Origin of the sequence: Rhodococcus sp. p52 (genome assembly GCF_000763325.2) — a bacterium.
Lineage (GTDB): Bacteria > Actinomycetota > Actinomycetes > Mycobacteriales > Mycobacteriaceae > Rhodococcus > Rhodococcus pyridinivorans.
This window is the reverse complement of record NZ_CP016819.1, coordinates 1,831,221-1,888,891: the sequence shown is the minus strand read 5'-3', so window position 1 is coordinate 1,888,891 and position 57,671 is coordinate 1,831,221. Positions and strand designations below refer to the sequence as shown.

54 protein-coding genes, 3 rRNA genes and 1 riboswitch (2 of these 58 cut by a window edge) are annotated in these 57,671 nt (G+C 67.5%); of the genes, 15 read left to right on the top strand and 42 right to left on the bottom strand.

The window, feature by feature from the left end:
- A protein-coding gene (locus tag IM25_RS08730) for a biotin-dependent carboxyltransferase family protein (RefSeq protein WP_065995966.1) crosses the window boundary here: on the top strand, positions 1-173 show its end. The gene continues 700 nt to the left of window position 1, outside the view; 173 of the gene's 873 nt are visible here — the last part of the coding sequence; the start codon falls outside the window, past its left edge; the stop codon is at positions 171-173.
- Between the two features lie 17 nt (positions 174-190).
- On the opposite strand, the gene IM25_RS08725 is transcribed toward IM25_RS08730, so the two are convergent.
- The 6 genes from IM25_RS08725 to carD are packed head-to-tail and all read right to left on the bottom strand — an operon-like array spanning position 191 to position 5,356.
- Entirely contained in the window at positions 191-1,234 is a 1,044-nt protein-coding gene (locus IM25_RS08725) for an alpha/beta hydrolase (RefSeq protein ID WP_033096924.1), read from the bottom strand.
- 44 nt (positions 1,235-1,278) lie between these two features.
- Positions 1,279-2,247, bottom strand: coding sequence for a 23S rRNA (guanosine(2251)-2'-O)-methyltransferase RlmB (rlmB, locus tag IM25_RS08720; RefSeq protein WP_065995965.1), 969 nt, complete (start codon positions 2,245-2,247; stop codon positions 1,279-1,281).
- The gene (cysS, locus tag IM25_RS08715) at positions 2,247-3,641 is read right to left on the bottom strand and encodes a cysteine--tRNA ligase (RefSeq protein ID WP_006550483.1); all 1,395 of its coding nucleotides are present in this window, start codon (positions 3,639-3,641) and stop codon (positions 2,247-2,249) included. The genes rlmB and cysS overlap by 1 nt, the downstream gene beginning before the upstream one ends.
- A gap of 11 nt (positions 3,642-3,652) precedes the next feature.
- Positions 3,653-4,129, bottom strand: coding sequence for a 2-C-methyl-D-erythritol 2,4-cyclodiphosphate synthase (gene ispF / locus IM25_RS08710; RefSeq protein WP_024102859.1), 477 nt, complete (start codon positions 4,127-4,129; stop codon positions 3,653-3,655).
- Between the two features lie 5 nt (positions 4,130-4,134).
- Positions 4,135-4,842: a 2-C-methyl-D-erythritol 4-phosphate cytidylyltransferase gene (ispD, locus tag IM25_RS08705; RefSeq protein ID WP_033096925.1), complete on the bottom strand. Its 708-nt coding sequence runs from the start codon at positions 4,840-4,842 to the stop codon at positions 4,135-4,137.
- Positions 4,843-4,867: 25 nt separating this feature from the next.
- On the bottom strand, positions 4,868-5,356 hold the full coding sequence (gene carD, locus IM25_RS08700) for an RNA polymerase-binding transcription factor CarD (RefSeq protein WP_006550486.1): 489 nt from the start codon (positions 5,354-5,356) through the stop codon (positions 4,868-4,870).
- Positions 5,357-5,632: 276 nt separating this feature from the next.
- On the opposite strand from carD, the gene IM25_RS08695 reads away from it, so the two are divergent.
- The 3 genes from IM25_RS08695 (at position 5,633) to dinB (ending at position 9,062) form a co-directional block, all read left to right on the top strand.
- Positions 5,633-6,265, top strand: a complete 633-nt coding sequence (locus IM25_RS08695) for a hypothetical protein (RefSeq protein ID WP_033096926.1) — start codon at positions 5,633-5,635, stop codon at positions 6,263-6,265.
- A 91-nt stretch (positions 6,266-6,356) separates the two neighbouring features.
- Positions 6,357-7,748 carry a DNA repair protein RadA gene (gene radA, locus IM25_RS08690; RefSeq protein ID WP_065995964.1) on the top strand — a complete coding sequence of 464 codons (1,392 nt, stop codon included), beginning with the start codon at positions 6,357-6,359 and terminating at the stop codon, positions 7,746-7,748.
- A 57-nt stretch (positions 7,749-7,805) separates the two neighbouring features.
- Positions 7,806-9,062 carry a DNA polymerase IV gene (gene dinB, locus IM25_RS08685; RefSeq protein ID WP_019290182.1) on the top strand — a complete coding sequence of 419 codons (1,257 nt, stop codon included), beginning with the start codon at positions 7,806-7,808 and terminating at the stop codon, positions 9,060-9,062.
- 26 nt (positions 9,063-9,088) lie between these two features.
- Here dinB and IM25_RS08680 read toward each other — a convergent pair whose 3' ends face one another.
- Positions 9,089-9,652, bottom strand: a complete 564-nt coding sequence (locus tag IM25_RS08680) for a PaaI family thioesterase (RefSeq protein ID WP_006550489.1) — start codon at positions 9,650-9,652, stop codon at positions 9,089-9,091.
- Positions 9,653-9,745: 93 nt separating this feature from the next.
- Here IM25_RS08680 and disA point away from each other — a divergent pair, with 93 nt between their 5' ends.
- Complete coding sequence (gene disA, locus IM25_RS08675) at positions 9,746-10,828, top strand: DNA integrity scanning diadenylate cyclase DisA (RefSeq protein ID WP_065995963.1); 1,083 nt, start codon at positions 9,746-9,748, stop codon at positions 10,826-10,828.
- Positions 10,829-10,851: 23 nt separating this feature from the next.
- Here disA and IM25_RS08670 read toward each other — a convergent pair whose 3' ends face one another.
- Both IM25_RS08670 and IM25_RS08665 read right to left on the bottom strand, forming a co-directional pair.
- On the bottom strand, positions 10,852-11,598 hold the full coding sequence (locus tag IM25_RS08670; protein WP_033096927.1) for a hypothetical protein: 747 nt from the start codon (positions 11,596-11,598) through the stop codon (positions 10,852-10,854).
- Positions 11,599-11,699: 101 nt separating this feature from the next.
- Positions 11,700-12,329 carry a carbonic anhydrase gene (locus tag IM25_RS08665; protein WP_019290184.1) on the bottom strand — a complete coding sequence of 210 codons (630 nt, stop codon included), beginning with the start codon at positions 12,327-12,329 and terminating at the stop codon, positions 11,700-11,702.
- Between the two features lie 93 nt (positions 12,330-12,422).
- On the opposite strand from IM25_RS08665, the gene IM25_RS08660 reads away from it, so the two are divergent.
- A complete protein-coding gene (locus tag IM25_RS08660; protein ID WP_033096928.1) occupies positions 12,423-13,307 on the top strand; it encodes an A/G-specific adenine glycosylase in 885 nt (294 codons plus the stop codon).
- 45 nt (positions 13,308-13,352) lie between these two features.
- Here the strand turns inward: IM25_RS08660 and IM25_RS08655 are convergent, their stop codons facing one another.
- Positions 13,353-14,111 (bottom strand): alpha/beta fold hydrolase, encoded by a 759-nt coding sequence (locus tag IM25_RS08655; RefSeq protein WP_006550494.1) that lies wholly within the window; start codon positions 14,109-14,111, stop codon positions 13,353-13,355.
- Between the two features lie 33 nt (positions 14,112-14,144).
- Between IM25_RS08655 and IM25_RS08650 the strand changes: the two genes are divergently transcribed.
- Together IM25_RS08650 and IM25_RS08645 are read left to right on the top strand one after the other, a co-directional pair.
- Positions 14,145-14,450, top strand: coding sequence for an antibiotic biosynthesis monooxygenase family protein (locus tag IM25_RS08650; protein ID WP_006550495.1), 306 nt, complete (start codon positions 14,145-14,147; stop codon positions 14,448-14,450).
- Between the two features lies 1 nt (position 14,451).
- A complete protein-coding gene (locus IM25_RS08645) occupies positions 14,452-14,982 on the top strand; it encodes a DUF1990 family protein (RefSeq protein ID WP_006550496.1) in 531 nt (176 codons plus the stop codon).
- On the opposite strand, the gene IM25_RS08640 is transcribed toward IM25_RS08645, so the two are convergent.
- The 4 genes from IM25_RS08640 to IM25_RS08630 all read right to left on the bottom strand — a co-directional run bounded on the left by IM25_RS08640 (position 14,972) and on the right by IM25_RS08630 (position 17,180).
- A complete protein-coding gene (locus IM25_RS08640) occupies positions 14,972-15,658 on the bottom strand; it encodes a DsbA family oxidoreductase (RefSeq protein WP_052039995.1) in 687 nt (228 codons plus the stop codon). The genes IM25_RS08645 and IM25_RS08640 overlap by 11 nt on opposite strands.
- Positions 15,659-15,717: 59 nt before the next feature.
- Positions 15,718-16,158 (bottom strand): OsmC family protein, encoded by a 441-nt coding sequence (locus IM25_RS08635; RefSeq protein ID WP_006550498.1) that lies wholly within the window; start codon positions 16,156-16,158, stop codon positions 15,718-15,720.
- A gap of 132 nt (positions 16,159-16,290) precedes the next feature.
- Positions 16,291-16,539, bottom strand: a complete 249-nt coding sequence (locus IM25_RS26755) for a hypothetical protein (protein WP_232333430.1) — start codon at positions 16,537-16,539, stop codon at positions 16,291-16,293.
- Positions 16,521-17,180, bottom strand: coding sequence for a hypothetical protein (locus IM25_RS08630; RefSeq protein ID WP_232333429.1), 660 nt, complete (start codon positions 17,178-17,180; stop codon positions 16,521-16,523). The genes IM25_RS26755 and IM25_RS08630 overlap by 19 nt, the downstream gene beginning before the upstream one ends.
- A gap of 119 nt (positions 17,181-17,299) precedes the next feature.
- On the opposite strand from IM25_RS08630, the gene IM25_RS08625 reads away from it, so the two are divergent.
- On the top strand, positions 17,300-17,926 hold the full coding sequence (locus tag IM25_RS08625) for a TetR/AcrR family transcriptional regulator (RefSeq protein WP_065995962.1): 627 nt from the start codon (positions 17,300-17,302) through the stop codon (positions 17,924-17,926).
- A 62-nt stretch (positions 17,927-17,988) separates the two neighbouring features.
- Here IM25_RS08625 and IM25_RS08620 read toward each other — a convergent pair whose 3' ends face one another.
- The 21 genes from IM25_RS08620 to dacB all read right to left on the bottom strand — a co-directional run bounded on the left by IM25_RS08620 (position 17,989) and on the right by dacB (position 40,082).
- Positions 17,989-18,633 (bottom strand): MBL fold metallo-hydrolase, encoded by a 645-nt coding sequence (locus tag IM25_RS08620; protein WP_065995961.1) that lies wholly within the window; start codon positions 18,631-18,633, stop codon positions 17,989-17,991.
- 178 nt (positions 18,634-18,811) lie between these two features.
- Positions 18,812-21,355, bottom strand: coding sequence for an ATP-dependent Clp protease ATP-binding subunit (locus tag IM25_RS08615; RefSeq protein WP_033096930.1), 2,544 nt, complete (start codon positions 21,353-21,355; stop codon positions 18,812-18,814).
- A gap of 270 nt (positions 21,356-21,625) precedes the next feature.
- Positions 21,626-23,056, bottom strand: coding sequence for a phospholipase D-like domain-containing protein (locus IM25_RS08610; RefSeq protein ID WP_033096931.1), 1,431 nt, complete (start codon positions 23,054-23,056; stop codon positions 21,626-21,628).
- A gap of 149 nt (positions 23,057-23,205) precedes the next feature.
- Positions 23,206-23,565, bottom strand: a complete 360-nt coding sequence (locus IM25_RS08605; protein WP_006550504.1) for a histone-like nucleoid-structuring protein Lsr2 — start codon at positions 23,563-23,565, stop codon at positions 23,206-23,208.
- Between the two features lie 95 nt (positions 23,566-23,660).
- Positions 23,661-25,127, bottom strand: a complete 1,467-nt coding sequence (gene lysS, locus IM25_RS08600; protein ID WP_232333457.1) for a lysine--tRNA ligase — start codon at positions 25,125-25,127, stop codon at positions 23,661-23,663.
- A gap of 98 nt (positions 25,128-25,225) precedes the next feature.
- Positions 25,226-25,696: a rhodanese-like domain-containing protein gene (locus tag IM25_RS08595; protein ID WP_033096932.1), complete on the bottom strand. Its 471-nt coding sequence runs from the start codon at positions 25,694-25,696 to the stop codon at positions 25,226-25,228.
- 93 nt (positions 25,697-25,789) lie between these two features.
- A complete protein-coding gene (locus IM25_RS08590; RefSeq protein ID WP_065995960.1) occupies positions 25,790-26,623 on the bottom strand; it encodes a type III pantothenate kinase in 834 nt (277 codons plus the stop codon).
- 2 nt (positions 26,624-26,625) lie between these two features.
- Positions 26,626-27,063 carry an aspartate 1-decarboxylase gene (panD, locus tag IM25_RS08585; RefSeq protein ID WP_006550510.1) on the bottom strand — a complete coding sequence of 146 codons (438 nt, stop codon included), beginning with the start codon at positions 27,061-27,063 and terminating at the stop codon, positions 26,626-26,628.
- Between the two features lie 44 nt (positions 27,064-27,107).
- Complete coding sequence (panC, locus tag IM25_RS08580) at positions 27,108-28,046, bottom strand: pantoate--beta-alanine ligase (RefSeq protein WP_006550511.1); 939 nt, start codon at positions 28,044-28,046, stop codon at positions 27,108-27,110.
- Positions 28,039-28,974 (bottom strand): Rossmann-like and DUF2520 domain-containing protein, encoded by a 936-nt coding sequence (locus tag IM25_RS08575; RefSeq protein ID WP_065995959.1) that lies wholly within the window; start codon positions 28,972-28,974, stop codon positions 28,039-28,041. Before IM25_RS08575 ends, panC begins: the two co-directional genes overlap by 8 nt.
- A 159-nt stretch (positions 28,975-29,133) precedes the next feature.
- Positions 29,134-30,255 (bottom strand): DUF6779 domain-containing protein, encoded by a 1,122-nt coding sequence (locus IM25_RS08570; protein WP_232333428.1) that lies wholly within the window; start codon positions 30,253-30,255, stop codon positions 29,134-29,136.
- Between the two features lie 74 nt (positions 30,256-30,329).
- Complete coding sequence (locus tag IM25_RS08565; protein WP_019290198.1) at positions 30,330-30,806, bottom strand: DUF3180 domain-containing protein; 477 nt, start codon at positions 30,804-30,806, stop codon at positions 30,330-30,332.
- Positions 30,800-31,342 carry a 2-amino-4-hydroxy-6-hydroxymethyldihydropteridine diphosphokinase gene (gene folK, locus IM25_RS08560; protein WP_006550515.1) on the bottom strand — a complete coding sequence of 181 codons (543 nt, stop codon included), beginning with the start codon at positions 31,340-31,342 and terminating at the stop codon, positions 30,800-30,802. The genes IM25_RS08565 and folK overlap by 7 nt, the downstream gene beginning before the upstream one ends.
- A complete protein-coding gene (folB, locus tag IM25_RS08555) occupies positions 31,342-31,722 on the bottom strand; it encodes a dihydroneopterin aldolase (protein WP_033096934.1) in 381 nt (126 codons plus the stop codon). Before folB ends, folK begins: the two co-directional genes overlap by 1 nt.
- A complete protein-coding gene (gene folP, locus IM25_RS08550) occupies positions 31,719-32,540 on the bottom strand; it encodes a dihydropteroate synthase (protein ID WP_170318478.1) in 822 nt (273 codons plus the stop codon). The genes folB and folP overlap by 4 nt, the downstream gene beginning before the upstream one ends.
- A gap of 32 nt (positions 32,541-32,572) precedes the next feature.
- Entirely contained in the window at positions 32,573-33,238 is a 666-nt protein-coding gene (gene folE, locus IM25_RS08545; RefSeq protein WP_006550518.1) for a GTP cyclohydrolase I FolE, read from the bottom strand.
- 70 nt (positions 33,239-33,308) lie between these two features.
- The gene (ftsH, locus tag IM25_RS08540) at positions 33,309-35,849 is read right to left on the bottom strand and encodes an ATP-dependent zinc metalloprotease FtsH (protein ID WP_033096935.1); all 2,541 of its coding nucleotides are present in this window, start codon (positions 35,847-35,849) and stop codon (positions 33,309-33,311) included.
- A 251-nt stretch (positions 35,850-36,100) separates the two neighbouring features.
- Positions 36,101-36,655, bottom strand: a complete 555-nt coding sequence (gene hpt, locus IM25_RS08535) for a hypoxanthine phosphoribosyltransferase (RefSeq protein WP_006550520.1) — start codon at positions 36,653-36,655, stop codon at positions 36,101-36,103.
- Between the two features lie 12 nt (positions 36,656-36,667).
- Complete coding sequence (gene tilS, locus IM25_RS08530) at positions 36,668-37,717, bottom strand: tRNA lysidine(34) synthetase TilS (RefSeq protein WP_065995958.1); 1,050 nt, start codon at positions 37,715-37,717, stop codon at positions 36,668-36,670.
- Positions 37,693-38,742, bottom strand: coding sequence for a zinc-dependent metalloprotease (locus IM25_RS08525; RefSeq protein ID WP_033096982.1), 1,050 nt, complete (start codon positions 38,740-38,742; stop codon positions 37,693-37,695). The genes tilS and IM25_RS08525 overlap by 25 nt, the downstream gene beginning before the upstream one ends.
- Positions 38,739-40,082, bottom strand: a complete 1,344-nt coding sequence (gene dacB, locus IM25_RS08520; RefSeq protein WP_019290202.1) for a D-alanyl-D-alanine carboxypeptidase/D-alanyl-D-alanine endopeptidase — start codon at positions 40,080-40,082, stop codon at positions 38,739-38,741. The genes IM25_RS08525 and dacB overlap by 4 nt, the downstream gene beginning before the upstream one ends.
- 262 nt (positions 40,083-40,344) lie before the next feature.
- Here dacB and IM25_RS08515 point away from each other — a divergent pair, with 262 nt between their 5' ends.
- Positions 40,345-40,836, top strand: a complete 492-nt coding sequence (locus IM25_RS08515) for an inorganic diphosphatase (RefSeq protein ID WP_006550524.1) — start codon at positions 40,345-40,347, stop codon at positions 40,834-40,836.
- A gap of 68 nt (positions 40,837-40,904) precedes the next feature.
- Here the strand turns inward: IM25_RS08515 and IM25_RS08510 are convergent, their stop codons facing one another.
- On the bottom strand, positions 40,905-41,735 hold the full coding sequence (locus IM25_RS08510; RefSeq protein WP_065995957.1) for a crotonase/enoyl-CoA hydratase family protein: 831 nt from the start codon (positions 41,733-41,735) through the stop codon (positions 40,905-40,907).
- Between the two features lie 117 nt (positions 41,736-41,852).
- Between IM25_RS08510 and IM25_RS08505 the strand changes: the two genes are divergently transcribed.
- The 3 genes from IM25_RS08505 (at position 41,853) to IM25_RS08495 (ending at position 44,388) form a co-directional block, all read left to right on the top strand.
- Entirely contained in the window at positions 41,853-43,061 is a 1,209-nt protein-coding gene (locus tag IM25_RS08505; protein ID WP_033096937.1) for an RNA-guided endonuclease InsQ/TnpB family protein, read from the top strand.
- 104 nt (positions 43,062-43,165) lie between these two features.
- On the top strand, positions 43,166-43,639 hold the full coding sequence (locus IM25_RS08500) for a YbaK/EbsC family protein (RefSeq protein ID WP_006550527.1): 474 nt from the start codon (positions 43,166-43,168) through the stop codon (positions 43,637-43,639).
- 218 nt (positions 43,640-43,857) lie between these two features.
- Complete coding sequence (locus IM25_RS08495; RefSeq protein ID WP_006550528.1) at positions 43,858-44,388, top strand: winged helix-turn-helix domain-containing protein; 531 nt, start codon at positions 43,858-43,860, stop codon at positions 44,386-44,388.
- A gap of 62 nt (positions 44,389-44,450) precedes the next feature.
- Here the strand turns inward: IM25_RS08495 and IM25_RS08490 are convergent, their stop codons facing one another.
- On the bottom strand, positions 44,451-45,068 hold the full coding sequence (locus tag IM25_RS08490) for an LLM class flavin-dependent oxidoreductase (RefSeq protein ID WP_084294985.1): 618 nt from the start codon (positions 45,066-45,068) through the stop codon (positions 44,451-44,453).
- A 208-nt stretch (positions 45,069-45,276) separates the two neighbouring features.
- The gene (locus IM25_RS08485; RefSeq protein WP_065995956.1) at positions 45,277-46,590 is read right to left on the bottom strand and encodes an aminotransferase class V-fold PLP-dependent enzyme; all 1,314 of its coding nucleotides are present in this window, start codon (positions 46,588-46,590) and stop codon (positions 45,277-45,279) included.
- A 68-nt stretch (positions 46,591-46,658) separates the two neighbouring features.
- Positions 46,659-46,776, bottom strand: a riboswitch (SAM riboswitch).
- Between the two features lie 165 nt (positions 46,777-46,941).
- On the opposite strand from IM25_RS08485, the gene IM25_RS08480 reads away from it, so the two are divergent.
- Entirely contained in the window at positions 46,942-50,847 is a 3,906-nt protein-coding gene (locus tag IM25_RS08480) for a Pls/PosA family non-ribosomal peptide synthetase (protein ID WP_065995955.1), read from the top strand.
- Positions 50,814-52,193, top strand: a complete 1,380-nt coding sequence (locus IM25_RS08475; RefSeq protein WP_065995954.1) for a M1 family metallopeptidase — start codon at positions 50,814-50,816, stop codon at positions 52,191-52,193. Before IM25_RS08480 ends, IM25_RS08475 begins: the two co-directional genes overlap by 34 nt.
- Here IM25_RS08475 and IM25_RS08470 read toward each other — a convergent pair.
- From IM25_RS08470 to IM25_RS08455, 4 genes are all read right to left on the bottom strand, one after another.
- Positions 52,190-52,720: a putative immunity protein gene (locus IM25_RS08470; protein ID WP_033096939.1), complete on the bottom strand. Its 531-nt coding sequence runs from the start codon at positions 52,718-52,720 to the stop codon at positions 52,190-52,192. The genes IM25_RS08475 and IM25_RS08470 overlap by 4 nt on opposite strands.
- A gap of 143 nt (positions 52,721-52,863) precedes the next feature.
- A 5S ribosomal RNA gene (gene rrf, locus IM25_RS08465) occupies positions 52,864-52,980 on the bottom strand.
- Positions 52,981-53,089: 109 nt separating this feature from the next.
- Positions 53,090-56,224 (bottom strand): 23S ribosomal RNA (locus IM25_RS08460).
- A gap of 298 nt (positions 56,225-56,522) precedes the next feature.
- A 16S ribosomal RNA gene (locus IM25_RS08455) occupies positions 56,523-57,671 on the bottom strand (it continues 373 nt past the right edge of the window).
- Together the 16S, 23S and 5S rRNA genes form the textbook arrangement of a ribosomal RNA operon.

Genomic DNA, 57,671 nt, shown 5'->3' with positions numbered 1-57,671 from the left:
GCATGGTTCCCGGGTCGCTGCAGATACCGCCGGACGGGCATCCGGTGCTGTTCCTCGTCGACCATCCCGTCACGGGCGGTTATCCGGTGGCCGCGGTGGCGGTCGCCGCCGATCTGCCGGTCGCGGCGCAACTGCGTCCCGGACAGCGGGTGCGGTTCGTGCCGGTACGGTGATCGCTGCTGGGTGACCGTCAGGCGCGTGACGGCACGGAGGTGTCGTCCTCGTCGGTCGGGTCGGTAGCCGTCACCCGACGTACGAAGGTGATCGCCTCGTCGAGTGCGTGTGTCGCGGGCGGAGAGATGCCGGGCAGGCTGAGATAGCCGTGCACGGTGTCGGGATAATCGGTCTCCGCGACGTCGCCGCCCTTGGCCCGCAATGCTTCGGCGTATCGAACGGCGTTGTCGCGCAACGGGTCGTGCCCGGCGATCTGGACGAGGGCCGGTACGACGGCACCGGCGAGCGTGCCGCGCAGGGGAGCCGCGGTCGGCGCATACGGATCGGCTCCGGCCAGATACAGGCGCACGAACGCCCGCATACCGCGGGAGGTGAGCACGGGAGCGTTCGCGAACTGCCGCTCCGACGGGAACTCCTCCTCCATCTCCGTCGCCGGATAGATCAGCACCTGACCGGCCGGCAGCGGACCACCCGAGCGGCCGGCCACGTCGGCGACGACCGCGGCGAGGTTGCCTCCGGCACTGTCACCGGCGACCACGACGCGGGACGGATCACCGTCGAGTTCCGCAGCGTGTGCGACGACCCACCGGAACGCCGCCCAGCAGTCCAGCACTGCTGCGGGATAGGGATGTTCGGGGGCGAGCCGGTAGTCCACCGACACCACGACGCTCGGGGTCCGCGCGGCGGTGTGGCTCGCCCACCACTCGTTCTGCTCCGGATTGCCGAGCACCCACCCGCCGCCGTGGAACAACAGCACGACCGGCAGCGGACCGCTCGTTCGCGCCGAGGGCCGATAGATCCGCAGACGGGTCCGGACCGGGGAGTCCTCGGGGGCGAGATCGTCGATCACCTCGTGCTCGAGATCGACCCATCGGTCCTCGATCCGCACGCCGGGATGCGTCCGGCCCGAGATCAGCCGTCCGACCGGGGACGACAGGAGCTTCGTGCGCGCAGCACGACGTGCCGGGATCTCGTCGACGGACGCGTCGGCAATGGACTTGTCGGCGAAGCGTTCGAGGAAGGCGAACACCTTCGTACGGAACGGCAGGGATGCGACCACGAGGACAGACTAGGCCCTCGCGACCGCAGCTCGGGCAGACTCGATCAGCCCCGACGCTGCCGCGCGATGTCCGCGAGCACCACGCCCGCCGCGACGGAGGCGTTGAGCGACTCGACGTCTCCGGCCATCGGGATGGAGAGAACGGCGTCGCAGGTCTCCCGCACCAGGCGCGAGAGTCCCTTGCCCTCCGACCCCACGACCACGACGACGGGATCGGTGCCGTCGAAATCGTCGAGGTTGGTGTCGCCACCGGCATCGAGACCGACGACGCGGACACCGCGGGACTGCCAGTCCTTGAGCGTGCGCGTGAGGTTGGTGGCACGCGCGACGGGCAGTCGCGCTGCGGCACCGGCGCTCGTGCGCCATGCCACGGCCGTCACCGACGCCGAACGGCGCTGCGGGATGACCACACCGTGGCCGCCGAAGGCCGCGACCGAACGGATCACCGCGCCGAGATTGCGCGGATCGGAGATGTTGTCGAGGGCCACGAGCAGCGGACGCTCGTGGTTCTCCGCGGCGCGGGCCAGCAGGTCGTCGGGGTGCGCGTAGCGGTACGGCGGCACCTGCAGGCCGATGCCCTGGTGCATCCCGTTCGACGACAGACGGTCGAGTTCGGAACGCGAGACCTCGAGGATCGAGATGCCCATCTCGGCCGAGCGCTGCACGGCTTCCTTGAGCCGCTCGTCGGCCTCGGCGCCGAGGGCGACGTACAGAGCGGTCGCGGGCACACCGGCACGTAGGCACTCGACGACCGGATTGCGGCCGAGCACCATCTCGGGCCCGTCCTCGGCCTTGCGACCGGCCGCGGGACGACGACCGCCACCGCGCGGGTCGGCGGCCTTGGCCGCGGCCCGGGCACGCCGTGCGGCGGGGGGGTAGGGCCGGTCCTCGGCCTTGGGGGTGGCGCCACGCGCTTCGAGCCCGCGTCGCCGCTGCCCGCCGGACCCGACGACCTGCCCCTTCTTCGTGCCGCCCTTACGAATAGCGCCGCGACGCTGGGAATTGCCTGCCATCACTGTCCTGCTTTCAGAGACCACTCGGGTCCGTTGGGCGTATCGGTCACTTCGACCCCCGCGGCTGTGAGGCGGTCCCGCACCTCGTCGGCCACCGCCCAGTTCTTCTCGGCCCGGGCGGTCGTGCGGCGTTCGAGATCCGCGCCGACCAGCACGTCGAGTGCCGCGAGTGCGGCCGACCCTGAATCGTCGGTGGAGCACCAGTGCTCGTCGAGCGGGTCGACACCGAGGATGCCGAGCATGCTCCGGACCTGCGAGGCGATCTGCACGGCCGTGTCGAGATCGCCGTTGTCGAGCGCCTTGTTGCCCTTGCTGCGCTTGCGGTGTATTTCCGCGAGCGCCTTGGGCACACCGAGATCGTCGTCGAGAGCCTCGGCGAAGGCCTCGGTCCACTCGCCCACGGGCACCTCGCCCGCGCGGTCGCGGGTCTTGAGCACGAACGACTCGAGTCCCCGGTACGCTGCGGCCGCTTCGGCGAGCGCGTCGTCGGAGTATTCGAGCATCGAACGGTAGTGGGCGCTGCCCAGGTAGTAGCGCAGTTCCTGTGGCCGGACGCGGGCGAGCACGTTGGGGATCGACAGCACGTTACCGAGCGACTTCGACATCTTCTCGCCGCCCATCGTCACCCAGCCGTTGTGCAACCAGTAGCGGGCGAAGCCGTCGCCGGCGGCGCGGGACTGCGCCATCTCGTTCTCGTGGTGCGGGAAGACGAGGTCCATGCCTCCGCAGTGGATGTCGAAGGTGCCGCCGAGATAGAAGCCGGCCATCGCGGAGCACTCGAGATGCCAGCCGGGGCGACCACGACCCCACGGGGTGGGCCAGGACGGCTCACCGGGCTTCTCGGCCTTCCACAGCGTGAAGTCGCGGGGGTCGCGCTTGCCGAGTCCGGCGCTCTCACCCTGGTGGACGTCCTCGATGCGGTGTCCGGAGAGGGCACCGTATTCGGGGTAGCTCAGCACGTCGAAGTAGACGTCGCCGTCGGCCGCGTAGGCGTGCCCGGCGTCGATGAGGCGCTGGATGAGTTCGACCATCTGCGTGATGTGGCCGGTCGCGCGAGGTTCCACCGAGGGAGGAAGCACACCGAGCGCATCGTAGGCGCGGTTGAAGGCCCGCTCGTAGGTCGCGGCCCACTCCCACCACGGCCGACCTGCCTCTGCCGCCTTGCGGAGGATCTTATCCTCGATGTCTGTGACATTTCTCACAAACAAGACATCGAGACTCTTGGTAGCGAGCCACCGGCGGAGCACGTCGAACGCAACGCCGCTGCGTACGTGCCCGATATGGGGTTCGCCTTGGACGGTGGCCCCACACAGGTACACCGAGGCCTGGCCGGGGACCAGCGGTTCGAAATCCCGCACGGCCCGCGATTCGGTGTCGTATAAGCGCAAGGTCACGACCGTCTATCCTACCGCTCGTCCTGCTGGGCCAGGACCAGTGCGGTCGCAACCGCCGCCACACCTTCTCCCCGGCCGGTGAGCCCGAGTCCGTCCGTGGTGGTCGCCGACACGGAGACCGGACCGCCGAGCGCCTCGGACAGCACCGCCTGTGCCTCCTCGCGCCGCGGCCCGATCTTCGGGCGGTTCCCGATCACCTGGACGGCGGCATTGCCCACCACCCAGCCGGCGTCGTCGAGCAGGCGACGTACCTCGCCGAGCATCGCGACACCGGAGGCGCCGGCCATCTCCGGTCGGCCCGTGCCGAAGACCGATCCGAGGTCGCCGAGACCGGCGGCCGAGAGCACCGCATCGCACAGCGCGTGCGCAGCGACGTCCCCGTCGGAGTGACCCGCGCACCCGTCGGCGTCCTCGAACAGCAGACCGGCCATCCAGCACGGCCGTCCGGCCTCCACGGGATGCACGTCCGTTCCGATGCCGACACGCACGATGCTCACATCTCCTTCTCGGTGCGGACGCCGGACGCGAGCACGGTCCGTGCCAGCACCAGGTCCAGTGGGGTGGTGATCTTGAAAGCGAGAGGGTCTCCCACGACGGTGGTGATCCGCTCCCCCAACCGCTCGACGAGTCCCGCGTCGTCGGTCGCGTCGGCGGCGTCGCGGTTGGCCCGCTCGAGCAATTCGACGTCGAATCCCTGCGGCGTCTGCACCGCGCGGAGGGTCGACCGGTCGGGAGTCCCGGTGACGACTCCGTCCTTGTCGACACTCTTGATGGTGTCGACGACGGGCAGGACGGGGATCACCGCTTCGCTGCCGGCCCGCAACGCGTCGACGACCCGGACGAACAGCTCGGCCGGGGTGAGCGCACGCGCGGCGTCGTGGACGAGCACGAACCGCGCGCCCGATGCCGCCGCAAGACCGGCGCGCACCGAGTCGGCGCGTTCGGCGCCACCCGCGACGACGGTGACCCGGTCGGCGAACGACTCGCCGACGAGCCGGTCCGCGGGCGTCGCAGCCAGTTCGGGCGGCGCGACGATCACCACTCGATCGATGACCGCTGAAGCAAGCATCGCCTCGACCGAGCGGTCGAGCATCGTGCGGCCGTCCAGTTCCACGAACGCCTTGGGCAGTGGTTCTCCCAGGCGAACACCGCGGCCGGCCGCCGGAAGGATTCCGACGACCGGCCCGTTGCGATCGCTCATGTGCAGTTTGCCGATGTCTCGCGCGTCAGGAAGCGGCGGCGAGAACCTCGTCGAGCATGGTCTCCGCCTTGACGTCGTCGGTGCCCTCGGCGAGCGCGAGCTCACCGACGAGGATCTGACGTGCCTTGGCGAGCATCCGCTTCTCACCTGCGGACAGGCCGCGGTCCTGCTCCCGGCGCCACAGGTCGCGCACAACTTCTGCGACCTTGTTGACATCGCCGGAGGCCAGCTTCTCGAGGTTGGCCTTGTACCGCCGTGACCAGTTGGTGGGTTCTTCCGTGTGGGGTGCGCGCAGCACCTGGAAAACCTTGTCGAGGCCTTCCTGCCCGACGACGTCGCGCACTCCGACGTACTCCGCGTTCTCTGCAGGTACCCGGACCGTCAGGTCGCCCTGCGCGACTTTCAGAACCAGATATTCCTTCTGCTCACCCTTGATGGTGCGTGTTTCGATTGCTTCGATCAGCGCCGCACCGTGGTGGGGGTATACGACGGTGTCTCCGACCTTGAAAATCATGTGTCCCGTGCCCCTTTCGATTCTCCCAGTTTAACACGTGACCACATCACCCTCCCGTCAACGATGCAGGTCAGGGGCACCGAGCACTGAGCGTAGGGCTTGACAGGCAGTTGCTTCCGTGTATCGGGTGACCTCCGACACACCCGTCCGTGGGCGCCTGTCGATCTCGTCTTCCGCGCGCGAATCCGCACGAGATCCGGCCCCGACGTACACAGCGCGCACGGGAACTACTACTCTGCCTAGTGGATTGCGAGCCTTACTCGAGTGGAGGAACCCGTGACTGCTCTCAAAGCGCCGACTCGCCGAGTCGTGACCGCTCTCGCCCTTGCCGCGGGAGCGGCGCTCACGATGTCCGCGTGCAGCGCCGGTCAGATCACCCAGACCTCGACCCAGGTCGCGGCCATCAACGGTTCCAACGTGGACGCCGGCAGCCTCGCGCTGCGCAACGTGCACGTGATCTACCCCAACTCCGAGGAGTACAGCATCGAGCCCGGCGGCACCGCCCAGCTCGGCTTCACGATCGTCAACCTCGACCCGTACGTGGGCGACAACCTCACCGGTATCTCCACCGATTTCGCGGCTTCGGTCACGGGCACTCCCATCGAGGTCCCTCCGCAGTCCTCCGTGGTCGCCGGCGTCTCCGAGGCGAACGCCGCCCTCGTCGAGGAGGTCGACGAGTCGCCGCGTCCGAACAGCACCGAGGAGACCCCCTCCCCGGCCCCGGCAGGCGTCGTCAACAACGTCGAGCTCGTGAACCTCTCCGAGGGTGTCCGCCCGGGCCTGACCATCCCCGTGACCTTCACGTTCGCCGAGGCCGGCGACGTAACCCTGTCCGTGCCGATCGACGCCGGCCCGGAGCTCCCCCGCGACGAGTCGGAGCTCTCGCCGATCGTGGGCGAAGCACACTAGGACTTCCTGCTGGAGGGCCCGGTCGAGCACAGCTCGGCCGGGCCCTCCTCGCATCCGCTCCGGTGTCGGTGCGACCGACTATCCTCCGGCCGTGGCAAAGACCAAGACCCTCTACCGCTGTTCCGACTGCTCGCACACCGTCGCGAAGTGGGTCGGGCGCTGTCCCGAATGCGGAACGTGGGGGTCGATGGACGAAGCACCCGTCCAACCGGTCGCGGTCGCCTCGCGGTCGGGTACCTCGCTCGCCCGCGCCGGTGCCGCCGCCGTGCTGCCGAGCACCCCGGCCACCCCGCTGTCGCAGATCGACGGCAAGGCCACCCACGCGAAGCCCACGGGCATCCCCGAGCTCGACCGCGTCCTCGGCGGCGGTGTCGTACCCGGTTCGGTCGTCCTGCTCGCCGGCGAACCCGGTGTCGGCAAGTCCACGCTGCTCCTCGAGGTGGTGCACCGCTGGGCGTTGCGCGGCGAAGCCGATCGCGCGCTCTACGTCACCGGCGAGGAGTCGGCCGGTCAGGTGCGCCTGCGCGCCGACCGCACCGGCGCCGTGCACGACCGGGTCTATCTTGCCGCCGAGAACGACCTCGCGACGATCTTCGGGCACGTGGAGCAGGTCAAGCCCACGCTGCTGGTCGTCGACTCCGTCCAGACGATGCTCGCCGCCGACGTCGACGGCGTGACCGGCGGTGTCACGCAGGTCCGCGCAGTCACCAGCGCCCTGACCTCCCTCGCGAAGTCCAGCGGCATCCCGGTGCTGCTCATCGGCCACGTCACCAAGGACGGCGCGGTCGCCGGTCCGCGTTCCCTCGAGCACCTCGTCGACGTGGTGCTGCACTTCGAAGGCGACAAGCACTCCACGCTGCGCATGGTGCGCGGGGTGAAGAACCGGTTCGGAGCCGCCGACGAGGTGGGCTGCTTCGAACTTGCCGAGGACGGGATCGTCGGCGTCAGCGACCCGTCGGGATTGTTCCTGCAGCACCGCGACGAGGCCGTGCCCGGCACTGCCGTCACGGTCACGATGGACGGCAAACGCCCGCTCCTCGGTGAGGTCCAGGCGCTCGTGGTGCCCACGCACAATCCTTCACCGCGACGCGCCGTGAGCGGTCTCGACTCGGCGCGGGTGGCGATGGTGCTCGCGGTGCTCGAGCGTCGCTGCGGGCTCGGCCGGCTCGGTAACTGCGACGTCTACGCCTCCACCGTCGGCGGTATGCGGATCACCGATCCGTCCGCCGACCTCGCACTCGCACTCGCCGTCGCCTCAGCCGTACGCGACCAGCCCGTCCCGGCCGGCACCGTGCTGCTCGGCGAGGTCGGTCTCGCCGGGGAGGTCCGTCGTGTCGTCGGTGCGGGTCGCCGACTCGCGGAGGCGAACCGGCTCGGCTTCGACCGCGGGGGGGTTCCGCGCGATGTCGAGGGGGTCCCGAAGGGCATGAAGAAGTTCGAGGTGTCCAACGTGGCGCAGGCACTGTCGACCCTCACACGCTGACCTGCGGACATGTCGGCAGCGCCGATCTGCCGAGGTGTCGGCGGCCGGTGCGAACATGTGTTCGTGTCCGATGCGACGGTGCTGCATGCCGATCTCGACGCGTTCTACGCGTCGGTGGAGCAGCGCGACGATCCGTGGCTGCGCGCCAAACCGATCGTCGTGGGCGGGGGCGTCGTACTCGCGGCGAGCTATGAGGCCAAGGCTCACGGCATCGTCACCGCGATGTCGGGCCGAGCCGCCCGCGCCCTGTGCCCGGGACTGATCTCGGTGCCTCCCCGCATGGAGGCCTATGCGCAGGCCTCGCGCGACGTCTTCGCGATCTTCGATCGCACCACACCGATCGTGGAGGGGATCTCCATCGACGAGGCGTTCCTCGACGTCTCCGGTCTCGGGCGCATCGCAGGCAGACCCGTCGACATCGCCGCACGCCTGCGCCGCACGGTCGCCGAGGAGGTGGGGCTGCCGATCACCGTCGGTGTCGCGCGCACCAAGTTCCTCGCCAAGGTCGCGAGCGGGGTGGCCAAGCCCGACGGACTGCTCCTCGTCCCTCCGCACGCCGAACTCGAGTTCCTCCATCCGTTGCCGGTGGAGCGGTTGTGGGGCGTCGGCAAGGTGACGGCGGCGAAGTTGCACGCGCACGGTCTGCGGACCGTGGCCGATGTCGCCGCCCACTCCGAGTCCGATCTCGTCTCGCTGCTCGGACGCACGGCGGGACGCCACCTGCACGCGCTCGCGATCGGTCACGATCCGCGTCCGGTCCGGCATCGGCGGCGCAGTTCGATGGGCGCGCAGCACGCGCTCGGCCGCGGACCCCACAGCCTCGAGTCGGTCGGCGAGACGCTGCAACTGCTCGTCGACCGCGTGGGCCGGCGGATGCGCCGGGCCGGACGCCTCGGCCGCACGGTGGTCCTGCGGATGCGCTTCGCCGACTACACCCGCGCGACACGCTCTCACACGCTGCCCGGGGCCACCGCACGCACCGATCTGCTGTCGGCGGCGGCGCACGACCTGCTCGAGCAGACCCGACCGCTCATCGCCGAGCGCGGTCTCACGCTCATCGGGATCGCGGTGACGAATCTCGTCGGTGAAGGCGTCGAGCAACTCGAGCTGCCGTTCGACGAGCCGGTCGAGGCCGCCGGGGACAGTACTGCAGACACGCGAACGCAGCACCGCGCCGTCGACCGGCATGCCCTCGATGCCGTCCTGGACGATCTGCACTCCCGCTACGGCGCGGGCGCGGTCACTTCCGCGGCGTTGCTCGGACGCGACCACCGGCCGGGTGTTCCGCTGCTCCCCGACGGACCGGAGACCTGAACGCGAAAACCCGGAGGGCGGAAATGTCAGACGGCGGAGATGTCGTGTTCACTCTGCGGGATGCCGTCGGCGTAGTCGCGGCCCTTCGCGAAGTGCTCGTGCCCGACGACGACGAACAACCCGACCGACGACGCCACCACGACGTCCGGATCGGCCGGCGGACCGGCGACGATGCGCGCCTCCGCACTGGTGTAGACCTTGCGCCGCACCAAGCCGTCGACGCGGGCGCGGAACTCGAGCACCGAGCCCAGGGGGATGGGACGGGCGAAGTCCGTCTCGAAGTGCCCGGTGACGACGGCGGTCCGCAGGGCGGCGTTGCACGCCATTCCCTGGACCTCGTCGAAGGCCGTCATGAGGATGCCGCCGTGGATGAATCCCGGTCCGCCCTGGTAGCGCGTGGCGACGTCGAGACGGCCGAGCACCTCGAGGCCCTCGCCGATCGTGAACTCCATCGCGAGGCCGGAGGGCTGGTCGTCACCACACCCGAAGCACTTGTTCCAATGCTGCGGTACCGGCGCACCCGGGCCGGGATGATCTTCCGGCAGATCGGGAACGACGAGGTCGTCGGGCAAAGTCCAGGTGCTGCGCATAAGCAAGTAATGTAGTTGCGCGGTCGGGGCGCCGATCCACGAGTCCGCGCATTGTGACGACGACCGCAGACCGCACAGGGGAAGGAAGTCCAGATGACCGAGTCGGCGCCGGCATCGACGCTGAGCGACACCATCGCTCGTCTGGCGCCCGGCACCGCGCTACGCGACGGTCTCGAACGCATCCTCCGCGGCCGCACGGGCGGCCTGATCGTCCTCGGTTTCGACGACAAGGTCGCCGAGCTGTGCGACGGCGGTTTCGAACTCGACGTCGAGTTCGCCCCCACCCGACTTCGGGAGCTGTCGAAGATGGACGGCGCCGTGGTCGTGTCCACCGACGGTTCGCGCATCGTGCGTGCCAACGTGCAACTCGTGCCCGATCCGAGCATCCCCACCGTGGAGTCCGGCACCCGGCACCGCGCCGCGGAACGCACCGCAATCCAGACCGGATATCCGGTGGTTTCGGTCAGCCAGTCGATGAGCATCGTCAGCGTGTACGTCGACGGTCGCCGCCACGTCATCAACGACTCCGCGACCATCCTGTCCCGGGCCAACCAGGCCGTCGCGACACTCGAGCGCTACAAGGCCCGACTCGACGAGGTGACCCGGCAGTTGTCCGTGGTCGAGATCGAGGACATCGTCACGCTGCGCGACGCGCTCACCGTGGCGCAGCGGCTCGAGATGATGCACCGCCTGTCCGTGGAGATCGAGCAGGACGTGCTCGAACTCGGGACCGACGGTCGCCAGCTGGCCCTCCAGCTCGAAGAACTCGTCGGCGACAACCAGCTCGCCCGGCAGCTCATCGTGCGGGACTATCTTGCGGGCGAGCACGTCCCCACCCAGCAGGAGGTCGAGCAGGCGCTCGAGCGTCTCGCACACCTGACCGACGTCGACCTGCTCGCCCTGACGAGCCTCGCCCGCGCCTTCGGCTATTCGGGCACCATCGAGGCCCTCGACACCTCGATGAGTCCCCGCGGTTATCGCGTGCTCCATCGGGTGCCGCGCCTGCAGGCCCGGCAGATCAACCGGCTCGTAGGTGCGTTCGGCACACTGCAGGGCCTGCTCGCGGCCACCGCTGCCGATCTGCAGGCGGTCGACGGGGTCGGCGCCCTGTGGGCCCGGTACATCCGCGAGGGACTGTCGCGGCTCGCCGAAGCCGCGATCAACCACTACGACTGAACAACTACCGGACGAGCAGCAGGTCAGGGCGTGATGTTGAACGGCTCGGGCGCGCTGCGCAGGCCGCCGAGCTGCCCGACCACTGTGTACGCGCCGGGACCGACCGGTTCGCGCGGCGCCTGGCAGCCGGGCTCGGAGGTCGTCGCCGACCACTTGACGGAATAGGCGGCCTGGTCGCCCGGAGCGAGCGACCGGATGTCGGCGGTCGATTCGGGGAAGCAGTCGGTGTTCGCCCAGAGTCGCTCGTTGCCGTCGAGACTGTAGACGAGCACCTGCTGAAGGCCCGCACCGAGGTCGCGTTCGCACTGCGACGTGCCGATGTTGGTGATGACGATCGTGAAATCGGGTTCGGAACCGACCCGGTAGTTCGGCTCGTCCGCCGTCACCCGCACGGCGAGCGACTGATCGGAGCACTGCCCCGGCGGAACCGGAGCAGCGGAGGTGGTGGCGGACGTGGACGTGTTGTCCGCGTCGTCCGCGTCCTCCGAGGCCGAATCCCCTGCACTACGCGTCCCGGACGAACCCGAGGATCCACCGCTCCGCGTGGTGCTCGCGGACGCCGCGTCGGCGGACGCATCGGCCGCCGTCGTGGTGGCGGAGGTCGTCACCTCCGCTGCTGCGGGTTCGGGATTCTGATCGGGGTCGTCGCCGCCGGTCAGCGCCACTACGAGCCAGATGACCAGAGCCAGCACGACCACCGAGACTCCGATCGCGAGAATGCGTCGTCGCCAGTAGATCTCGGGGGGCAGAGGACCGGTCGGTTCAAGCACGCCCCCCACGGTATGTGCCACAGGCTGCGCACGGCTACACCGCCGTCGGCGTGTCGCTGTGACCTGCAGTCACATCGTTGTGACCGCAGGTGCACCCGTCTTCAGTTGTCGGAGACCTCGCCGATGTCTCCGAAGTGGCCCCGCAGACTCACCTTGCCGTCCTCGAGCTTGTAGGTGACGCCCACGATGGCGCAGCGGCCGTCGGCGATGCGGTCGGCGATGATCCGCGAACGATCCGTGAGCAGCTTGCCCGTCTCGACGACGTGGCGCCCCTCGAGTTCGTCGACGGTGGACAGACCCTCGGCCCTGCCCATCAGGATCGAGGGAGCGACACGCTCGACGAGGCTGCGGATGTGGCCGCCCGGCACCGTGCCCTTGTCGAGGGCATCGATGGTCGCCGCCACGGCACCACAGCTGTCGTGACCGAGGATGACGATGAGCGGAACGTTGAGGATGTCGACTGCGTACTCGATGGAACCGAGGACGGAACTGTCGATGACGTGACCCGCGGTACGGACCACGAACATGTCGCCGAGCCCCTGGTCGAAGATGATCTCTGCGGCGACGCGGGAGTCTCCGCAGCCGAACAGCACGGCGGTGGGGTGCTGGCCGTTGACGAGTTCGGCGCGACGATCGATTCCCTGGCTCGGGTGCAGCGGCGTGTCGCTGACGAAACGATGATTACCCTCGGTCAGGGCTTTCCAGGCGGAGATGGGATTGGAGTTCGGCATGCGTACATTATTCACCTGCGCACATGTCCGATTTCGTTCGACATCTCCTCAGCGGATCCCCACACCCGACCCCGTGACCGGAGGAGACCCGAGATGTCCGTGGACGCACCGTCGTTGCTGCGCTGGTATGCCGCGCAGGCGCGCGACCTGCCGTGGCGCCGCGCCGGGGTGACGGGCTGGCAGATCCTCATGTCCGAGGTCATGCTGCAGCAGACGCCGGTCGCCCGGGTCGCTCCGATCTGGGAGGAGTGGGTGCGGCGCTGGCCCGTGCCGTCCGCGATGGCCGCCTCGAGCCAGGCCGAGGTGCTGCGGGCGTGGGGCAAGCTCGGCTATCCGCGCCGCGCGCTGCGCCTGCACGAGTGCGCCGGCGTACTCGCCGCCGAGCACGACGACCGGGTTCCCGAGGACGTCGACGTCCTGCTGGCCCTGCCCGGCGTCGGCGCCTACACCGCCCGCGCCGTGGCGTGCTTCGCATACGGGCAGCGTGTGCCGGTGGTGGACACGAACGTGCGTCGTGTCGTCGCCCGCGCCGTCCACGGTCGGGCGGAGCCAGGAAACCCTTCGACCACAAGGGATCTCGCCGACGTCGAGGCTATCCTTCCGCGTCAGCGTGCACGTGCGGCGACCTTCTCCGCGGCGCTGATGGAACTCGGTGCGACCGTGTGCACCGCTCGCACGCCCGACTGCGGACGCTGCCCGCTGCCCGAGTGCGCATGGGTACAGGCCGGGCGGCCCGCCCACGACGGACCACCCCGGAAGGTGCAGAAGTTCGCCGGCACCGACCGGCAGGTGCGCGGCCGGTTGATGGCGGTGCTGCGCGAGAGCAGCGTCCCGGTGGAGCGTCCCGTCCTCGACAGCGTGTGGACCACGGATCCGGGCCAGCGCGACCGCGCCCTGCACTCACTGCTCGTGGACGGTCTCGTCGAGCAGACCGACGACGGCCGTTTCGCGCTCGCCGGCGAGGGATCGACCTCCTAGATCCGGCTTACCGACAGTGCTACTCGAGTCGGCTCGCCGACAGCGCTACTCGAGTCGGCTCGCCGACAGTGCGTGCGCGGTGAGGAAGTGTTCCACTGCGGTGCGGAACTCGTCGGGCCGGTCGTCGTGCACGAGATGCCCGGCGCCGTCGACGAGGACGTGGTCGGTGCCGGGTCGCGTCACCATCCGCCGCATCTGCCCCTCGGGGGTGATGGTGAACTCGCCTTCGAGCAGCAGCGCGGGCACGCGGATCGAGTTCCACTCGTCCCAGAAGTGCCGCGACCCCCACTCTTCCGAGATGTCGCGGAAGGTCTCGACCTCGCCGTGCAGATACCAGCCGTCATCGCGGCGGACGAACGAGTCGAGGAAGTAGCGACCCGCGACGGGCCCGAAGAAGTCGAACACCGCATCCCCGGTGGGAAACGGTTGCGGCCACTGCGCGATCATCGCCGCCCAGTTCGCGGCCGTGCGTCCCCGGAAGTCGGGCGCCATGTCCTCGAGCACCAGCGCGGTGACCCGCTCGGGATGGGTCGCAGCGAAGCACCACGCGTGCAGGGCACCCATCGAATGCCCGATCACGACGAGCGGTTCGGTGATCCCGGTGAGATGGGTTTCGAGATCGGCGACGAACGCCTCGGTGGTGAGTTCGTCGGGAGCGGGACGACCGTGACCGGCGGCGTCGAAGGTGTACACGTGTCCGTGTTCGCGCAGCCACGGCACGTGACGACGCCACGTGCGGGCGCTGCCCATGAGACCGTGCAACAGCAGGATGGGTCGTCCGGTTCCGCCCTCGTCGTGCAACACAATCGACCAAGTTAGCGGAGTAGGCTCTCGCGCATGGCAGTCGTGAAGATCAACGCAATCGAAGTTCCCGAAGGCGCCGGCCCCGAGCTGGAGAAGCGATTCGCCAATCGGGCGCACACCGTCGACAACTCCCCCGGCTTCCTGGGCTTCCAGCTGCTCCGCCCCACCGCGGGCGAGAACCGGTACTTCGTGGTGACTCAGTGGGAGTCCGAGGAGGACTTCGCCGCGTGGCGCGACGGCGACGCACGTGCTGCCCACGCGGGTGAGGCGAAGAAGCCCGTCGCGACCGGCGCATCGCTGCTCGAGTTCGAGGTCGTCCTCGACGTCAAGAAGTCCTGAGATGTCCGCGTCCGGCGGGTCCGGGCGTGAGTTCACCTATGCGGAGGTGGGAGCGAGCCTGCGTGCCTTCCGGGACGAGGCACCGCTCCCCTCCGGTTATCGACATCTGAGGGTCGAGAGCGAACTGGGCCGCGGCGACACCGTGTTCGAGGTCGCCGCTGCCCAGTTGTTCTCGTGGGACATGCACCGCGGCGCGGGCATACGGATCCCGCCCGGCACGCCCCTCGCAGTACCCGGCGTCGAAGTGGATCTCGGCTTCGGTCTCGGACCGGTGCGCGCGTCGGCGCGGTGCCGCGTGATCGAGATCGTCGACACCCCGGACATACGCGGGTTCACCTACGGCACACTCCCCGGTCATCCCGCCAGCGGCGAGGAGACCTTCGTCGTCGAGCGCACCGTGGACGGACGGGTGCGGGGAACGGTGCTCGCGTTCTCCCGCCCCGCCCGCTGGTACACGAAGCTGGCCGGTCCCGTCGGGCACCTGCTCCAGCAGCAGATCGCGCGACGTTATCTCGCGGCACTCACAGCTTGACCGTCACATCGTCGACGGCCCTGCGCAGGAACTGACGGAAGACGTCCACAGGCTGCGCACCCGACACCGCGACGGCGCGGTTGGCCACGAAGAACGGCACCCCCTGCACGCCGATCCGTCGCGCGTCGAAGAGATCGGCGGTCACGGCGTCGGCCGCCGCTTCACCGGCGGGATCGTCGCCGTCGAGCGCCGCGCGCATCGACTCCGGATCGAGCCCGACCTCGGCGGCGACCTTCACGAGGACATCCACATCGTCGATCACCTCGCCGTCGACGAAATGCGCACGGAACAACGCTTCGAGCACCTCGTCGCGCTTGTCGCCCGCCAGATGCACGAGTCGGTGCGCATCGAAGGTGTTGGCGGCGACGACGTTGTCGAAGTCGATCTCGAGTCCAACGTCGGCAGCGGTGTCCGAGACCTGCGCGAACATCTGCCTGACCTGCTCGGCCGGCATCCCCTTCATCGCGACGAGCGCCTCCACCTCGGGGACCCGTCGCCCGACCGGCGTGTCGGGCGAGAGCTGGTACGACCTCCAGGTGACCTCGATCCGGTCGCGGTCGTCGAAGGACTCGAGGGCCTCCGCGAAGCGCCGCTTGCCGATGTAGCACCAGGGGCAGGCGATGTCGGACCAGATCTCGATGTGAGCGGTGGGGAGAAGTACGTCAGGCATGCTCATATTCGATTACAACCCGGCCCTGACGTGCTCTGTTCCCGGCCGATCGGTCCACGAACCCGTCAGCTCTCGAGCGCGGCGTCCAGGGAGATCTCGACGCCGGTGAGTGCCTTGCTCACAGGGCATCCGGCCTTCGCGTCCTCCGCGGCCTTGACGAAGCCGTCGGCGTCGAGGCCGTCGACCTCGCCCCGCACCTTCAACCGGATTCCGGTGAGCCGAAATCCGCCCGCCGGATCGGGCCCCAGCGAGACGTCGGCGGTGACCTCGAGGCTCTGCGGCGTGCCGCCCGCCTCCGCGATCAGCGCGGACAACTGCATCGCGAAGCACGACGAGTGTGCGGCGGCGATGAGCTCCTCGGGGCTGGTGGTGCCGTCCGCGTTCTCCGCCGAGCGTTTCGGGAACGACACGTCGAACGTGCCACGGCCCGAGCTGGTGAGCTCCACCTGACCGGAGCCCTTCTGCAGATCCCCGTTCCATGCGGTCCGTGCGGTACGAGTGGGCATGACCTCTCCTTCTCTGGGTGCGACAGCACTGCATGCGACAGTGCTTCACGAAGACAGTGCTTCACGAACCACACTTGCAGAGTCGTCGTGGTGGCGAGGGCCGTTCGCGCCAGAGCGTTCCTGATGTCCGGATCAGGCCGATCGCGCCCTGAGTTCGCGGTCGCGCTCACGGATCGACTGCACGGCTCCGTCCCGTTCGTAAGGCCGCACCTCGAGCCGCCGCTTCACCTCTGCGATCTCCCGCATACGCTCGGCGTGACCCCGCCGGGCGGCGCGTCCGGCGCCTCCGGGCACCAGGACATTCAGGCGGTCGCGTAGGAGGTTGCGCGCGAACCACACCGGGTACAGCCCCGCCATCGGGCTCAGTCGCGGAACACCCACAACGTCGGCGTATCCGGAACCCAGCGACAGGCGGGCCAGGTCGGCGTGGAAGTGATAGCGCGCCCAGCTCCTGATGCGGTTCTCCGCACCCGGGCCGTCGACCCGTAGATGCAGGGAACGGCCTTCAGCGCGGCCTCGGTGAGAGCGGCGGACGAGTCGTCGGGGTCGACCGCCGACCAGACCGCCAGCCAGATCAGACGCAGAGGGTAGCTGGCAGGGAAAGCGATGGCGGTGGTGAACGCCATGAGGGTGCTCATCGGCATCCGCACGATCGCCCGCGCGGCGAGATCGAGCTTGTCGTAATCGACCCGGAACGGCACGCCGTCGAGGGTGGCGATGAACGCTGCCATCTCGGGCGCGGAATCGTCCACGGTCTCGATGCCGTGTTCGAGTGCCTGTTCGAACTGCGTGCGGATGCGGAGCCGGTCGCGGCGTATCGCGGCGACCAGATCGTCGGCCACGGGATCGCAGGTGTGCGCGAACTTGGCGAACGCCCGGGACTGGGCCCTGGTGGGCCGCACCGAGTCGCCGACGAGCAACGACATCGCCAGACGCGGGCCGCCTTCTCGCAGGATCGGCTTCGGTGCGAGTCGATCGGTTCGGTCGTGCAGGTGGGCAGTCGACGATGCATCGATCGTCACGTTTCCTCCTCGTCCGGATTCGGGGACCGACCATGACGAGGATTCCATAATTAGTACACACTTAATTCCGGAATTGGTCGATTCCAGAAGTCTGGTCGTGTTGTGCCACACTCGACGATGTGTCCGAGCCCGAAGCCACCCGCGCGTATCGCGGCGTCGCCCCGGCCGACCGGCGCGCCGAACGCCGCAAGCGTCTCCAGAACGCGGTGATCGACGTCGTCGCCGACGAGGGCTGGTCGGCGACGACGGTACGGAAGGTCGCGGCCACCGCGGGAGTCGGCCCCCGCTTCTTCTACGAGAGCTTCACCGACATGACCGACCTCGTCACCACCGCCTACGACGAGCTCGGCGCGACCCTGCTCGAACGCGCCGTCGACGCCATCGCGGCGGCCCCCGACGAGCTGCACGCCAAGGCACGCGCCGCGGTGGGAGCGATCGTCGGCGCCGTCGAACGCAACCCCCAGCAGGGTCGCTTCCTCATCTCCGACGCGCCCCCGCTCGCCGAGCGGAAGAGCGCGTTCATCCGGTCCGCCGCCGACGAACTCGCCAAGCAGAGCGACGCGGTGGGCCCCCGCCTCGACTCCCGGCAGGCCGAACTGCGTGCGGTGGTCGTCATGGCCGGCGCCGTCGAGCTCGTCCGCGGCTGGCTCGACGGCACGCTCGACATCCGTCCCGACGAACTCACCGAGATCGTCGCCAGCACCCTGTCGACACTCACCGCGCACATGCCGACCATCGGCAGATAAGCAGGCGGCAAGGTCGGCCGCGACCCGCGGCAGGGCAGATCGGCCGGAAAGAAGATCTCTGCTCAGCCCTGCACCGCGGCAGACAACCCGCTCAGAGCCTGGTCGACGTGGGCGGGCCACTCCCGGGCGTCGATCCGATGCACGCCCGCCTCCCGCGCGAACGCACTCGAGACCACCACATCGGGTTCCGTCTTCGCCAGCAGGCGCAGACTGTCGGCGAGCACACGGGCGTCGCTCATCCCCTCGATGTAGCCGGCCCGCCACGTCCCCGAAGCACCGCGATACAGCGTGTCGCCGGTGAACAGGTAGCGGGTCCCGTCCGCGCCGGGCACCAGATAGCAGGTGCTGCCCACCGTGTGCCCGGGTGTCGGAACGATCTCCACCCCGTTGTCGTCCACATGACGTTCCGTCAGCGGGACGTCGATGCGGGCGTGCCGGCCGCCCACGTCGGCCTCCGCCGCTGCCGCGTGGAGTCTCGGCCCGAAGCGCTCGGCGATCCTGCCGAGCATCGGACCGGCCTCGTCCTGGTGGGACAGGTACTGATCGGTGATCCCCCCGAGGCGGTCCAGTTCGTCGAAATCGGCCTCACCCGCGACCGAGTAGAAGAGCACGTTGTTCGTCCCGGTCCACAGATAGGCGTGCGTCCTCAGCCCCGGGAACGGATTGTCCTCCTGCGTCTCCCACAGATCGGGCAGTACTTGCCGCATCGCGGTACCTCCTGGTCGTCGTCCGGTCACCACCACCGTGCAACCTCGAGCCGACTGGAGGTCAAGTGCGTCGGACGACGAGAGGGGCGACACCCTCTCGGGTGCCGCCCCTCTCGGTACAGCAGGTGCCTGCTCTCACAGGCAGCAACACGTGCCCGCTCCCACAGGCAGCGGACGCTTATCCGGCTTCGGACTCGCCCTCGCTGAACTTGGCCAGCGCGACCGCCGGGGTGTCCGGGACCTCGGCCGGCTTCTCGCTCGGCGTGAACGTGAACTTCGCGTTCTCGCCGGCGCCCTCGCCGTCCCAGCCCTCGACGTCGACGAGGACGATCTGGCCTGCGCCGATCTCGCCGAACAGGATCTTCTCGGAGAGCTGATCCTCGATCTCGCGCTGGATCGTGCGACGCAGCGGACGTGCGCCGAGCACCGGGTCGAAGCCGCGCTTGGCGAGCAGCGACTTCGCCTTCTCGGTGAGCTCGATACCCATGTCCTTGTTCTTCAGCTGCGTCTCCACACGTCCGACCATCAGGTCGACCATCTGGATGATCTGATCCTGCGTGAGCTGGTGGAAGACGATGATGTCGTCGATACGGTTGAGGAACTCGGGCCGGAAGTGCTTCTTCAGCTCGTCGTGGACCTTGTTCTTCATCCGCTCGTAGTTCGACGCCTCGCCCGTTCCGGCCGAGAAGCCGAGCCCCACGGCCTTCGAGATGTCGGCGGTGCCCAGGTTCGACGTGAAGATCAGCACGGTGTTCTTGAAGTCGACCGTGCGTCCCTGGCCATCGGTGAGGCGACCGTCCTCGAGGACCTGCAGGAGGGTGTTGTAGATCTCCTGGTGGGCCTTCTCGATCTCGTCGAACAGAACCACGGAGAACGGCTTGCGGCGCACCTTCTCGGTGAGCTGGCCGCCCTCTTCGTAGCCGACGTAGCCGGGAGGAGCACCGAACAGGCGCGACGCGGTGAAGCGGTCGTGGAACTCGCCCATGTCGATCTGGATGAGCGCGTCGTCCTCGCCGAACAGGAAGTTCGCGAGCGCCTTGGACAGCTCCGTCTTACCCACACCGGACGGGCCGGCGAAGATGAACGAACCGGACGGACGCTTCGGGTCCTTCAGGCCGGCACGCGTACGACGGATCGCCTTGGCGACGGCCTTGACGGCGTCCTCCTGGCCGATGATCCGCTTGTGCAGCTCGTCCTCCATGCGGAGCAGACGCGTGGTCTCCTCCTCGGTGAGCTTGAACACCGGGATACCGGTCCAGTTGGCGAGGACCTCGGCGATCTGCTCCTCGTCGACCTCGGCGATGACGTCGAGATCGCCCGCACGCCACTGCTTCTCGCGCTCGGCACGCTGCGCGACGAGCTGTTTCTCCTTGTCGCGCAGGCTCGCGGCCTTCTCGAAGTCCTGCGCGTCGATCGCCGATTCCTTCTCGCGACGGGCGTCGGCGATCTTGTCGTCGAACTCGCGCAGGTCCGGCGGCGCGGTCATGCGACGGATGCGCATGCGGGCACCGGCCTCGTCGATGAGGTCGATCGCCTTGTCCGGCAGGAAGCGGTCGTTGATGTAGCGGTCGGCGAGAGTGGCCGACGCGACGAGCGCCTTGTCGGTGATCGAGACGCGGTGGTGCGCCTCGTAGCGGTCGCGCAGACCCTTCAGGATCTCGATGGTGTGCTCCACCGTCGGCTCCCCGACCTGCACCGGCTGGAAGCGGCGCTCGAGAGCGGCGTCCTTCTCGATGTACTTGCGGTACTCGTCGAGGGTCGTCGCACCGATGGTCTGCAGCTCACCGCGGGCGAGCTTGGGCTTGAGGATCGACGCAGCGTCGATCGCGCCCTCGGCAGCACCGGCACCGACGAGCGTATGCAGCTCGTCGATGAACAGGATGATGTCGCCGCGGCTGTTGATCTCCTTGAGGACCTTCTTCAGGCGTTCCTCGAAATCGCCGCGGTAACGGCTGCCGGCGACGAGCGAGCCCAGGTCGAGCGTGTAGAGCTGCTTGTCCTTGAGGGTCTCGGGGACTTCACCGTTGACGATGGCCTGCGCGAGGCCCTCGACGACGGCGGTCTTGCCGACACCCGGCTCGCCGATGAGCACCGGGTTGTTCTTCGTACGACGCGACAGCACCTGCATGACGCGCTCGATCTCCTTCGCCCGGCCGATGACCGGGTCGAGCTTGCCTTCGAGAGCTGCCTGCGTGAGGTTGCGGCCGAACTGGTCCAGGACGAGCGACGTGGACGGAGTGCCGGTCTCGCCACGGCTCGTGCCGGATTCTGCGGGCTCCTTGCCCTGGTAACCGGACAGCAGCTGGATGACCTGCTGACGCACCCGGTTGAGGTCGGCGCCGAGCTTGACGAGCACCTGCGCCGCCACGCCCTCACCCTCGCGGATGAGACCGAGCAGGATGTGTTCGGTACCGATGTAGTTGTGTCCGAGCTGGAGCGCTTCGCGAAGGCTCAGCTCGAGGACCTTCTTGGCACGAGGAGTGAAGGGAATGTGCCCCGAGGGCGCCTGCTGACCCTGGCCGATGATCTCTTCGACCTGGCTGCGCACACCTTCGAGGGAGATACCCAACGACTCGAGCGACTTCGCCGCCACACCCTCACCCTCGTGGATGAGGCCGAGGAGGATGTGCTCCGTGCCGATGTAGTTGTGGTTGAGCATCCTGGCCTCTTCTTGAGCCAGGACAACGACGCGCCGCGCGCGATCGGTGAACCTTTCGAACATCGCACTCCCTCACACTCTCCGGCCGCCGGTCCGGTACGCCGATCGTCCCGCACCCTGCTGCCGCTCTTAAGCTCCGGCACTCGAGTCGTTCGTCGGAACCTTTCAGAGGTTCCAAGCTCCCACTCCACACTCTAGTGGCCGTGGTATCGACTCGCTTTCCCTCTACCCTTCGGAAGGCGGCGAGAAAACCCGGTTTCAGAAGTCAACGCTGCACGTGGCGGATACGTTTCCGCAAGCTGTACGCCACAAGCGAACAGAGGCTGTGGGGGATCAACGGGCGAAGAATCGCTCGATCCTGCGTCCGAAGCTCCGCGAGGCGCGTTCGGGATCGGCCAGAGCACTTTCTGCGAGGACACTGTCCTCGTCCGACACCGTACCCGGTTCGAACGGCCGCAGCGAACGCCCCGGACCGCGCAACCGTTCGATGACGGAGATGAGCGAACCACCGTCCTTCGTGGCCTCCGCGATCACCTCGGGGTCGACGTCGAGATGTTCCGCCACCAGGATGTTGCGCAGCTCGACGGCGGCGCGGCCGACCGCGTCCCCGGGTTCGGCGGACTCGATGGCCAGGTCGCATTCGGTGTCGAAGCCCATCGAACGGTTGTTCAGGTTCGACGACCCGATCCGCAGCAACGTCTCGTCCATGACGACGACCTTCGCGTGCACGTAGATCGGCTCCCCGCCGGCGGTGACGGGATAGTAGGCGGCGAAACGGCCGTGCACGTCGGCCTCCCACAGCATGTGCAGCAGGGCCCGCCGGGCACCGTCCATGGCCTTGCGTTCGAGCCAGCCGTCGGCGTTGCGTGGGATCACCACCACGATCTCGGGGCCGTCCGGTTCCTGCAGTCGCTCGGCGAGAGCCTCCGCGATCCTGCGCGAAGCGAGGTACTGGCTCTCGAGGTAGAGAGTGTGCCGCGCCTTCTCGATCACCGACAGGTACAGCGCCTCGATCTCGTGGACGCCGTCCTTCCCGTCGTAGGCGGGCAGCGTGCGCGCGATGCCCACGTCCACACCGCGGAGGGTCGGCTCGAGATCATCGGGCCAGATCGGCTCCGGCTCCGGCACGGGATCGAGCTCCTCCCCCGTGGCCGCCTTCCACCGGGCGCGGGCCTGGTCACCGAGGGCCCGCGCGGCGTCGCCGTCGACGGCGGTCGTCACGTCGTGCCACGGTCCGTAGCGTTTCCCGCTCGGCTCCCGCCGGTATTTGCTCCGGTCCGGATGATCCGGGGTGTCCCAGCGGTCGACGGTCATATCGATACCGCCACAGAAAGCGATGCTGTCGTCGACGACGAGAATTTTCTGATGGTGCGCAGCGCCCACGGGATGCGCCCCGTCGATTTCGAAGTGCAGGCTCGGGTCGGTGAGCCAATCGAGCACGAACACCGGCGTCATTCCGCGTGCGAGGGCACTGAACGCACCGATGTTCCACTTGAGCAGATAAATATCGAGACCGGGTCGACGTTCGGGAAGCCATTCGAGGAATTCACCGAGTTTGTTCGGTCCCTCGAGAGTTGCACCCTCGGGTTCGAACTTGATCCGGGTGTCGAAATCCCACCCGATCAGCATGATGCGTTTTTCCGCCCGGAGCATCGCCGCCTTGGCGTGACGGAAATAGTCGGCGGCGTCGACTATGCAGGTCAACCTCTCCGCTCGCGCAATTCGCCAGCAGGTGGAACCTGGTTCGAGCACGGTCTCGGCCATGAGCGGATGCTACTCCCCGACCGCATCGTGCCGGGTCGTCCGCACGATCGACGTGTGTGACAGGCGCCACTGTGCCACAACCCAACCCGTCCACCGACGACTGTGGGGCGCCGTCCACTGATGGACGACGCCCCACGGACGAGGATTCGTCAGTGCGCTTTGTTGTACGCCTCGACGATCTCCGCAGAGATTCGGCCACGGGCCGACACCGGCAGATCGTTGTTCCGTGCCCATTCACGGATAGCGGCCGTCTGTTCGCGACCGGCACTTCCGGATCCGCTCTTGCGCGCAGCCGGCGCAGTTCCGGCAGCGGTCTTGCTCCGCTTGCGACCGCCGACCTTACGAGCGTGTTCGATCCAGAATTCCAACTGCTCGCGCAGCCGTGCCGCATTGTCCTCGGAAAGGTCGATCTCGTACGTCACTCCGTCGAGACCGAACTCCACCGATTCGTCCGCCGCCGACTCCTGATCCACATCGTCGATCAGGGTGACAGTGACTTTTTTCGCCATGTGGTGTAAATCCTCTCAAATGCGCTCCCCCCCGCGGGACGGGCACTACACTACCCGCCGATTAACGCATCGCAATATGGAGCGGCGAAATCCGATTAACGGGTGTTCGGTCGAACAATCGGGAACAGGATTGTTTCGCGGATTCCCAGACCGGTAAGTGCCATCAACAGACGGTCGATTCCCATTCCGGTACCGGTGGTCGGCGGCATTCCCTGTTCCATCGCGGCGAGGAAGTCCTCGTCGAGAGCCATTGCCTCGTCGTCCCCTTCCGAGGCCAGACGTGCCTGGTCGACGAAACGCTCGCGCTGGATCACCGGATCGACGAGTTCCGAGTAACCCGTGGCGAGTTCGAAACCTCGGACGTACAGATCCCATTTCTCGGTGACCCCGCGCACCGTGCGGTGATCGCGTGTCAACGGCGACGTCTCCACGGGGAAATCACGCACGAAGGTCGGCTCGTGCAGCTGGTCGCCGCACATGTGCTCCCAGAGCTCCTCGACGAGCTTGCCGTGACCCCAGCCCTTGCCCTCGGGAATCTCCAGACCGACACGATCCGCGAGAGCCGTCAATTCCTCCAGTGTGGTGTCGGGGGTCACGTCCGTGCCGATCGCCTCGGACAGCGAGGGATACATTTCGAGAGTTTTCCATTCACCCCCGAAGTCGTATTCCGTACCGTCGGCGAGCGTCACCACATGGGTGCCGAAGACCCCGAACGCGACCTCCTGGATGATCTCGCGGATCATCCGCGCCGAATCATCGTAGGTTCCGTACGCCTCGTACGTTTCGAGCATCGAGAATTCCGGCGAGTGCGTCGAGTCGGCACCCTCGTTACGGAAATTGCGGTTGATCTCGAAGACCTTCTCGATACCGCCGACGACGCAGCGCTTGAGGAACAGTTCCGGCGCGATACGCAGGTACAGATCGATGTCGAGTGCGTTCGAGTGCGTCACGAACGGGCGGGCCGCCGCACCGCCGTGCAGGGTCTGCAGCATGGGCGTCTCGACCTCGAGGAAGCCGCGACGCTCGAGCGCGTTGCGCAGCTCGCGCACCACCGCGACACGCATGCGTGCATTGCGACGTGCTTCGGGACGCACGATGAGGTCGACGTAGCGCTGACGCACCCGCGCCTCTTCGTTCATCTCCTTGTGCGCGACCGGCAGCGGACGCAGCGCCTTCGACGCCATGGTCCACGAGTCGGCCATGACGCTGAGCTCACCGCGACGGGAGCTGATGACCTCGCCGTGCACGAACACGATGTCGCCGAGGTCGACCTCGGACTTCCAGGCGGCGAGCGCCTCCTCGCCGACGCCGGCGAGGCTGAGCATGACCTGCAGCTGGGTGCCGTCGCCCTCCTGCAACGTCGCGAAGCACAGCTTGCCGGTGTTGCGCGAGAACATCACGCGGCCGGCAACGCCCACGACGGTGCCGGTGGCGGTGTCGGGCTCGAGGTCGGGATACTCGGCGCGGATCTCCGCGAGCGTATGGGTGCGCGGGATCTCGACGGGATAGGCCTCCGAACCCTGTGCCAGGAGCCGTTCGCGCTTCTCGCGGCGAACCCGCATCTGCTCGGGGGTGTCGTCGGGCTGCTGAACGGTGGCATCACTCACGGGTAACCAGACTATCGGACACCCGAGGTCACTATTCCTGCAGATGCGCGCTTTCAGTGAGCGGTGACCCGCGCCACGTCCTGCGCGACGTGCTGGGCCTCGGCGACTGCGCCGATCAGGCGGGCCGCGCGGATGGCGTCGTAGCCTCCGACGAGGTGGGTGACCCGGCGCAGACCCTGCGCGTGCAGTTCGGTGACCACACCGTGCGAGCTCGCGCCGTCGGACGAGACGAGGATCCATTCGACGTCGCGGTCGACGGCGAGGACGAGACGGCCCGGGCCGCTCGGATCGAGTCGCTCGGCGACGAGATCGGCGGAGATGGCCAGTGCACCGGGAAGTGTTCCCTGAGCGGCACGTTCGGCGTTCGAGCGGATGTCGACGACGACGGCGCCGCGGGCGACCGCTGCGGACAGTTCGGTGGGGTACGTGCGCTCGACGGCGAGCCGGTGGAAGGCGACCGGAGCAATAGTGGCAACCGGAGCAGCGGTGGAAACAGAAGTGGTGGAGAGAAGCGCAGCGCGCATGAGAAAACTCCCAGGAATGTGTTATCGGTCGAGGCGGCGGTCAGCCTCGACAACACTCCTGGGTGCTCATGCAACGGATCACGAGGAACATCTTTACACAGAATGACGCTCAGCGGAACCCGCAGTTCCGCGTGCCGCTCGTCTCACCTGGTTCCGCTCGTACACCAGACGCAGTCCCTCGAGGGTCAGATCCGGCTCGTGGTGCTCGAGAGTGCGCGACTCCGGCATGATCAGCGGCGCACTGTCGCCGGTGCCGATGACGGCCACGTCGTCACCGTCGAAACCGGGCACCTCGGCGCAGATCCGCCGCACGATGCCGTCGACCATCCCGGCGAACCCGAAGACGGCTCCCGACTGCATGCACTCGACGGTGTTCTTTCCCAGAACACCTCGGGGACGGAGCAATTCGACCTTCCTCAGCGCCGCCGACCGCGACGCCAGCGCATCCATCGAGATCTCCACCCCCGGAGCGATGGCCCCGCCGAGGAACTCCCCCTTGCCCGACACGACGTCGACGCACGTGGAGGTCCCGAAATCCACGACGATGCACGGGGATCCGTAGAAGTGGTAGGCCGCCAGACTGTTGACGATGCGGTCGGCGCCGACCTCCTTCGGGTTGTCCACGAGCAGCGGCACTCCCGTGCGCACCCCCGGCTCCACCACCACGTGCGGCACCGACGACCAGTAGCGGTCGAGCATGACGCGCAGCTCACGTAGCACCGACGGCACGGTCGACAACGCCGCCACCCCGGTGACCTGCTCGGCGGATTCGCCGAGCAGACCGCGGAACAGCAGGGCGATCTCGTCGGCGGTCATCCTGGGGTCGGTACGGACGCGCCAGTCGCGCAGCAGCCGCGCGTGCGAGCCGCTGCCCGCGAACACCCCCAGGACGATATTGGTGTTGCGGACGTCGACGGTGAGGAGCACCTCTAGACCAGGGACGGGGAGTCGAGAGTCGACAGCATCCGCGGCGTGATCAGGCCCGAGCCCTCGGGAGCGTGAGCGGGATCGTTGCCGAGCTCGACCTGGCGGTTGTCGGCGTCGACGAACACCACGCGCGGGTCGTAGTCCTTGCACTCCTGCTCGTTCATCACGCCGTAGGCGATGAGGATGACGAGATCGCCGGGGCTGACGAGACGTGCTGCGGCACCGTTGATCCCGATGACGCCCGATCCACGCTCACCGGCGATGACGTACGTCTCGAGCCGGGCGCCGTTGTCGATGTCGACGATGCAGACCTGCTCGCCCTCGAGCAGATCCGCGGCGTCCATCAGATCCTGGTCGACGGTCACCGAACCGACATAATGCAGATCCGCGTGGGTGACGGTGGCGCGGTGGATCTTCGACTTCATCATGGTGCGGAACATGCTCGTCCTCGGTTTCTTTCTCGTTTCCGAATTCGATCGGTGGGTCAGCGGTTCGTCAGGTTGTCTTCGGCGTCGGGATCCACCGGACCGGTGGCTCGTTCGAGGAAGCCGGTGCCGACGGCGACCCCGACGTTGTCGATGAGGCGTGTGGAGCCGAGTCGTGCGGCGACGAGCAGTCGGCCGTCGCCGCGTTCGGGTGCCGGCCCCAGATCGGCGCCGCGCACCTCGAGATAGTCCACCTCGATCTGCGGACTCTGCGCGAGCACGTCGCGTGCCGTGGACAAGATCGCCTCGGCTCCGCCCGCTGCGGCGTGTGCGCCGGCGACGAGCGCCGCAGACAGCGTGGTCGCGATCTCGCGCTGCTCGGGGTCGAGATAGCGGTTGCGGGAGGACAGCGCGAGCCCGTCCTGTTCGCGCACGGTGGGAACGCCGAGGATGCGGATGTCGAGATTCAGGTCGGCGACCATCTGACGGATCAGGGTGAGCTGCTGGTAGTCCTTCTCACCGAAGAACGCCGTGTTGGGACCGACGATGTTGAACAGCTTCGCGACGACCGTCAGCATGCCCGCGAAATGACCGGGACGCGCAGCACCTTCGAGCTCCGACCCGAGTGGACCCGGGTGGATCGTGGTGCGCGGGCCCTGCGGGTACATCGCCGAGACCGTCGGCACGAAGGCGAGTTCGACGCCCGCTTCGCGGAGCAGTTCGAAGTCGGCGTCGAGAGTACGCGGGTAGGCGTCGAGATCTTCGTTCTTCCCGAACTGCAGCGGGTTGACGAAGATCGACACGACCACGACGGCCCCGGTGAGCTTGGCCTGGCGCACGAGTTCGAGGTGACCGGTGTGCAGCGCACCCATCGTCGGTACGAGTGCGACGGTGCGGCCGACGCCGCGCAGAGCCCGGGTGACCTTGGTCAGGCCTGCGGGATCGTGGTGAACGGTCAGTTCACCTCGCACGTATCCGCGCTGTCCTGCTTCACTCACCGTATTCAGCTCCTTCGAGAATTGCCATCAGTTCCGGCTTCGACCCGGTCCGTTGCGCCGATCGCAGCGACAGCGCGCGGTACCCGGCGGCGATCAGCGGGTCGACGGCCTCGAGCGCACGCAGGTGCGCGGCCACGGCGTCGGCATCGCCGCGCGCGACCGGCCCGGTGAGGGCCGAGGGCCCGCGCCGCAGCACGTTGTCGAGCGCTGCGGAGAGCAACGGCTGCAACACCCGTTCGGCGACTCCACCGGGGGCGTCGTCGACGAGTTGCTGGCCGAGCAGTTCCTCCCCCTGCAGGGCGCTGCGCAGGGCCTCGACGGCGTCGGCGACCAGCGTGACCAGGTGGTTGCTGCCGTGCGCGAGCGCAGCGTGGTAGGTCATGCGCATGGACTCGGGGACGCGGACCGGCTCGCCGCCGATCTCGAGGACGAGGGACTGCGCGATGGCGTAGCCGATCTCGTCGGCGGCCGTGATGCCGAAGCACGCGGAGGAGAGCCGGTCGATGTCCTCGTCGTGGCCGGTGAAGGTCATCGCGGGATGGATCGCGAGCGGCACGGCGCCCTGCTCGGTCAGCGGCTCGAGGATCGCGGGGCCGTGAGCACCGGAGACGTGGACGACGATCGTGCCGGCGGCGACCGAACCGGTGGCTGCGAGGCCCTTGACCAGGGACGACAGTTCGGTGTCGGGAACGGCGAGAAGAAGGAGATTGCAGCGGCCGGCAACCTCGTCGACCGGCAGGATCTGCGAATCCGGCAGGCGCGTGGCGGCACGGTGCCGCGAGACGTCGGAGACGGCCGAGCAGGCCACGACGACATGACCAACGCGTTCGAAAGCTGCGCCGAGTGCAGTGCCGACCCGTCCGGCGGACACGATTCCTACCGACAGGCGCGCAGGCGCGGGTGCGTTGGTGATCCCGAAGGAATTCACGGGAGTCCTCTCGTTCGTTCCAGTCCCGCTCAGCGGGTACCGGACGTTCCGCTCGACAATAGCGCGCGTTTTCCGGGGCTCGCCACGGTCGGGCCGAGTGATCTGCGCCTCATCGTCCGAGGTGGGGCGGGGGCGACCTGCCGCGCGATCGCCCCGCGATCAGCGCTCGGCCGACAACGACGCGAGGATCTCCGCGACCGTCCGGCCCTCACCGTCGGCGCGACGGCGCCGGGAGCGACGTCCGGACGATTCGTGGTCGTCCTCGTCGTCCTTCTGGGTCGTTTCCGCAGCTCCATCGGCCTTCGCGGCGGTGTCCTTCCCCTCCGCGGGGTCATCGCCCTTCATCTTCGCTCCGGCCCCGTCTGCGTCCGTTTGCGGGTCGGGATCGGATCCGGGCTCGTGCTTACCGGGCTTCTGCGGCTCCGCCTTCCCGTCCGCCGCCTTCTCGGCGCTCGCGACCTTCGCGTCCCCGGTCTTCGGGTCCCCCGTCTTCGTGTCTCCGACCTTCTGATCCTCGACTTCCGCGTCCTCGATCTCGGCGTCCTCGACGTCCGGTCCTGCGGCCGCTTTTCCAGCCGTCGCCTTCTCGACCGTGACCTTCCCGGTAGCGGACTTCCCCGTCGCAGAATCAACCTTCGCCTGTTTCTCGGCACGCGGTTCTTCGACATCACCCTTCGCGGACGTCTTCTCCGACGCCTCCGCCGCCCGCATGGCCGCCTCGACCGACTCGGTCTCCGCGGTGACCGGCTCGTCGTCGGGAGAGGCGAAGGCCGGTCCCGACGGACGCGGAGCGGACACCCGCGCCGCCTCGCTCAGTCCACGCAGCTTCTCCGCCTGGCCCTCGAGGGCGACGACATCGTCGGGGAGCCGGCCGTCGAACAACATCTCGAGCGTGCGGCGCAGGGTGGCCAGCTCGGTGCGCAGGGCCGCCATCTCCCCGGCGTCGAGCTTCAGATCGGCACGGACCTTCTCCTCGACGGTCAGCTCGTACTCGCGCCGCGCCGCGATCTCCCGTTGCAACTGCAGTTCGTAGACCGTCTTCAGGTCGTCGGCCTTCGCCCGATCGAGCGCCGATTCCCGGCGGTACTTGTTCATCGCGATGGCTCCGACAGTGGCAGCCCACAGGGCGACGACCACCGCGACACGCAGCAATTGCACGCTCTCACTGAAGATCAACAGCAGCGAGGCGATCATCGCCAGAGCGAGCAGACCGGCCACGATCATCGAGCCGGTACTGCGCCACGGACGGCGATTCCTGTCTGGTCGCGCCGAGGTTGCCATGACCATCAGGGTACTTGGGTGGGTCCTCGGATCGGAGCCGGACGACACGCCCTTCCCCACCCCGAAATCCGATGTCAGAGCGCCGGTTCGTTCGGTTCGTCGGGGTCTTCCGGTGTCCGGCAACAGTATTCGAGCCACAACGCGGCCGCCGCCAGCGCTATGCCGGCGAGGGCTCCGACGAGCACCCCCGACGTGTCGTCGGTGGCGGCCTGCACGACGCCGCGTTGCGGTACGAGATACAGCAGGAAACCGGCCCACACTCCGGCGCTCGCGGCACCCACCAGTGCGGACGCCTTGGCGAGCGCGACCGCGCGGGCGGCGGTGATGGGATGCAACCTGCCGGGGCCCTCACCGATCTCGTGCTTGCCGACCCGCGACCGGATCATGAACGCCAGGATCACCTCGATGACCGCGACGGGATACAGCGAGGCTCCCGCGTAGACGGGGATGGGCGGCAGCGAACCGTACATTGTGCGGACGAGCAACCACGCGACGATCGCTGCCAGCACGGCCAGCGCCAGCAGATCTCGGATCCGGGTCTGTTTCAGCACTCGGCGTGTCCCTGGGTCTTCGGCCCGGCCAGCGTCAGGTCGGTGCGGTGCACACCTTCCCGTTCGGCGGCGTCGAGTTCGTCTAGCCAGTCGCCGATGCCCAGCCGCCGGCCCTCGGCGGTGAGCACGGCCTCGGGTTCGACGTCGAGCCACGGGACGAGCACGAACGCCCGCTGGTGTGCGCGCGGGTGCGGCAGGATCAGTTCCCGATCGTCGCTGCGCACCTCACCCTCGCCGCTGACGCAGGTCACGACGTCGACGTCGAGGCTGCGCGGACCCCAGCGCTGGATCCGGACGCGTTCGGCGGCCTCCTCGAGTTCCTGGCCGAACCGCAGCCAGTCGCGCGGACCGAAGGCGGCATCCTCCGCGACGACGACCGCGTTCAGGAAATCCTCCTGTTCGACGCCGCCCCACGGTGCCGTCGAGTACACCGCCGAGACGGCGACGGCCCGCTCGCCCAATGCGTCGACGACCGACCGCAGGTGCGCGAGCCGGTCGCCGATGTTCGATCCGATGGACAGCACGGCACGACTCATCAGGCGCTCCCCGTCGCATCGCTGCGGGAGCGGTCGATCGCCACGGCGACGTCGCCGAAGGTCAGCGGGATCGGCGCCGACGGCTTGTGGAGCGTGACCTCCACCCGGGCGACACGCGGGTCGGTGAGCACCTCGTCGGCGATCTCCCCCGCGACCGTCTCGATGAGATCGCGGCCCGGACCGGCGATGATCGCCGCGGCTCGCTCGGCGAGTTCGCCGTAGTGCAGCGTGTCGGCCAGCTCGTCGGATGCCGCGGCCGGCGCGAGATCGAGCCACACGACGATGTCGACGACGAAGTCCTGACCGTCCCGCTTCTCGTGCTCGAAGACGCCGTGGTTGCCGCGGACCGTCAGTCCCCGTAGTTCGATGCGGTCGCTCACGCGTGCACTCCTTCCGCGCTGCCGCGCTGCCAGGCACGCACCACCGCGAGCGCGTCGCGGGATGCCTGCACGTCGTGGACGCGTACGCCCCATGCGCCGTGTGTGGCGGCGAGCGCCGAGACGACGGCCGTGGCGACCTCACGACCCGAGGGCGGGCGGACCGTGCCGTCGGGCGCCGCGAGCAGCGATCCGAGGAATCGCTTCCGGGACGCCCCGATGAGCACCGGGAAACCCAGTTCGGTGAGTTCGGGCAGGCGCTGCAGCAACTGCCAGTTGTGGTCGGGTTCCTTCACGAAACCCAAACCGGGATCGAGCACGATCTTGTCGGAGTCCACGCCTGCGGCCACCGCGATGTCGACCTGCGTGAGCAGCTCGTCGCGGACCTCGCGGACGACGTCCTCGTAGTGCGTCGAACCGCCCGCGTGGACGAACTCGCCGAGGGGACGCCAGTGCATGAGGATCCACGGCACCCCTGCCTCGGCGACCACCGCGGCCATGTCGGCGTCGGCGCGCCCACCCGAGACGTCGTTGATCATGGTCACCCCGGCCTCCACGGCCGCCTCGGCGACCGAGGCGCGCATCGTGTCGACGCTCGTGGGGATGCCTGCCTCCGCCAGAGCGGCGATGACCGGCGCCACGCGGGACGCCTCGACCTCCGGGTCGACGCGCACGGCCCCGGGCCGGGTGGACTCGCCTCCCACGTCGACGATGTCGACGCCGAGCTCGCGCAGCTCGAAGCCGCGGGCTATCGCGGTCTCGCAGTCCAGATATCGACCGCCGTCGGAGAAGGAATCACTGGTGACGTTCAGTACGCCCATCACGACAGGCCACTGTTCGGCGGGGAAGACGGTCACCGGCGCAGGATCAGGTCCAGGGCCTCGGCACGCGACGCCGAACTGGTCTGGAACAGCCCGCGCACGGCGGAGGTGGTGGTGCTGGCACCGGGCTTGCGGATGCCGCGCATCGCCATGCACAGGTGCTCCGCCTCGACCACGACGATCACGCCGCGCGGCTGCAGCTTGCGCATCATGGCGTCGGCGATCTGGCGGGTGAGGCGTTCCTGGACCTGCGGACGCTTGGCGTAGAGGTCGACGACACGCGCCAGCTTCGACAGACCCGTGACGCGGCCCGTGGGGCCCGGGATGTATCCGACGTGGGCGACGCCGTGGAACGACACGAGGTGATGTTCGCACGTCGAGTACATCGGGATGTCTCGCACGAGGACGAGTTCCTGATGACCTTCGTCGAAGGTCGTGTCGAGGACCTCGTCCGGGTCGGTGAACAGTCCCCCGAACACCTCGCGGTAGGCACGGGCCACCCGGGCGGGAGTGTCGCGCAGGCCCTCGCGGTCCGGATCCTCACCCACCGCGATCAGCAGTTCACGCACGGCCGCTTCGGCTCGGGCCTGGTCGAACGTACGACCCGCGTCCACGCTCAATTCGTGGGTCGTCACATCCTCCGGGTCGGAACCCGTATCCGACTTCAGGTGGTTCACCGACACCCGCTCGCCCTCCACTCTTCGCTCACTCGTCTCCATCGGAACCGACGGCCCCGATGCGCGCCCCGTACCGACTCACCGACACGGATCAGTGCCGGCCGGCCGGGCCTTCCCACCGCTGTGTGGGAGGGGGTTCGGGAGCGCCGTAACCATCGCGCGGTTGCGAGTCTCCCACGTGGTTCTCACCACGGTGCGCATCTGCCGCACCGTCTTCGCCGGAGTCCGACGGACGGTCGGCGTCCTGCGGCTCCTGCGGACGCCCGAAACTCTGCGTTTCCTGGGCCTGTTGTCCGTAGCTGGGCTGTCCGTAGCTCTGGGGGTTCTGCCCCTGATGGCCCTGCGGATATCCGTATCCCTGAGGCTGTCCGGGGCCCTGCGGCCCGTGACCCTGCTGTTCCTGCGGGGTCTGCTCGCGCGGCGGCCAGCCGGGAGCCGACCATCCGGCGGGAGCACCGTAGTCCGGACGCGTCGCGTGCCGCGGACCACCCGGATACGGAGCCGTCGGCTGGAAGCCCGGAAGCGGCTCGGAGGCCGGGACCGGCTGCGACTGCTGTTGGGGCTGGGGGTAGCCGTTCGCCGGCTGGTACTGCGGCTGCGCGCCGGGCTGGTAGCCGGCGGGAGCGGGCGCCTCGCCCTGGCCCGGATACTGCGGGTGCTGATGCGCCGGCTTCGTCAGCGACGGCGGTTCCGGCGGCCACGGCTCGCCACGCTCGGCCGCGAGCTCGGCGGGCGTCTTGATCGGCGGCTTGTCGGACGGGACCCGATCACCGAAATCGTTGAAGGTCGTGATCCGCGGACGCTTCTTCACATCGGCCAGGATCCGGTCGAGATCCTTGCGGGTCAGCGTCTCGTGCTCGAGCAGCTCGCCCGCCAACACGTCGAGGGCGTCGCGGTACTCGTTGAGGATCGCCCACGCCTCGGTGTGCGCGGCCTCGATGAGGTTGCGGACCTCCTCGTCGATCTCGCGTGCCACTTCGTGCGAGTAGTCGGACTGCACACCCATCGACCGGCCGAGGAAGGGGTCGCCCTGCTCCTGGCCGTAGCGGACGGCGCCGAGCTTCGCGCTCATGCCGTACTCGGTGACCATCGCGCGCGCGATCTTCGTGGCCTGGTCGATGTCGGACGAGGCGCCGGTGGTGGGCTCGCGGAAGACGAGTTCCTCCGCGGCACGACCGCCCATCGCCATGACGAGGCGCGCGATCATCTCCGAACGCGTCATCAGGCCCTTGTCGTCCTCGGGCACCGTCATCGCGTGACCGCCGGTGCGGCCGCGGGCGAGGATGGTGACCTTGTAAACCGGCTCGATGTCGGGCATCGCCCACGCGGCGAGGGTGTGACCACCCTCGTGGTAGGCCGTGATCTTCTTCTCGTGCTCGCTGATGATGCGGCTCTTGCGGCGGGGGCCGCCGATGACACGGTCGACCGATTCCTCGAGGATCGCCTCGGTGATCACCGTGCCGTTCTCACGGGCGGTAAGCAGCGCGGCCTCGTTGACGACGTTCGCGAGGTCGGCACCGGACATGCCCACCGTGCGCTTGGCGAGCGCACCGAGATCCGCGTTGGGATCGATCGGCTTGCCCTTCGAGTGCACGGCGAGGATCGCCCGGCGACCGGCGAGGTCGGGGTTCGTCACCGGGATCTGACGGTCGAAACGGCCGGGACGCAGCAGTGCCGGGTCGAGGATGTCGGGGCGGTTCGTCGCGGCCATCACGATGATGCCGGAGCGGTCGCCGAAGCCGTCCATCTCGACGAGCAGCTGGTTGAGGGTCTGCTCACGCTCGTCGTGACCACCGCCGAGGCCGGCGCCGCGCTGGCGGCCGACCGCGTCGATCTCATCGACGAAGATGATGCAGGGAGCGCTCTGCTTGGCCTGCTCGAACAGATCGCGCACACGGGAGGCGCCGACACCGACGAACATCTCGACGAAGTCCGAACCGGAGATCGTGAAGAACGGGACGCCCGCCTCGCCGGCGACGGCACGCGCGAGGAGGGTCTTACCGGTGCCGGGAGGACCGTAGAGCAGTACGCCCTTGGGGATCTTCGCGCCGAGCGCCTGGTAGCGCGCCGGGTTCTGCAGGAAGTCCTTGATCTCGTAGAGCTCCTCGACGGCCTCGTTGGCGCCGGCGACATCGGCGAAGGTCGTCTTGGGCATGTCCTTCGACAGCTGCTTGGCCTTCGACTTGCCGAAGCCCATCATGCCGCCGCGACCACCGCCCTGCATGCGGCTCATCACGAAGAAGAACACGCCGAGCAGGATGATCATCGGCAGGACGAAGATGAGGATCGAGGTCAGCCAGCTCTCCTGGGTGACGCTCGTGTCGTACTTCTGCGCGCCCGACGCGGCGACCAGGTCGAAGATCTGTTCGGAGGCCGACGCGGGGTACTTCGCGATGATCTCGGTGCTGCCCTCGGTCGCGTCGTTGCCGTTCTCGAGCCACAGACGCACCTGCTGTTCGCGGTCGTCGATGCGGGCTTCGCTGACGTTCTGCGATTCGAGTTGGGACACCGCGACGGACGTGTCCACCTGGGTGAAACCGCGCGTGTCGTCGCCGAAGTAACTGAAGGCGTAGATCACCAGCAGAATGCCGGCGACGATCGCCAGATTACGGAACACTGTCTTGCGGTTCATACAGGTTCGGCCCGAGCGGCCGGTCCTTTCGATCGAGTTCGTCGGGGTCTCGCAGTCGCGGCGCTTCGCGCCCGGGGTGGCCGCACGCCGCGACGGTCACTGACCAGGCAACGCAAGGTTACCGCGTAGCAACGAGCGGTCGCCCCGGCACCGGCCGGAGCCGACACCGGGAATACGTCGTAATCGACAACGATCGGGACGGAACCGGAGTTCCCCGGGCCGGGGACCTCACGACGCGGCTCGACCGGAGGTCAGCTGCTGTAGACCTTGGGATCCAGCGTGCCGATGTAGGGCAGGTCGCGGTAGCGCTCGTCGTAGTCGAGTCCGTAGCCGACGACGAACTCGTCCGGGATGTCGAATCCGACGTCCTTGACCTCGACGTCGATCTTCACGGCCTCCGGCTTGCGGAGCAGCGTGACGACCTCGAGCGACGCGGGGTTGCGCGTCGAGAGGTTCTTGAGCAGCCACGACAGCGTCAGACCCGAGTCGATGATGTCCTCGACGATGAGGACGTTGCGACCGGCGATGTCCTTGTCGAGGTCCTTGAGGATGCGCACGACACCCGAGGACGAGGTCGACGACCCGTACGAACTTACGGCCATGAACTCCATCTGCGTCGGGATCGGCAGAGCGCGCGCGAAGTCGGTCATGAAGAAGATGGCGCCCTTGAGCACCCCGATGAGCAGCAGATCGCCTTCCGGCGCACCCACCGGGTAACGCTCGGCGACCGACTGCGCCAGCTCTGCGGTCCGCTCCTTGATCTGTTCTTCGGAGATCAGCACCGACGCTATGTCGTTCTCGTACACCGGGGTCCTTCCCTACCTTCTGCTGCCGGTCGCCCGGACCTTCGCCCGGTCGACGTACTCCACGGCAAGCGTGCCACGCCGACGCGACACCACCAACCTCGTCCCCGTCCGCGGGCCCCGTCCGACAGCGACCGGGCCCTGTCCGCGCCACGCCGCTACTAGATCGTCGACCGTCCGCAGCATCGTCTCGTTCGGCGTGACGGTGTGATCGATCAGCCACGATCGGAGGGCTCTGCGTCGTACTGCGGCGGGAGCCGCCGCGAGAGTGTCGGTGTCGAGCAGGTCGTCCTCGCGCCGCGCTGTCGCGAGCAGGTCGCCGGCCCAGACATCGAGGGCGTGGCCGTCGTCCTGTAGTTGCCCGGCCGTGCGCGCGAGGGCTTCGGCGACGCCCCCACCGAGCACATCCTCGAGCAGCGGCAGTACCTCACGGCGCAGACGCACGCGCGTGAACCGGTCGTCGGTGTTGTGCGGATCCTCGTACGGGCGGTAGCCGAGTTCGTCGCACGCCCGGCGGGTCGTGTCGCGGCGCACGCCGAGCAGCGGCCGGCCCCACGGCGGGGCGAAGGGGGCCATCCCGCGGATCGAACGCAGCCCCGATCCGCGGCCGAGACCGAGCAGCACCGTCTCGGCCTGGTCGTCGAGGGTGTGCCCGAGCAACACGGTCCGGTCGTCGCGGTTCTCGTCGAGCGCCCGGTAGCGGGCCGCGCGCGCGGCGGCCTCGAGGCCTCCCCCACCGGTGACGTCCACACCGACCACCATGACGGTCGCGCAGCCGCGGGCCCGGGCGAACTCCGCGGCCCGCGCGGCGACGACCTCGGAACCGGACTGGAGGCGATGATCGACGACGACGGCGTGCACCGCCTCGGTCTCCGCGACGGCGGCGGCGGTCAGGGCGGCGGAATCGGCCCCGCCCGACAACGCGACGGTCACCGCGTCGGCCGGGTGCGCGCCCAGCCAGGCCCGCACGGCGAGGCGCACCTCGTGGATCGCCGGGGCTTCGGGCAGCAGCGGACGATCGTTGGACGGTGAAGCCACGATCAGCTCAGCACCCGCGCGATCCACGCATCGGGATGGTCGATCTCCGTCAGGGTGGGCAGGGCGTCCGGACCGGACCACACGGCGTTGAAGTCGTCCGTGCCGACCTTCGCGACGACGGCGTCGACGAACTTCTTGCCGTGCACGTACTGGGCCATCTTGGCGTCCATGCCGAGGACGAGCCGGATGAGGCGATGCACCGGGCTGCTGTTGCGGTGCCGCCGGTTGTCGAACGCCCGCCGGATCCGCGCGACCGACGGGACCACGGCCGGGCCGACACCGTCCATTACATGATCGGCGTGGCCTTCGAGCAGCGTTCCGAGCGCGAGGATCCGATCGAACGACTCGCGCTGAGACTGTGCCTGCAGCGCCCGCACGACACCGAGCATGCCCCGCTCCGACATCGCCTTGTCGCCGGGAGTGCGCAGGTCCTTCACCGCCGACACCACGCGGGTCGCGACGTCGCCCATCGGTTCGTCGACCGCGGTGGCGAGGTCGGCGGCGGCCTCGCGCATCAGCTCGGCCATCCACGGTGCCTGTGCGAACTGCACGCGGTGGGTCACCTCGTGCAGGCACACCCACAGCCGGAAGTCGGCGGGCGGCACCTTCAGGGCGCGTTCGACCGCGACGACGTTGGGCGCGACGAGCAGCAGCGAACGAGAGAACGGGTCGTACTGTCCGAGCACCGCGGACGACAGGTAGGCGAGCATCGCGCCGGCCTGCGCGCCCGCCGGTTTGCCCACCCAGCGGAGGGAGGAGCCGGCCGGATCCTCGCCCGAGGTCGCGGTGAGGTCGGCCATCGACGCCGCGGCCGCACGTACCCAGCCCGGCCGGTCGACGACCTGCGCGGGCGGCGGCTCGGTTCCGTCGTCGAGACGCGTGTGCTCGCGCACCGGTCCCTCGGCGCGCGCGGCGGCCGAGAACAACTCGTCCTGCACCGCATCGCGGGTGTACCGCGACATCGCGGGTTCGGAGCGGGTGAGGCGCACGCCGACCCCGGCCGCGAACGACCAGTCGATCGCGTCGCCGAGTGCCCGCTCCTTGCCGGTCATCGGCAACCGCACTCACGCAGTACCGACGCCACGGCGTCGAGGGCGGGCCGAGCCTCGCTCGGGGACCGGCCGTTGGACAGCAGAGCGAACGACAGCACGCGGCCGTCGGAGTCGACGGTGTATCCCGTGAGTCCGTTGACCTCGGTCAGAGTGCCGGTCTTCGCCCGCACCCATCCGGCTCCGGCACGGGTCGTGGTGCCGTAGCGGTCGGCGAGCGTGCCGGTCGCTCCGGCGACGGGAAGATAGTCGAGCATGGGCCGCAGCTCCGTCCTGTTCGGTCCGGCCGCCTCGGAGATCACGCGATCGAGCGTACGAGCAGGGATCCGGTTCTCGACCGAGAGCCCGCTGACGTCGCGCAACGTCACACCGGTGACGTCCAGACCCGCTTGCTGCAGGGTACCGGTCACCGCCTTCGTCGTGCCCTCGAACGAGTGCTCGTTGCCCGTCGCGACGGCGACCTCCCGTCCGATGGTCTCCGCGAGGACGTTGTCGGATCGGCGCAGCATCTGACCGAGACGCACAGTGAGTGGCGCCGACTGGACCGACGCCATGGGCGCCGCACCGGGTGAGGCGGATCCGAGCGCTACCCGCGCGGGGTCGGCACCGAGCGCCGTCGCCAGTGCACGACCGGCGTCCAGGGCGGGCGTAGCGCTGCGAGGCGATTCGTCCTCGAGTGGGTTCGACCGGGCGCCGTCGAGCATCACCGGTTCGATGGGTGCGACGTAACCGTCGCCGACGTCCTGGGGAAACCAGCCCGGCGCGAGCGGATCCCCGCTGTACAGACTCGTGTCGACGAGGACCGTCTCGACCGTCGTGCCGCTGCGCCGGATCTGTTCGGCGAGGTCGGCGATGCGGGGACCACCGGGGTAGAAGCTCTCCTCGCCGGGCGGCATCGCCGAGAGGGTGGGGTCGCCACCCGCGATGAGGACGATCTCCCCCGGCTTCGAACCCTCGACGACACGCGTGGTGATCCGATGATCGGAGGGCAGCACGAGCATGGCGGCCGCGGCGGTGAGGATCTTCGTGGTGGAGGCCGGGATCAGCGCGCGATCGGCGTCCTTCGACCACAGCACCGTGCCGGTCGTGGGGTCGGTGATCGACCCGGCGAAGTCACCGAGGCCGGGATTGTTCACCGCCTGGTCGAGTGCCGCCGCCAGCGAGGTCGGGTCGGGCGTCGGAGCGTCGGGCGAGACCGCGGCGACCGCGGGGGTCGCGATCACCGGTGCCGGTGCGGGGAGCACGACCGCGCCGGCGGACGCCCGCACGTCGTAGATCGCGAAGGCTCCGCCCACGACGAGAGCGAGGAAACCCGCTCCCCAGATCCCGAAGAGGATCTTCATGTTCCGTCGTCGCCTGGTTGCCAGTGAACCCTGCTTCTTGTTGCCGCCCTGCCCCGTCAACACGCCTCCGCTGCATCCTGCACACACTGGTCGACCAGCTACCCGCACTTCCCGCTGCCGGCCGCACACTGCTGTGACGCACTCGGGGCCCCGGTACCTGCACCTCCAGCCTAGCGCCGCGACCGTTATCCTCTCTGCGGACCATCACCGCAGATACGGATGTCGTATCCGCCGGAAAAACACCGACGAAGTGAGGCAAGGCGTGGAGTTCGAGGTCACCATCGAGATCCCCAAGGGACAGCGGAACAAGTACGAGGTCGATCACGAGACCGGACGCGTCAAGCTCGATCGTTACCTGTACACCTCGTTCGGCTACCCGGCCGACTACGGCTACATCGAGAACACCCTCGGTGAGGACGGCGATCCGCTCGACTGCATGGTCCTGCTGCCCGAGTCGGTCTTCCCCGGCGTGATCGTCGAGGCCCGCCCCGTCGGCATGTTCAAGATGGTCGACGAGGCCGGTGGCGACGACAAGATCCTGGCCGTCCCGGCCGGCGACCCGCGGTGGGATCACGTCCAGGACATCAGCGACGTCTCGCAGTTCGAGCTCGACGCCATCAAGCATTTCTTCGTGCACTACAAGGATCTCGAGCCGGGCAAGCACGTCGAGGCCGCCGACTGGGTCGGTCGCGCCGAGGCCGAGGCCGAGGTGACCGCGTCGGTCGAGCGCCTGAAGAACAACGGCGGGCACTGACACCGAGCCTGTACAACGCGGATCCCCCGGACGATGCGATCGTCCGGGGGATCCGTCGTCTGCGGGGTCTATTCGCCCTTGAACTGCGGCGGGCGCTTCTCGAAGACGGCGGTGATCGCCTCGGTGAGGTCCTCCGACGGCAGGAACGCCGCGTTCCACGCCGCGACGTAGCGGAGGCTGTCGTCGACCTGCGGCGAGCGCGTGTGGTCGAGGACGTTCTTGATGCCCTGGACGACGAGCGGCGGGGTGGCGGCGATCTCCGCGGCGGTCGCGTGAGCGGCGGCCAGCACTGCATCGGCGTCGTCGTGGACGTCGTTGACGAGACCGATCTTCTCGGCGCGGGCGGCGTCGATGTCCTTGCCCGTGAGCGCGAGCTCGCGGACGTGACCGTCGCCGATGATGAGCGGGAGCCGGGCGAGGGTGCCGACGTCGGCGACCATTCCGACCTTGACCTCGCGGACGCTGAACTTCGCGTCGGCGCTCGCGTAGCGGATGTCGGCGGCGGAGATGAGGTCGACCGCTCCGCCGATGCACCAGCCCTGGACCGCGGCGACGACCGGCTTGCGGCAGTCGGCGACGGCCGTGATGGCCGCCTGCATGTTCTTGATCAACGTGTGGAAGTCCGTGCGCGGCTTCGCGAGCGCCTTGCCGGAGACGACGGCGCCGAGGCTGCCGCCCATGGCGACGAGGTCGAGGCCGTAGGAGAAGTTCCGGCCGGAACCGGCGAGGACGACGGCGCGGACTTCGGGGTCGGCGTCGAGCTCACCGAACAGGACGGGCAATTCCGCCCAGAAGTCGGGGCCCATGGCGTTGCCCTTGCCGGGGCCGATGAGCGTGACCTGTGCGACGTGATCCTTGCGTTCGACGGTGAACGCTTTCCAAGGCGAGAGATCGGACATTGTGTGTTCGGCGGCTCTCGGCCCTCACAAGGGTGAGAACCGCCGTCCTCCTTCCAGGGTCGGGCTTGTGATGGTGACGACGGAATCTGTCGGTGGGCGTCGATAGCGTGCCCGGGCATGGGGGTCGAGGTTGTGCGTTACAACTTCCGGTTGCGTGCGGGCAGCAACGCCGAACGCGCGCTGCTCGACGAATGGCATCGCTGCAGGTTCCTGTGGAACGAAGCCGTGCACCTCCAGAAGACGGGCGCACGACCCACTTCCGGGAAGCTGAGCAAACAGCTGACCGAGACGCGCAGACGATCGGCGTGGTTGCGGGCCGGCTCCCAGGTCGCTCAACAACAGACGTTGCGGACCTACGCTCGTGCGCTCGACTCGTCGTTCGCGGTGAAAGGACGCAACCGCCCGAAGTTCAAGTCCCGGAAGGCAACGTCGCCGACTCTCGAGTACACCCGTCGCAGCTTCCGGATCCAGGAAGGCCGATTGCGCTTGCCGAAGGGCGTCACAATTCCGGTGGTGTGGTCGCGGAAACTGCCATCCGAACCGTCGAGTGTGCGCATCACCCGCGACTCGGTCGGAGATTGGTACGCGTCGTTCGTCGTCACCCGCAGCACCGAACCTCCGGCTCCGGCGCCGCCTGGTTCGGCGATCGGTGTCGATTGGGGAGTGACCCACACGGCGACCACCACCGACGAGCGGTTCGACCTGCCGCACCGGGGTCATCGCAAGCGTTGCGCGGCGGAGCTGGCGAAGGCGCAACGAACCATGGCTCGCCGACGCAGACCCAAGGGAAGCCGACCGTCCAACGGATACCGGCGAGCCCGCAAACGTGCGTCGCAGGTGCAGAAGAAGGCCGCTCGGCGGAACCAGCACGAGGCACGGATGTGGGCGCGCGGGGTGGTCGCACACCACGCACTGATCGCCGTGGAGGATTTCCGCCCCCAGTTCCTCGCCCGATCCACGATGGCGAGGAAAGCGGCGGACGCCGCGATCGGCGCTGCGAAGCGCGAACTCGTCGAGCAGGGCACGCGGGCCGGCCGGAAGGTGGTGCTGGTACGGCCCGCATACACGTCGATGACGTGTTCGAGATGTTTCGCGAGAGCCAAGCAACGCCTCGAACTCGGCGAACGAACCTTCCGATGCTCGGCCTGCGACTACAGCGCATGCCGGGACCGGAACGCTGCCAGAGTGATTCTGGCTGTGGCGGAGCGTGGCCACACCGGTGTCGACGACGTCAGACAGGCGGATCACCTCCTGGGTGGTTCGGTTGCGGTCCGAGCCGGGAATCTCCTGCCTTCTGGCAGGAGAGGCGTTAATACCGAAGGGTAACTTGTTTACGTACGGACTGTATCGAGCCACCCCACGACACGACACGACGACGACGCGTCCTCGGAACCGCGCCCATCCGGCGGCGATTTTCCTACTCTTGATCCATGACCAGGTCGCTGCATCCGAATGCCCACCGCGTCTCGGACACGCTCATCGCCCGCGGCCATCACGGTCTGATCGTCCAGCAGCCGGAGACCGTGCACACCGCTGAGCAGGCCGCCGCCGCGGTCGGTGTCGAGGTGGGCGCGATCGTGAAGTCGCTCGTCTTCCTGCTCGATGACGACCCGATCCTGCTGTTGGTGTCCGGGGCGCATCGCGTGTCGGTCGAGCGGACCGGCGAGCGGCTCGGTGGCGAACTCGTGCCGGCCTCCTCCGACCTGGTCACGGAGGTCACCGGCCAGCCGCTCGGTGGCGTCGCACCGCTCGGTCATCCCACGAACCTGCCCACCTACATCGACCGTGCGCTGCAGCTCCACCCGGATCTGTGGGCGTCGGGTGGATGCCCGAACACACTGTTCCGGACCGTCTATTCGGAGCTCATGCGCATCACCGCGGCGATCGACGTCGACGTGGACTGAGACCGTCCACCTACCGGTACACCGGCATCTCCATCCGGGTACACTTTCCGTCGTGACAGTCCGAGCGTGGAGCCGCAGGCATGTCGACCTGTGTCGTACCCGCTCGTGCCTCTGTGCGTTCTGAGATCCGCACCATCCCTTCCTCTTTTCCGGCGCCGCACTGCTGCGGGTAGTTGCCTCCCCGGCGCCGCTCACCTTCCGACCAGCGGAGCCCTTCCATGACCACGTCCTCCATCGAGAACCCGGCCGGCAGCTCGGTCGATTCCCCCGAACTCGTTCTCATCGTGCAGATCTCGGACACGAACGCCGGGTCGGCGGGCGATCTCGCCGCCCTCGCCGATGCTCTGCGGGAGACCGCGCTCGATCTGCTCCCGGGTGCGCGCACCCACACTCTTCTCAGCCCCGGCCCGACCCCTCTGGTCATCGATCTGCCGGCCCGCGGGCTGGTGCTCGACAATCAGCGGGTCGAGTTGAGTCACAGCGAATTCGAGATCCTCGCGCACTTGGTGCGTCGGCCCCGCGTCGTGGTGTCCCGCGCGGCATTGAGGCCGCTCGGCGCCGGATACTCGGAGAACGACGACTTCGACACCGACCGCGGCAACCGCAGTGTCGACGTCCATGTCTCCCGGATCCGTTCCAAGCTGGGACGTTTCGGCAACATCATCACCACTGTCCGCGGGTCGGGCTACCGGTTCGATCCCGATCCGCGCGTACACGTCGTCGAATCACTCGACCGCCGTACGGCGTGAACGCATGCGAAGGAGGGGCAGGAGTCGAAACTCCTGCCCCTCCTTCGCAATACCGATGCGTGTCAGGAAGCGCGCACGGATGTCCGAGCGCCCTCACCGAACCGGCGCAGGACCTCGACGACGGTCGGCGAGACCTCGACGAGGCCGCGCGACTCCAGCCACGGCAGCGTTCCGTCGACGAGATGCTCGACGGTGAACGGCGCGGCGAGCGGGATCAGCGTGACGCCGTCGGCGACCTGCACGGCATGGATGTCCGCGATCAGCCCGGCGAGACCGTGCGGCGTTCCGAAATAGGACAGCGTGCCGGCCTCCCCGCGAGTCGATTCCGGGCGGGTGCGCCGGGTGCGGGCGGTGCGGGCATCGGAGGCGAGGACGATCTCGACGTCGACGAGCACCGTGACCGAATCGGGATCGCGGCCCTCCTCGGCGGCCTCTGCGCGGATGCGGTCGCGCAGTTTCCCTGCTTCACGCAGGTCGGCGGCACGCACCCGCACGACGTTGGATACATCGGCGCTGAGGTCGAGCGGCGGGGCGCCGACACGTCCCAGGGTCAGGTCGGCCCAGTAGTCGGGCCCGGAGTGACCGGTGAGTTCGACGGCGACGCGCAACGGCCGGATCGCGGCGGACTCGACGACGGCCGGGTCTGCGGATACAGGGGTGACGGTGGATGCGACGGACATGGGATCCCTCTCGGTACGGGCCGCGGAGCGGCACGGAGGGATCGGCCTGTGAGCCGGAAGACTGTGAGGGAGAAGACCTTCAGTCCGGACAGATTCCCGATGCCGTACGGCAGAGGTCGACATGGCGACGGCACCAGCGTGCCGCAGCGATCGTCCTCGTCCGTCCCATGCGAATTACCCTACTGATCCTATGGGGAATTGTCGACCGCTAGACGCACGGAGATGCGTCGCCGTCGGTCGCTCCGAGGCCGGGACGCGTCTCCGGCGAGGGGTTCCACACGCCGGCGGTCTTCGCGTGCACCCACGTCGGCCCGTTCTCGACCAGCAACCGGAGCGCTCCGAGGAGCCGCTCGACATCGTCGGACGAACTGCCGAGTCCGAGCGACGCCCGGACGGCTCCGCCGGCACGACCGACCCGCGCGAGCAGCGGGTGGGCGCAGAAGCGTCCGTCACGGACGCCGATGCCGTACTCGGCGGACAGATAGGAGGCGACGTGGCCGGGCTCGTAGCCGTCGACCGTGAAGGTGACGATCCCGACACTGTCGGCCGAATCGTTCCACAGCCGAAGCACTTCCACGCCGTCGATGGCCTGCAGACCGTCGACGAGCAGGGCGCACAGGGCCTCCTCGTGACGGATCACCGCGTCGGCGTCGAAACCGGCGAGCGCATCGCACGCGGCGGCAAGGGCGGCGACGCCGAGCACGTTGGGGGTGCCGGCCTCGTGACGCGCAGGGGCGCAGGACCATTCGGTGTGATCGAGGCGCACCTCGCGCACCGCGCCGCCACCGGCGAGGTACGGCTCGGCGGCGTCGAGCCAGTCTCGGCGGCCGACGAGCACTCCCGCACCGAACGGCGCGTACAGCTTGTGGCCGGAGAAGGCGAGGTAGTCCACACCGAGCTCGACGAGATCGACACGGCGATGGGGCACGAGCTGCGCACCGTCGACGAGGATCCGGGCACCGGAAGCGTGTGCGAGCTCGGCGAGTTCGGCGATCGGCAGGACCTCACCGGGGACGTTGGAAGCACCGGTGACGGCGAGCAGGGCCGCGGGTGCGCGCTGCAGTTCGACCGCGAGACGCCATACCGTCTCGGAGACGGTGTCCGCAGCCTCGACGATGCGAGAGTTCTTCCAGGGCAGCAGATTCGCATGGTGCTCGATGTCGAGCACCACGACATCGCCGGGCACCGCACTCGCGAGCAGGTTCAGCGAATCGGTGGTGTTGCGCGTGAAGACGACGACCTGGTCGTCGGCCGCGCCGACGAAGCGCGACACGGAGGAGCGGGCGTCCTCGTAGGCGGTGGTGCTGATCCGCGAAGCGTATCCGGCGCCGCGGTGCACGCTCGCATAGAAGGGCAGCAGCTCGGTGATGCGGTCGGTGACGGCGGACAGCGCCGGTGCGCTCGCCGCGTAGTCGAAGTTCGCATAGGTGCAGGTACCCCCCTGGACGAGCGGAACCTGCACGTCACAGCCGGAAACGGTGGCAAAGGGAGCGATGCAGGTGGTGGTGGCTACAGCAGTCATGACAAATCCCTTGTGTACTCGGGGACCCGCCGGTGACGCCTACGACGGAGAATTCTCGTCGCCGGCGGAGTCCGCGCTTGCCGTGTCCGGTAGTGGATTCACGGCCCGGTCGTCACCCGGAGCACCCCACCGCGGTTGGAGGGTTGCCGACCAGCTAGCCGGGGCTTGACGCTGGTACTCATGACCTGGCGAAGAGAATGGCAGGACGACCGGGCCGTGTCAACCCCGCACAGCTCCGCGTCGCCCGGCACCGCACGACGCCGACACGCGTTCTGCGCGCCGAACGTTCACCTGCCGTCCACCCGGACGTGAGATAACCGGAAGCACCATCGAGCAGAAGGACCCGCGGAATTGCCAGCCATAACCTCGACCCCCGTCGGCCGGTCCCCCATCCCCGACGAGTTCCTCCGCGCGTCGCACGCTCCACCCGCCCGCACCCTCGTCGACCTGCTGCGGAGCACTGCCGAAGCACATCCCGACGCCCCCGCGATCGACGACGGCGCGACGGTCCTCGAATACGCCGAACTGGTCGAGGCGGTGATCGCCGGTGCGTATGCGCTGAACGACGCGGGCGTCGGGGCCGGCGACAGGGTCGGGGTCCGCATGACCTCCGGGCGCAGCGACCTGTATGTGACGATTCTCTCCATTCTCGCCGCGGGCGCCGCGTACGTCCCCGTCGACGCCGACGATCCCGACGAGCGGGCCGAACTCGTGTTCTCGGAAGCGCAGGTCACCGCCATCGTCACGGACGAGGGCATCGGACCGGGCACGGCCGCGCCGTCGGGCACCCCGGTGGTGCGGGGCCCGAACCTCGATGACGACGCGTGGATCATCTTCACCTCCGGTTCAACCGGAACACCGAAGGGTGTCGCCGTCACCCACCGCAATGCGGCGGCCTTCGTCGACGCGGAAGCGCGAATGTTCTGCCAAGGGGAGCCGCTCGGTCCCGGCGACCGGGTCCTGGCCGGGCTGTCCGTGGCGTTCGACGCCTCGTGCGAGGAGATGTGGCTCGCCTGGCGGCACGGCGCCTGCCTGGTTCCGGCGCCCCGCGCGCTCGTCCGCTCCGGCATGGACCTCGGGCCGTGGCTCGTCTCGCGCAACATCAACGTCGTCTCCACGGTGCCCACCCTCGCGGCGATGTGGCCGGCCGAAGCCCTCGAGGCGGTGCGTTTGCTCATCTTCGGTGGCGAGGCCTGCCCACCCGATCTCGTCGAACGTCTCGCGGTTCCGGGACGCGAGGTGTGGAACACCTACGGCCCCACCGAGGCGACGGTCGTGGCCTGCGCGTCGCTGATGGACGGCACCGGACCGGTCCGCATCGGCCTGCCCCTCGACGGATGGGATCTCGCCGTCGTGGACGCCGACGGCAACCCCGTCGAGGAGGGCGCGACCGGTGAACTCGTCATCGGTGGTGTCGGCCTCGCGCGCTACCTCGATCCGGCGAAGGACGCCGAGAAGTACGCTCCGATGCCCACGCTCGGCTGGGACCGCGCCTACCGCAGCGGTGATCTCGTGACGCTCGACCGCGCCGGTCTGCTGTTCCAGGGACGCGCCGACGACCAGGTCAAGATCGGTGGCCGCCGCATCGAACTCGGCGAGGTCGACAACGCACTGCAGAACCTGCCCGGCGTGGCGGGCGGTGCGTGCGCGGTCCGCAAGACGGCCGCGGGACATTCGATCCTCGTGGGATACCTCGCCTCCACCGATCCGGACTTCGACATCGCGTCGGCCCACGACCTGCTGTCCGAACAACTCCCGGCCGCGCTCGTCCCCCGACTCGCGCTCGTCGACGAACTGCCCACCCGCACGTCCGGCAAGGTCGACCGCAACGCTCTGCCGTGGCCGCTGCCCGGCGCCGATGCCGACTCGGTGGAAGCACTCGGTCTCGATCCCACCGCCGAATGGGTCGCCGAACTGTGGACCGACATCCTCGGCGCCCGGATCGAGGGCGTCGACGACGACTTCTTCGAACTCGGCGGTGGTTCCCTCGCGGCGGCGCAACTCGTCACGGCGCTGCGGAGTCGGTATCCCGAGATGACCGTCGCGGAACTGTACGACCACCCGAGGCTCGGATCGCTCGCCGTCTACCTCGACGAACTCGCGCCGACGGAAGCGGCGACACCGCGAGAGGTGACCCCGGTGCCGCGGCTCGCCCAGCTCGGGCAGATCGCCGTGACCGCCGTCCTCACCACCCTCACCGGACTGCAGTGGGTGACCTGGCTGGCGATCCTGAACAACGTCGTCGCGCTCGTCGTCGACGTGCCGTGGACCGTCACCCTGTCGTGGTGGTGGGTCGCGCTCGGTGTCCTGCTGTTCCTCACGCCCGTCGGGCGCATGGCGATCTCCGTCGCGGGTTCGCGTCTGCTCCTGCGCGGCATAGAGCCCGGAAGCTACCCACGCGGTGGGAGCGTCCATCTCCGGCTGTGGACGGCTCTGCGACTGTCCGAGGCCGTGGGTGCCGTGAACATCTCGAGCGCTCCCTGGATGCGGCAGTACGCGCGGGCGCTGGGAGCGAAGGTCGGCCGCGACGTCGACCTGCACAGTCTTCCACCGGTCACCGGTCTCCTCGAACTCGGCGACGGGTGTGCCGTCGAGCCGGAGGTGGACCTCGGCGGCTACTGGGTGGACGGCGACCTCGTCCACATCGGAAGCATCCGGATCGGTGCCGGCGCCACGGTGGGCGCCCGCTCGTTCCTGGCCCCCGGCGCGCGGATCGGTAAGGACGCCGAAGTGGAGGCCGGATCCGCGGTGTTCGGTCGCGTGAAGGCCGGGCAGAACTGGTCGGGCTCCCCCGCCCGCAAGGCCGGCAAGGCCGACCGGCCGTGGCCCGCCGCGACACCGCCGCGGGGCGGCAGGTGGGTGCCGGTCTACGCGCTGTCGTCGATCCTGCTCGGCGGCCTGCCCGTCGTCTCGATCGCCGCCGGGGTCGCGCTGCTCGTGTGGTGGGTGCACGACACCCCCACCGTCTCCGACGCCGTGGTGCACTCCCTGGCGATGCTGCCCGTCGCGGCGCTGCTGACGATGTTCGTCTTCGCCCTGCTCACCCTGACGGCCGTGCGACTGCTTGCCGTCGGGATGACCGAGGGCTGGCATCCCGTGCGCAGCCGCGTGGGCTGGCAGGTGTGGTTCACCGAGCGCCTCATGGACTCCTCGCGCACCTTCCTGTTCCCGCTCTACGCGTCGATGCTCACCCCGATCTGGCTCCGATTGCTCGGCGCCGACATCGGTAAGGACGTCGAGGCGTCGACCGTGCTGATGGTTCCCAAGTTCACCAAGGTCGCCGATGGAGCGTTCCTCGCCGACGACACGATGGTCGCCTCCTACGAACTCGGCGGCGGGTGGCTGTACATCTCGCATGCGAAGGTCGGCAAGCGTGCCTTCCTCGGCAACTCGGGTATGGCGGCGCCGGGGCGGCGCGTCCCGAAGCACGGGCTCGTCGCGGTGCTCTCCGCGGCTCCGGAGAAGGCGAAATCCGGCTCGTCGTGGCTGGGCAGTCCCCCGGTGCGCCTGCGGCGCGCAAGCGGTGACAGCGACGGGAGCCGCACCTTCGCACCGCCGCTGAAACTGAAGATCGCGCGCGGCGCGGTGGAGACCTTCCGGCTCGTGCCCATGGTCGTCACCTACGGCATCGGGCTCGGTGTGCTCTTCGCACTCAACACCCTCGCCGTGCACTGGGGCTATCTCGCCGCTGCGCTGCTGGGCGGTCTCGTGCTCATGGTGGCCGGAGCCGTGGCGTGCCTCGTGACCGTGATCGCGAAATGGCTCGTCGTCGGTCGGATCGGACGCGTCGAGCACCCGCTGTGGAGTTCGTTCGTGTGGCGCAACGAGGTCTCCGACACCTTCGTGGAGACCGTGGCGGCACCGTGGTTCGCCCGGGCCGCGGCGGGCACCGCCGTGATGAACCTGTGGCTGCGCGCGCTGGGGTCGAGGATCGGGCGCGGTGTGTGGTGCGAGAGCTACTGGCTGCCCGAGGCCGACCTGGTGTCCCTGGGCGACGGTGCGACCGTCGAACGCGGTTGCGTTGTACAGACCCACCTGTTCCATGATCGGATCATGTCCATGGACACCGTGACCCTCGGCGCCGGCGCCACGCTCGGCCCCCAATGCGTCGCGTTGCCCGCCTCGGGCATCGGCGACGGTGCCACCGTCGGCCCGGCCTCGCTGGTGATGCGCGGCGACGTCGTCCCGCCGTCCACTCGCTGGCAGGGCAATCCGATCACGCCGTGGACCACGCCGAACGACTGGTCGCCGCGGTGAAGCCCATCAAAGCCGCCAAGCCCGTCGCGCCGGTCGCCGCGGACCGGCCGCTCGACCCTTATCTGCCCGAGAGCGGGAACCGCGGCTACCGGGCCTCCCGCTACGAACTCGAACTCACCTACAAGGTCGTGTCCAATCGGCTCGACGGCCGGGCGAAGATCATCGCCACGACTACGGACGTGCGCGCCAAGTATTCGCTCGATCTCGCGCAGTCGATGCGAGTCACGAAGGTGACCGTCAACGGGCGACGTCCCGCCAAGTTCGCGCATCGTGGCGGCAAGCTCACCGTCCCCCCCGCCGAGAAACTCCCTGCCGGGGCGGTCCTCGTCTTCGGTGTGCAGTACTCGGGAACCCCCACCCCACTGCGGACCATGTGGGGTGAGGTCGGCTGGGAAGAACTCGACGAGGGTTCGCTCGTCGCGAGTCAGCCCAACGGCGCACCCACCTGGTTCCCCTGCGACGACCATCCCGGTTCGAAAGCCACCTACCGCATCGCGGTCACCACCGACGCTCCGTTCGTCGCGATCGCGAACGGCACCCTCGTGCACAAGACCACGAAGGCGAGTCGCACCACCCGCGTCTACGAGCAACCCGAACCCATGGCGACCTATCTCGCCACGGTCCAGACCGGGCACTACGAGATACGCACCCTCTCAAACGAACCCGTGCCCCAGTACGGCATCCATCCGCCTCGGTTGCGCGCGGCGTTCGATCGGGACTTCGCTCGCCAGACCGAGATGCTCGAGTTGTTCACGCGCCTGTTCGGCCCGTACCCGTTCGCGCACTACACCGCTCTGGTGACCGACGACGACCTCGAGATCCCCCTCGAAGCACAGGGATTGTCGATCTTCGGCGCGAACTTCTGCGACGGCACCGGCCGCGAGGAACGGCTCGTCGCACACGAGTTGGCGCACCAGTGGTTCGGCAACAGCCTCACGCTGAACCGTTGGTGCGACATCTGGCTCCACGAAGGATTCGCGTGCTACGCGGAGTGGTTGTGGTCGGAGAACTCGGGCGGCAGGTCGGCGCATGCACATGCGCTCGACGCCCACCGGGGTCTGGCCCGCAAGCCGCAGGACATCCTGCTCGAGGATCCGGGCCCGAAGGACATGTTCGACGACCGCATCTACAAGCGCGGAGCACTGACTTTGCACGCCCTGCGAGTGCAGCTCGGCGACGAGCCGTTCTTCACCCTCCTACGGACGTGGACCGCGGAACACCGGCACGGCAACGTGACGACGGCGCAGTTCAAGGATCTCGCCGCACGTTTCTCGGACGTCTCGCTCCGGCCGCTGTGGGAGGCGTGGTTGAGCACGCGAGAGCTTCCCCCGGCACCGACCGCCTAGTTCCGAGGGCGCAGAGATGCATCCAGTGCGCTCATCAACTGTCCGACACGACTTCTCGAGGTAGGGGCGATCGGATATCTGGACAGGACGTCGACCACCACGGGGGTCGCACGGCGCCGGGCGTCGTCGAGCGAGTCCTCAGCTGCCGTCGGGTCTCCGCCCGCACGGAGTTCGGCGATGCGAGCGACACTCGCAGCGGTACGCAGGATGTGCCCGACCTGAGTGGCCTTCGCGATCGGGTGCAGATAGGCAGCCGCGGCGACATCGCCGGCACACCGCGCGGCGAGGGAAGCCGCTTCCGTCGGTGCATCCTTCGCAGCTCGGTGAGCATCCAAGGCGGCGACGCGCTGGAGTCTCGTTCGTCGCGCACCGTCGACGAATTCTCGCGCCGCATCGAGTGCTGAACGTGGACGACGGTCCTCGGGCACGGATTCCTCGAAGACGGGAAGCACGTCCTGTGCACTCTCCGTCACGTATCGGACGACCGCCCGCAGTTCGTCCATGGTGAGTTCGAAATCACCGGTCACGCTTGTCGCCGGCCCGTTCCGCCCCACGTATCCGAGCATAGCCCGACCGAATGTCCGCGTACGAAAAACGGGGACCCGCGAAAGCGGCTCCCCTCCTCAAAGCCGAAGACCCCCAACAATGTTGGGGGTCTTCGGTAACGGGTGTTCGGCGGTGTCCTACTCTCCCACACCCTGTCGAGTGCAGTACCATCGGCGCAGACAGGCTTAGCTTCCGGGTTCGGAATGGGACCGGGCGTTTCCCTGTCGCTATGACCGCCGTAACTCTATGAAACAATAGTCCACGCAGATTCCTCGAATCACCTGCTGCTGCAGGATTTTCGGATCTGTGTGTGTTGTTTCAGATACCGCACAGTGGACGCGTAACATCTTCGTGGTAAGTCCTCGGCCTATTAGTACCGGTCACCTCCACCCATTGCTGGGCTTCCAGTTCCGGCCTATCAACCCGGTGGTCTGCCGGGGGCCTTACCCCCTCGAGGGGGTGAGAAACCTCATCTTGGAACAGGCTTCCCGCTTAGATGCTTTCAGCGGTTATCCCTTCCGAACGTAGCCAACCAGCCATGCCCCTGGCGGGACAACTGGCACACCAGAGGTTCGTCCGTCCCGGTCCTCTCGTACTAGGGACAGCCTTCCTCAAGTTTCTAACGCGCGCGGCGGATAGAGACCGAACTGTCTCACGACGTTCTAAACCCAGCTCGCGTGCCGCTTTAATGGGCGAACAGCCCAACCCTTGGGACCTACTCCAGCCCCAGGATGCGACGAGCCGACATCGAGGTGCCAAACCATCCCGTCGATATGGACTCTTGGGGAAGATCAGCCTGTTATCCCCGGGGTACCTTTTATCCGTTGAGCGACACCGCTTCCACATGCCGGTGCCGGATCACTAGTCCCGACTTTCGTCCCTGCTCGACCTGTCAGTCTCACAGTCAAGCTCCCTTGTGCACTTGCACTCGACACCTGATTGCCAACCAGGCTGAGGGAACCTTTGGGCGCCTCCGTTACATTTTGGGAGGCAACCGCCCCAGTTAAACTACCCACCAGGCACTGTCCCTGAACCAGATCATGGTCCGAGGTTAGAGGTCCAATACGATCAGAGTGGTATTTCAACAACGACTCCACCCATACTGGCGTATGAGCTTCACAGTCTCCCACCTATCCTACACAAACCGAACCGAACACCAATACCAAGCTATAGTGAAGGTCCCGGGGTCTTTTCGTCCTGCCGCGCGTAACGAGCATCTTTACTCGTAATGCAATTTCGCCGAGTCTGTGGTCGAGACAGCAGAGAAGTCGTTACGCCATTCGTGCAGGTCGGAACTTACCCGACAAGGAATTTCGCTACCTTAGGATGGTTATAGTTACCACCGCCGTTTACTGGGGCTTAAATTCTCAGCTTCGCGGATTGCTCCGCTAACCGGTCCTCTTAACCTTCCAGCACCGGGCAGGCGTCAGTCCGTATACATCGTCTTACGACTTCGCACGGACCTGTGTTTTTAGTAAACAGTCGCTTCTCTCTGGTCTCTGCGACCACCCCCAGCTCGGACCGCAAGGGCCGTCACCGAGCGTGGTCCCCCTTCTCCCGAAGTTACGGGGGCATTTTGCCGAGTTCCTTAACCACAGTTCTCTCGATCGCCTCGGTATTCTCTACCTGACCACCTGTGTCGGTTTGGGGTACGGGCCGTGTACCAACTCACTAGAGGCTTTTCTCGGCAGCATAGGATCACTGAATTCCCCTCAACGGGTACGCATCACCTCTCAGGCTTGATGAATGGCGGATTTGCCTACCATTCGCCCTACCGGCTTACACCAGGTACTCCATCACCTGGCCCAGCTACCTTCCTGCGTCACCCCATCGCTTGACTACTACAATCAGGGTCCCGTGCAGCCATCCCCACAGTTCCCGAAGGAACAGCGGAAACTTTTGGACGGTTAGCACAACTGATTCGCCATTGGGCGCGGATACACGGGTACGGGAATATCAACCCGTTGTCCATCGACTACGCCTGTCGGCCTCGCCTTAGGTCCCGACTCACCCTGGGCGGATTAACCTGGCCCAGGAACCCTTGGTCATCCGGCGGACGAGTTTCTCACTCGTCTTTCGCTACTCATGCCTGCATTCTCACTCGCGCAGCCTCCACACCTGGATCACTCCGGCGCTTCCACGGCTGCACGACGCTCCCCTACCCACCCACACCACTGCACACGTTCCCGCAGGAACGAATGGGTGTTGTGTGAGTGCCGCGGCTTCGGCGGTGTACTTGAGCCCCGCTACATTGTCGGCGCAGAACCACTTGACCAGTGAGCTATTACGCACTCTTTCAAGGGTGGCTGCTTCTAAGCCAACCTCCTGGTTGTCTCAGCGATCCCACATCCTTTTCCACTTAGTACACGCTTAGGGGCCTTAGCCGGCGATCTGGGCTGTTTCCCTCTCGACTACGAAGCTTATCCCCCGCAGTCTCACTGCCGCGCTCTCACTCACCGGCATTCGGAGTTTGGCTGATTTCGGTAAGCTTGTGGGCCCCCTAGACCATCCAGTAGCTCTACCTCCGGTGAGAAACACGCGACGCTGCACCTAAATGCATTTCGGGGAGAACCAGCTATCACGGAGTTTGATTGGCCTTTCACCCCTACCCACAACTCATCCCCTCAGTTTTCAACCTAAGTGGGTTCGGGCCTCCACGACGTCTTACCATCGCTTCACCCTGGCCATGGGTAGATCACTCCGCTTCGGGTCTAGAACATGCCACTACATGCGCCCTATTCGGACTCGCTTTCGCTACGACTACCCCACACGGGTTAACCTCGCGACATGCCACTAACTCGCAGGCTCATTCTTCAAAAGGCACGCCATCACCCACCACGAACTGAATCGTGCATCGGCTCTGACGGATTGTAAGCGCACGGTTTCAGGTACTATTTCACTCCCCTCCCGGGGTACTTTTCACCTTTCCCTCACGGTACTAGTCCGCTATCGGTCACCAGGGAGTATTCAGGCTTATCGGGTGGTCCCGACAGATTCACACCGGATTTCACGGGCCCGGTGCTACTCGGGTACTTCTCACGAGAGCCGGCAAGTTTTCGTCTACGGGATTCTCACCCTCTACGACAGGCCGTTCCAGACCACTTCGACTAACCAACCGGTTTCTTACTCTCGCCCGTCATGACAGTGACGGGAAGAAAAGCCCCACAACCCCACGGATGCAACGCCTGCCAGCTATCACACACCCATGGTTTAGCCTCATCCGCTTTCGCTCGCCACTACTCACGGAATCACATGTTGTTTTCTCTTCCTGTGGGTACTGAGATGTTTCACTTCCCCACGTTCCCTCCACACACCCTATATATTCAGATGCGGGTAACACGACATCACTCGTGCTGGGTTTCCCCATTCGGAAATCCTCGGATCACAGCTCGGTTGACAGCTCCCCGAGGCATATCGCAGCCTCCCACGTCCTTCATCGGCTCCTGGTGCCAAGGCATCCACCGTACGCTCATAAACACTTACAACAAAGATGCTCGCGTCCACTGTGCAGTTCTCAAACAACACACAACAACCCCTACCGCAAGAAAACTGATTTCCTTGTTTCGCGGATCATCGTCGCTGATCAAACACATTGCGTGTTCTCTCAGGACCCAACAGTGCACCGATATAACCACCGCACACCACCACTATCGGATGATGCATACGCGGTGATGATTGTCAGCGTTCCACCCATGAGCAACCGTGTCCCACGATCGGGGACAATCGGTCTCTGGCCGCACACCACACCCGACTGTTCGGGGTGTGTGGGCAGATGCTCCTTAGAAAGGAGGTGATCCAGCCGCACCTTCCGGTACGGCTACCTTGTTACGACTTCGTCCCAATCGCCGATCCCACCTTCGACGGCTCCCTCCCACAAGGGGTTAGGCCACCGGCTTCGGGTGTTACCGACTTTCATGACGTGACGGGCGGTGTGTACAAGGCCCGGGAACGTATTCACCGCAGCGTTGCTGATCTGCGATTACTAGCGACTCCGACTTCACGGGGTCGAGTTGCAGACCCCGATCCGAACTGAGACCGGCTTTAAGGGATTCGCTCCACCTCACGGTATCGCAGCCCTCTGTACCGACCATTGTAGCATGTGTGAAGCCCTGGACATAAGGGGCATGATGACTTGACGTCGTCCCCACCTTCCTCCGAGTTGACCCCGGCAGTCTCCTGCGAGTCCCCACCATCACGTGCTGGCAACACAGGACAAGGGTTGCGCTCGTTGCGGGACTTAACCCAACATCTCACGACACGAGCTGACGACAGCCATGCACCACCTGTCTACCGGCCACAAGGGAAACCACATCTCTGCAGTCGTCCGGTACATGTCAAACCCAGGTAAGGTTCTTCGCGTTGCATCGAATTAATCCACATGCTCCGCCGCTTGTGCGGGCCCCCGTCAATTCCTTTGAGTTTTAGCCTTGCGGCCGTACTCCCCAGGCGGGGCGCTTAATGCGTTGGCTACGGCACGGATCCCGTGGAAGGAAACCCACACCTAGCGCCCACCGTTTACGGCGTGGACTACCAGGGTATCTAATCCTGTTCGCTACCCACGCTTTCGCTCCTCAGCGTCAGTTACTGCCCAGAGACCCGCCTTCGCCACCGGTGTTCCTCCTGATATCTGCGCATTTCACCGCTACACCAGGAATTCCAGTCTCCCCTGCAGTACTCGAGTCTGCCCGTATCGCCTGCAAGCCCGCAGTTGAGCTGCGGGATTTCACAGACGACGCGACAAACCGCCTACGAGCTCTTTACGCCCAGTAATTCCGGACAACGCTCGCACCCTACGTATTACCGCGGCTGCTGGCACGTAGTTGGCCGGTGCTTCTTCTCCCACTACCGTCACTTGCGCTTCGTCATGGGTGAAAGAGGTTTACAACCCGAAGGCCGTCATCCCTCACGCGGCGTCGCTGCATCAGGCTTGCG

Bases quoted from the DNA above. Each gene is read 5' to 3' on its own strand.
- IM25_RS08635 (WP_006550498.1), bottom strand. From the start codon at position 16,158: ATGCCCACTCGTACCGCACGGACCGCATGGAACGGGGATCTGCAGAAG.
- IM25_RS08500 (WP_006550527.1), top strand. From the start codon at position 43,166: ATGACCAGGTCGCTGCATCCGAATGCCCACCGCGTCTCGGACACGCTC.
- IM25_RS08510 (WP_065995957.1), bottom strand. From the start codon at position 41,735: ATGTCCGATCTCTCGCCTTGGAAAGCGTTCACCGTCGAACGCAAGGAT.
- IM25_RS08660 (WP_033096928.1), top strand. From the start codon at position 12,423: ATGTCCGTGGACGCACCGTCGTTGCTGCGCTGGTATGCCGCGCAGGCG.
- IM25_RS08595 (WP_033096932.1), bottom strand. From the start codon at position 25,696: ATGCGCGCTGCGCTTCTCTCCACCACTTCTGTTTCCACCGCTGCTCCG.
- IM25_RS08570 (WP_232333428.1), bottom strand. From the start codon at position 30,255: ATGGCAACCTCGGCGCGACCAGACAGGAATCGCCGTCCGTGGCGCAGT.
- IM25_RS08680 (WP_006550489.1), bottom strand. From the start codon at position 9,652: ATGCGCAGCACCTGGACTTTGCCCGACGACCTCGTCGTTCCCGATCTG.
- IM25_RS08505 (WP_033096937.1), top strand. From the start codon at position 41,853: ATGGGGGTCGAGGTTGTGCGTTACAACTTCCGGTTGCGTGCGGGCAGC.
- IM25_RS08525 (WP_033096982.1), bottom strand. From the start codon at position 38,742: ATGACCGGCAAGGAGCGGGCACTCGGCGACGCGATCGACTGGTCGTTC.
- IM25_RS08640 (WP_052039995.1), bottom strand. From the start codon at position 15,658: ATGAGCATGCCTGACGTACTTCTCCCCACCGCTCACATCGAGATCTGG.
- dacB (WP_019290202.1), bottom strand. From the start codon at position 40,082: ATGAAGATCCTCTTCGGGATCTGGGGAGCGGGTTTCCTCGCTCTCGTC.
- IM25_RS08665 (WP_019290184.1), bottom strand. From the start codon at position 12,329: ATGCCGAACTCCAATCCCATCTCCGCCTGGAAAGCCCTGACCGAGGGT.
- IM25_RS08645 (WP_006550496.1), top strand. From the start codon at position 14,452: ATGTCCGCGTCCGGCGGGTCCGGGCGTGAGTTCACCTATGCGGAGGTG.
- IM25_RS08495 (WP_006550528.1), top strand. From the start codon at position 43,858: ATGACCACGTCCTCCATCGAGAACCCGGCCGGCAGCTCGGTCGATTCC.
- IM25_RS08615 (WP_033096930.1), bottom strand. From the start codon at position 21,355: ATGTTCGAAAGGTTCACCGATCGCGCGCGGCGCGTCGTTGTCCTGGCT.
- folK (WP_006550515.1), bottom strand. From the start codon at position 31,342: ATGAGTCGTGCCGTGCTGTCCATCGGATCGAACATCGGCGACCGGCTC.
- carD (WP_006550486.1), bottom strand. From the start codon at position 5,356: ATGATTTTCAAGGTCGGAGACACCGTCGTATACCCCCACCACGGTGCG.
- IM25_RS08490 (WP_084294985.1), bottom strand. From the start codon at position 45,068: ATGTCCGTCGCATCCACCGTCACCCCTGTATCCGCAGACCCGGCCGTC.
- disA (WP_065995963.1), top strand. From the start codon at position 9,746: ATGACCGAGTCGGCGCCGGCATCGACGCTGAGCGACACCATCGCTCGT.
- lysS (WP_232333457.1), bottom strand. From the start codon at position 25,127: ATGCGGGTTCGCCGCGAGAAGCGCGAACGGCTCCTGGCACAGGGTTCG.
- IM25_RS08610 (WP_033096931.1), bottom strand. From the start codon at position 23,056: ATGGCCGAGACCGTGCTCGAACCAGGTTCCACCTGCTGGCGAATTGCG.
- ftsH (WP_033096935.1), bottom strand. From the start codon at position 35,849: ATGAACCGCAAGACAGTGTTCCGTAATCTGGCGATCGTCGCCGGCATT.
- panD (WP_006550510.1), bottom strand. From the start codon at position 27,063: ATGTTCCGCACCATGATGAAGTCGAAGATCCACCGCGCCACCGTCACC.
- rlmB (WP_065995965.1), bottom strand. From the start codon at position 2,247: ATGGCAGGCAATTCCCAGCGTCGCGGCGCTATTCGTAAGGGCGGCACG.
- IM25_RS08620 (WP_065995961.1), bottom strand. From the start codon at position 18,633: ATGCGGCAAGTACTGCCCGATCTGTGGGAGACGCAGGAGGACAATCCG.
- IM25_RS08485 (WP_065995956.1), bottom strand. From the start codon at position 46,590: ATGACTGCTGTAGCCACCACCACCTGCATCGCTCCCTTTGCCACCGTT.
- folP (WP_170318478.1), bottom strand. From the start codon at position 32,540: ATGGGCGTACTGAACGTCACCAGTGATTCCTTCTCCGACGGCGGTCGA.
- IM25_RS08650 (WP_006550495.1), top strand. From the start codon at position 14,145: ATGGCAGTCGTGAAGATCAACGCAATCGAAGTTCCCGAAGGCGCCGGC.
- ispD (WP_033096925.1), bottom strand. From the start codon at position 4,842: ATGAGCGATCGCAACGGGCCGGTCGTCGGAATCCTTCCGGCGGCCGGC.
- IM25_RS08605 (WP_006550504.1), bottom strand. From the start codon at position 23,565: ATGGCGAAAAAAGTCACTGTCACCCTGATCGACGATGTGGATCAGGAG.